The organism is Streptomyces sp. NPDC050534 (assembly GCF_044457745.1).
GTDB lineage: Bacteria > Actinomycetota > Actinomycetes > Streptomycetales > Streptomycetaceae > Streptomyces.
Genome location: NZ_JBITHF010000011.1, coordinates 88,516 through 146,186, shown reverse-complemented (window position 1 = coordinate 146,186; position 57,671 = coordinate 88,516). Strand labels below are relative to the sequence as shown.

Annotated in this window: 48 protein-coding genes and 1 pseudogene (1 of these 49 running past the window's edge); 27 read left to right on the top strand and 22 right to left on the bottom strand. The window is 71.9% G+C overall.

Annotated features, from left to right (window positions below; all coding sequences use genetic code 11):
• Together ACIBN2_RS32645 and ACIBN2_RS32640 are read right to left on the bottom strand one after the other, a co-directional pair.
• Positions 1-284, bottom strand: partial view of a serine hydrolase domain-containing protein gene (locus ACIBN2_RS32645; RefSeq protein ID WP_399139821.1) — the 5' end (the start) only. Its footprint begins 907 nt before the window's first position; 284 of the gene's 1,191 nt are visible here — the first part of the coding sequence; the start codon lies at positions 282-284; the stop codon falls past the left edge of the window.
• A gap of 147 nt (positions 285-431) precedes the next feature.
• Positions 432-1,328 carry a universal stress protein gene (locus ACIBN2_RS32640; protein ID WP_399139819.1) on the bottom strand — a complete coding sequence of 299 codons (897 nt, stop codon included), beginning with the start codon at positions 1,326-1,328 and terminating at the stop codon, positions 432-434.
• Between the two features lie 218 nt (positions 1,329-1,546).
• Between ACIBN2_RS32640 and ACIBN2_RS32635 the strand changes: the two genes are divergently transcribed.
• The 9 genes from ACIBN2_RS32635 to hypA all read left to right on the top strand — a co-directional run bounded on the left by ACIBN2_RS32635 (position 1,547) and on the right by hypA (position 8,915).
• Positions 1,547-2,194, top strand: a complete 648-nt coding sequence (locus tag ACIBN2_RS32635) for a hypothetical protein (RefSeq protein ID WP_399139817.1) — start codon at positions 1,547-1,549, stop codon at positions 2,192-2,194.
• 269 nt (positions 2,195-2,463) lie between these two features.
• A complete protein-coding gene (locus ACIBN2_RS32630) occupies positions 2,464-4,029 on the top strand; it encodes a hypothetical protein (protein ID WP_399139815.1) in 1,566 nt (521 codons plus the stop codon).
• Between the two features lies 1 nt (position 4,030).
• Complete coding sequence (locus ACIBN2_RS32625) at positions 4,031-5,101, top strand: hydrogenase expression protein HypE (RefSeq protein WP_399139813.1); 1,071 nt, start codon at positions 4,031-4,033, stop codon at positions 5,099-5,101.
• Between the two features lie 67 nt (positions 5,102-5,168).
• The gene (locus tag ACIBN2_RS32620; RefSeq protein ID WP_399139812.1) at positions 5,169-6,962 is read left to right on the top strand and encodes a nickel-dependent hydrogenase large subunit; all 1,794 of its coding nucleotides are present in this window, start codon (positions 5,169-5,171) and stop codon (positions 6,960-6,962) included.
• Positions 6,955-7,530: a NifU family protein gene (locus ACIBN2_RS32615; protein WP_399139811.1), complete on the top strand. Its 576-nt coding sequence runs from the start codon at positions 6,955-6,957 to the stop codon at positions 7,528-7,530. The genes ACIBN2_RS32620 and ACIBN2_RS32615 overlap by 8 nt, the downstream gene beginning before the upstream one ends.
• Entirely contained in the window at positions 7,527-8,108 is a 582-nt protein-coding gene (locus ACIBN2_RS32610) for a DUF5947 family protein (RefSeq protein WP_399139810.1), read from the top strand. Before ACIBN2_RS32615 ends, ACIBN2_RS32610 begins: the two co-directional genes overlap by 4 nt.
• Positions 8,109-8,149: 41 nt before the next feature.
• Positions 8,150-8,356, top strand: a complete 207-nt coding sequence (locus ACIBN2_RS32605; RefSeq protein ID WP_399139808.1) for a hypothetical protein — start codon at positions 8,150-8,152, stop codon at positions 8,354-8,356.
• A gap of 27 nt (positions 8,357-8,383) precedes the next feature.
• Positions 8,384-8,569, top strand: coding sequence for a hypothetical protein (locus ACIBN2_RS32600; RefSeq protein WP_399139806.1), 186 nt, complete (start codon positions 8,384-8,386; stop codon positions 8,567-8,569).
• 7 nt (positions 8,570-8,576) lie between these two features.
• Entirely contained in the window at positions 8,577-8,915 is a 339-nt protein-coding gene (gene hypA / locus ACIBN2_RS32595) for a hydrogenase maturation nickel metallochaperone HypA (protein WP_399139804.1), read from the top strand.
• A gap of 66 nt (positions 8,916-8,981) precedes the next feature.
• Here the strand turns inward: hypA and hypE are convergent, their stop codons facing one another.
• The 9 genes from hypE to ACIBN2_RS32550 all read right to left on the bottom strand — a co-directional run bounded on the left by hypE (position 8,982) and on the right by ACIBN2_RS32550 (position 19,073).
• Entirely contained in the window at positions 8,982-9,971 is a 990-nt protein-coding gene (gene hypE / locus ACIBN2_RS32590) for a hydrogenase expression/formation protein HypE (protein ID WP_399140236.1), read from the bottom strand.
• A 73-nt stretch (positions 9,972-10,044) separates the two neighbouring features.
• On the bottom strand, positions 10,045-11,190 hold the full coding sequence (hypD, locus tag ACIBN2_RS32585; RefSeq protein WP_399139802.1) for a hydrogenase formation protein HypD: 1,146 nt from the start codon (positions 11,188-11,190) through the stop codon (positions 10,045-10,047).
• Positions 11,187-11,504 (bottom strand): HypC/HybG/HupF family hydrogenase formation chaperone, encoded by a 318-nt coding sequence (locus ACIBN2_RS32580; protein WP_399139800.1) that lies wholly within the window; start codon positions 11,502-11,504, stop codon positions 11,187-11,189. The genes hypD and ACIBN2_RS32580 overlap by 4 nt, the downstream gene beginning before the upstream one ends.
• A 3-nt stretch (positions 11,505-11,507) precedes the next feature.
• On the bottom strand, positions 11,508-13,847 hold the full coding sequence (gene hypF, locus ACIBN2_RS32575) for a carbamoyltransferase HypF (protein WP_399139799.1): 2,340 nt from the start codon (positions 13,845-13,847) through the stop codon (positions 11,508-11,510).
• Positions 13,844-14,590, bottom strand: coding sequence for a hydrogenase nickel incorporation protein HypB (hypB, locus tag ACIBN2_RS32570; protein ID WP_399139798.1), 747 nt, complete (start codon positions 14,588-14,590; stop codon positions 13,844-13,846). Before hypB ends, hypF begins: the two co-directional genes overlap by 4 nt.
• A gap of 48 nt (positions 14,591-14,638) precedes the next feature.
• Positions 14,639-15,226 carry a hydrogenase maturation protease gene (locus ACIBN2_RS32565; RefSeq protein WP_399139796.1) on the bottom strand — a complete coding sequence of 196 codons (588 nt, stop codon included), beginning with the start codon at positions 15,224-15,226 and terminating at the stop codon, positions 14,639-14,641.
• Positions 15,223-16,974 (bottom strand): enoyl-CoA hydratase-related protein, encoded by a 1,752-nt coding sequence (locus ACIBN2_RS32560; RefSeq protein ID WP_399139795.1) that lies wholly within the window; start codon positions 16,972-16,974, stop codon positions 15,223-15,225. The genes ACIBN2_RS32565 and ACIBN2_RS32560 overlap by 4 nt, the downstream gene beginning before the upstream one ends.
• Positions 16,975-17,106: 132 nt before the next feature.
• Positions 17,107-18,699 carry a cation acetate symporter gene (locus tag ACIBN2_RS32555; protein ID WP_399139793.1) on the bottom strand — a complete coding sequence of 531 codons (1,593 nt, stop codon included), beginning with the start codon at positions 18,697-18,699 and terminating at the stop codon, positions 17,107-17,109.
• Entirely contained in the window at positions 18,693-19,073 is a 381-nt protein-coding gene (locus ACIBN2_RS32550; protein ID WP_399139791.1) for a DUF485 domain-containing protein, read from the bottom strand. Before ACIBN2_RS32550 ends, ACIBN2_RS32555 begins: the two co-directional genes overlap by 7 nt.
• Before the next feature lie 341 nt (positions 19,074-19,414).
• Between ACIBN2_RS32550 and ACIBN2_RS32545 the strand changes: the two genes are divergently transcribed.
• Genes ACIBN2_RS32545 through ACIBN2_RS32520 form a run of 6 tightly spaced genes read left to right on the top strand, consistent with a single transcriptional unit; the run spans position 19,415 to position 26,178 of the window.
• On the top strand, positions 19,415-20,293 hold the full coding sequence (locus ACIBN2_RS32545) for an FAD binding domain-containing protein (RefSeq protein WP_399139789.1): 879 nt from the start codon (positions 19,415-19,417) through the stop codon (positions 20,291-20,293).
• Positions 20,294-20,295: 2 nt separating this feature from the next.
• Complete coding sequence (locus ACIBN2_RS32540) at positions 20,296-20,793, top strand: (2Fe-2S)-binding protein (protein ID WP_399140235.1); 498 nt, start codon at positions 20,296-20,298, stop codon at positions 20,791-20,793.
• On the top strand, positions 20,790-23,186 hold the full coding sequence (locus ACIBN2_RS32535) for an aerobic carbon-monoxide dehydrogenase large subunit (protein WP_399139788.1): 2,397 nt from the start codon (positions 20,790-20,792) through the stop codon (positions 23,184-23,186). Before ACIBN2_RS32540 ends, ACIBN2_RS32535 begins: the two co-directional genes overlap by 4 nt.
• Before the next feature lie 11 nt (positions 23,187-23,197).
• A complete protein-coding gene (locus ACIBN2_RS32530; protein WP_399139786.1) occupies positions 23,198-24,073 on the top strand; it encodes an XdhC family protein in 876 nt (291 codons plus the stop codon).
• Positions 24,074-24,076: 3 nt separating this feature from the next.
• The gene (locus ACIBN2_RS32525; protein ID WP_399139784.1) at positions 24,077-24,970 is read left to right on the top strand and encodes an AAA family ATPase; all 894 of its coding nucleotides are present in this window, start codon (positions 24,077-24,079) and stop codon (positions 24,968-24,970) included.
• On the top strand, positions 24,967-26,178 hold the full coding sequence (locus tag ACIBN2_RS32520; RefSeq protein WP_399139783.1) for a VWA domain-containing protein: 1,212 nt from the start codon (positions 24,967-24,969) through the stop codon (positions 26,176-26,178). The genes ACIBN2_RS32525 and ACIBN2_RS32520 overlap by 4 nt, the downstream gene beginning before the upstream one ends.
• A gap of 84 nt (positions 26,179-26,262) precedes the next feature.
• On the opposite strand, the gene ACIBN2_RS32515 is transcribed toward ACIBN2_RS32520, so the two are convergent.
• From ACIBN2_RS32515 to ACIBN2_RS32505, 3 genes are all read right to left on the bottom strand, one after another.
• Positions 26,263-26,736 (bottom strand): carboxymuconolactone decarboxylase family protein, encoded by a 474-nt coding sequence (locus ACIBN2_RS32515; protein ID WP_399139782.1) that lies wholly within the window; start codon positions 26,734-26,736, stop codon positions 26,263-26,265.
• 92 nt (positions 26,737-26,828) lie between these two features.
• The gene (locus ACIBN2_RS32510) at positions 26,829-27,833 is read right to left on the bottom strand and encodes a LysR family transcriptional regulator (protein ID WP_399139780.1); all 1,005 of its coding nucleotides are present in this window, start codon (positions 27,831-27,833) and stop codon (positions 26,829-26,831) included.
• Between the two features lie 81 nt (positions 27,834-27,914).
• On the bottom strand, positions 27,915-28,373 hold the full coding sequence (locus ACIBN2_RS32505; protein ID WP_399139779.1) for a flavodoxin family protein: 459 nt from the start codon (positions 28,371-28,373) through the stop codon (positions 27,915-27,917).
• A 129-nt stretch (positions 28,374-28,502) separates the two neighbouring features.
• Between ACIBN2_RS32505 and mgrA the strand changes: the two genes are divergently transcribed.
• Positions 28,503-29,552, top strand: coding sequence for an L-glyceraldehyde 3-phosphate reductase (gene mgrA / locus ACIBN2_RS32500; protein ID WP_399139777.1), 1,050 nt, complete (start codon positions 28,503-28,505; stop codon positions 29,550-29,552).
• A 21-nt stretch (positions 29,553-29,573) separates the two neighbouring features.
• On the opposite strand, the gene ACIBN2_RS32495 is transcribed toward mgrA, so the two are convergent.
• Positions 29,574-30,455, bottom strand: coding sequence for a YegS/Rv2252/BmrU family lipid kinase (locus ACIBN2_RS32495; RefSeq protein WP_399139776.1), 882 nt, complete (start codon positions 30,453-30,455; stop codon positions 29,574-29,576).
• An 80-nt stretch (positions 30,456-30,535) separates the two neighbouring features.
• Positions 30,536-32,134: an FAD-binding oxidoreductase gene (locus ACIBN2_RS32490; RefSeq protein WP_399139774.1), complete on the bottom strand. Its 1,599-nt coding sequence runs from the start codon at positions 32,132-32,134 to the stop codon at positions 30,536-30,538.
• Positions 32,135-32,216: 82 nt separating this feature from the next.
• Between ACIBN2_RS32490 and ACIBN2_RS32485 the strand changes: the two genes are divergently transcribed.
• The 3 genes from ACIBN2_RS32485 to ACIBN2_RS32475 all read left to right on the top strand — a co-directional run bounded on the left by ACIBN2_RS32485 (position 32,217) and on the right by ACIBN2_RS32475 (position 34,734).
• Positions 32,217-32,816: a TetR/AcrR family transcriptional regulator gene (locus ACIBN2_RS32485; RefSeq protein ID WP_399139772.1), complete on the top strand. Its 600-nt coding sequence runs from the start codon at positions 32,217-32,219 to the stop codon at positions 32,814-32,816.
• A complete protein-coding gene (locus tag ACIBN2_RS32480) occupies positions 32,813-34,390 on the top strand; it encodes a glycerol-3-phosphate dehydrogenase/oxidase (protein WP_399139770.1) in 1,578 nt (525 codons plus the stop codon). Before ACIBN2_RS32485 ends, ACIBN2_RS32480 begins: the two co-directional genes overlap by 4 nt.
• A 68-nt stretch (positions 34,391-34,458) precedes the next feature.
• Positions 34,459-34,734, top strand: a complete 276-nt coding sequence (locus ACIBN2_RS32475; protein WP_399139768.1) for a hypothetical protein — start codon at positions 34,459-34,461, stop codon at positions 34,732-34,734.
• Positions 34,735-34,761: 27 nt separating this feature from the next.
• Here ACIBN2_RS32475 and ACIBN2_RS32470 read toward each other — a convergent pair whose 3' ends face one another.
• Entirely contained in the window at positions 34,762-35,793 is a 1,032-nt protein-coding gene (locus ACIBN2_RS32470; RefSeq protein WP_399139767.1) for a methyltransferase, read from the bottom strand.
• A gap of 143 nt (positions 35,794-35,936) precedes the next feature.
• A complete protein-coding gene (locus ACIBN2_RS32465; RefSeq protein ID WP_399139765.1) occupies positions 35,937-38,030 on the bottom strand; it encodes a DUF1996 domain-containing protein in 2,094 nt (697 codons plus the stop codon).
• A 762-nt stretch (positions 38,031-38,792) separates the two neighbouring features.
• Here ACIBN2_RS32465 and ACIBN2_RS32460 point away from each other — a divergent pair.
• The 4 genes and pseudogenes from ACIBN2_RS32460 to ACIBN2_RS32445 all read left to right on the top strand — a co-directional run.
• Positions 38,793-39,668: pseudogene (locus tag ACIBN2_RS32460) on the top strand (chitinase); the annotation flags it as partial.
• A 42-nt stretch (positions 39,669-39,710) separates the two neighbouring features.
• Positions 39,711-40,985 (top strand): ThuA domain-containing protein, encoded by a 1,275-nt coding sequence (locus tag ACIBN2_RS32455; RefSeq protein WP_399139763.1) that lies wholly within the window; start codon positions 39,711-39,713, stop codon positions 40,983-40,985.
• Positions 40,986-41,122: 137 nt separating this feature from the next.
• The gene (locus ACIBN2_RS32450) at positions 41,123-43,537 is read left to right on the top strand and encodes a GH92 family glycosyl hydrolase (protein WP_399139762.1); all 2,415 of its coding nucleotides are present in this window, start codon (positions 41,123-41,125) and stop codon (positions 43,535-43,537) included.
• Between the two features lie 73 nt (positions 43,538-43,610).
• Positions 43,611-45,341, top strand: a complete 1,731-nt coding sequence (locus ACIBN2_RS32445) for a dolichyl-phosphate-mannose--protein mannosyltransferase (RefSeq protein ID WP_399139760.1) — start codon at positions 43,611-43,613, stop codon at positions 45,339-45,341.
• Between the two features lie 24 nt (positions 45,342-45,365).
• Here ACIBN2_RS32445 and ACIBN2_RS32440 read toward each other — a convergent pair whose 3' ends face one another.
• Both ACIBN2_RS32440 and ACIBN2_RS32435 read right to left on the bottom strand, forming a co-directional pair.
• Positions 45,366-45,998, bottom strand: coding sequence for a GNAT family N-acetyltransferase (locus tag ACIBN2_RS32440; RefSeq protein ID WP_399139758.1), 633 nt, complete (start codon positions 45,996-45,998; stop codon positions 45,366-45,368).
• A gap of 86 nt (positions 45,999-46,084) precedes the next feature.
• Positions 46,085-47,497, bottom strand: a complete 1,413-nt coding sequence (locus tag ACIBN2_RS32435) for a cytochrome P450 (RefSeq protein ID WP_399139756.1) — start codon at positions 47,495-47,497, stop codon at positions 46,085-46,087.
• A 199-nt stretch (positions 47,498-47,696) separates the two neighbouring features.
• On the opposite strand from ACIBN2_RS32435, the gene ACIBN2_RS32430 reads away from it, so the two are divergent.
• From ACIBN2_RS32430 to ACIBN2_RS32420, 3 genes are all read left to right on the top strand, one after another.
• A complete protein-coding gene (locus ACIBN2_RS32430; protein WP_399139754.1) occupies positions 47,697-50,261 on the top strand; it encodes a SpoIIE family protein phosphatase in 2,565 nt (854 codons plus the stop codon).
• Between the two features lie 278 nt (positions 50,262-50,539).
• Positions 50,540-53,344, top strand: coding sequence for a SpoIIE family protein phosphatase (locus tag ACIBN2_RS32425; RefSeq protein WP_399139752.1), 2,805 nt, complete (start codon positions 50,540-50,542; stop codon positions 53,342-53,344).
• A gap of 165 nt (positions 53,345-53,509) precedes the next feature.
• Positions 53,510-54,355 carry a chitosanase gene (locus tag ACIBN2_RS32420; protein ID WP_399139750.1) on the top strand — a complete coding sequence of 282 codons (846 nt, stop codon included), beginning with the start codon at positions 53,510-53,512 and terminating at the stop codon, positions 54,353-54,355.
• Between the two features lie 52 nt (positions 54,356-54,407).
• Here ACIBN2_RS32420 and ACIBN2_RS32415 read toward each other — a convergent pair whose 3' ends face one another.
• Both ACIBN2_RS32415 and ACIBN2_RS32410 read right to left on the bottom strand, forming a co-directional pair.
• Complete coding sequence (locus tag ACIBN2_RS32415; RefSeq protein ID WP_399139749.1) at positions 54,408-55,337, bottom strand: CU044_5270 family protein; 930 nt, start codon at positions 55,335-55,337, stop codon at positions 54,408-54,410.
• Entirely contained in the window at positions 55,330-56,019 is a 690-nt protein-coding gene (locus ACIBN2_RS32410; protein WP_399139747.1) for an RNA polymerase sigma factor, read from the bottom strand. Before ACIBN2_RS32410 ends, ACIBN2_RS32415 begins: the two co-directional genes overlap by 8 nt.
• Positions 56,020-56,180: 161 nt before the next feature.
• On the opposite strand from ACIBN2_RS32410, the gene ACIBN2_RS32405 reads away from it, so the two are divergent.
• Positions 56,181-57,545: an FAD-dependent oxidoreductase gene (locus ACIBN2_RS32405; protein WP_399139745.1), complete on the top strand. Its 1,365-nt coding sequence runs from the start codon at positions 56,181-56,183 to the stop codon at positions 57,543-57,545.
• Positions 57,546-57,671 lie beyond the last annotated feature (126 nt).

Sequence of the window (57,671 nt, the reverse complement as noted above, 5' to 3'; positions counted from 1 at the left end):
TCGTGGACGCTCGGGCGTCGGCCCGTGGCGAGGTCCGCGACACCGGCCCGCAGGACCCGGGTGTCGCCGCCCCGCCGCAGCACGGCGATGACGCCCGGCGGCCCGCCGGGAGCCCGCACGAGCTGCTCGAGCTGCTCCTGGAGGTCGCCGTCGCGCGGCACGGGAGCGGCGGCGGTGCTCGTGGCCGTCTGGCCGAGCGCGGTCAGGCATACGGCGACGACGCAGCCCGCCCGCAAGCGGGAACGGAGCGCGGATCGACGGGTCGGGACGGAGCGAAGGGGCATCAAACCTCCCTGGGCGGGCCGATGTTGCAGCCCAGCCTTTCCCCGCGCCCGGCGCCGGGCCCTCCCGGCTGCTGCATCCGGCCCAACGGCTCGACCGCCAGGGGAGGCGGCCGGAACACGTAAGGCTTCCCTCCGTACGCGAACGTCTCAGCCGACCGGTACCACCGCGACGGGGCAGTTCGCGTGGTGCAGGACGGCGTGCACCACCGTCCCGAGGGGCAGCCCCAGCCTGCCCTCGACCGGATGGCGCGGAAGCACCAGCAGACGGGCCCGGGCGGACGCCTCGACCAGGGCGGCGGCGGGCGAGTCGACGGTCAGCTCGGTCTCCAGCCCGACCGTCGGATGCTCCGCGACCGGGCGCGCTACGTGGTTCAGCAGCTGGGCGTGCGCCTCCCGCTCCTCCTCGACGTGACTGATCCGGGGCACCATCAGGCCGGTGCCCCCGAGCGGCGTCCAGGCGTGCACCAGACGCACACCCACCTGGTGCAGCTCCGCCTCGACGAGGGCGAACCGTACGGCCTCCGCGTCCCGTTCGTCGCGTACGCCCACCACGATGTCCCGCCCGGCGGGCTTCTCCGTGTCGCCGCGCACCACCACGACCGGCCGGTCCGCGTGCGCCGCCACCTTCAGACTCACCGACCCGAGCAGCAGACCGGCGAACCCGCCCCGCCCCCGGGTACCCACCACGACCAGGTCGGCGCCCGCGGACGCGGCCAGCAGTGCCGAGGAAGGATCGTCGCGGGCCAGGTGCGTGTCGATCGGCACTCCCGTGGTGGCGGCCCCGAGCCTCGCACGGGCGTCGTCCAGCACGGCGAGGGCCGCGGCGAGGGCCTGGTCGGTGAGTCCCACCGCCGTCCCGCCGTGCGCTCTGTCCGTGCCACGACCGACGGCGTGGGTGATCTGGAGTGCGCCGCCGCGCAACTCCGCCTCGGTGGCCGCCCAGTCGGCCGCGAGCCGGGCCTCCGGCGTGCCGTCGACCCCGACGAGCACCACGCCGAGCCGGCCGGTGCCGGTCACCATGTCTCCGACGGCGACAGTTCCCACCGTGCCCGGCACCCTTGCTGCCGCATGTGTCTGCGTCCTTCCGTCGACAGGAGCGGTCGGGTCCGGGTACCCGATGCCCCCCCCGCACCCACACGGCAGCCACGGCAGCCGGACGCGTGCCCTACTCCCGCCGCAGTAGCCGCCAGTGCGCTCGGAGTAGCCACAACCCGCTTCCCCCGTAGGACGACCGCCCCGTTCCGCCGGCCGAGCATGAGGACATGATTCTCATCGAACTCTTCGCACCCGCCGGCGTCCTGGACCAGGCACAACGGGAAGAGGCCGGCAAGCGCCTCATCGATGCGCTGATGGCCACCGGGGACACCCATGCCGAGGCGGTGATGGACTCCGCTCGCGCCCTCACTCAGGTCCTCGTCCACGAGCCCGCCGCCTGGATCACCGGCGACCGCCCCAGGACCGACCCCGCCGACCCGCCGCGCTACCTGATCCGCGTCACCGCTCCGGCCGCCTGGCGCAAGGACATGAGCGGTCATGCAATCGACCGCCTCACCCAGGCCCTCGCCAACACCGAGGCGGCGGCCGGACGTGATCCCGGCCGGCTCCGCGACCAGCCGCACGCCCTGGTCCAGGTCGTCGGCATCGCCGAGGGCAGCCTCGGCATGTACGGCCGGCCCATGGGCAGCCTCGACCTCATCCGGCACATGACCGCCCCGCACCGTGACGCCGTCGCCCACCTGGCCACGGACGGCCTGCCGCCGGGCACGGTCATCGACCCGGTGTGCGGCATGACCGTCGACCTCGGCGCGACCGACCTCACCCTCGAGGTCGACGGCACCGTCCACGGCTTCTGCAACGGCCAGTGCCAGCGCATCTTCGCCGACGAGCACGGCATACCGCTGAGCGCCTGACGGCACGGCATACCCCTGGAGGTTCCACGGAGGCCCCCGGACGGCCGCGCCCCGCACCCCTGAACCGGCAGATCCGCAGCCATCCACCGCCATTCACAGCCATCGGCACCGACACCGGCCGATGGTTGCTCCCGCAAACCATCCGTCCCGTTGCGTCCGCCTCTCGTCACCTGAACGGCCCACGGGCCGCTGCCGGAAGAGGCGGGGCACGGTTTGCGGTGTGACGGTGGTGGAAGGCATGGGCGCGCAACCGGATCCGAGGAGGCGGGATGGCAGAGGGCCTGACCGAGGCCGAGGCGGTGCGTCCTGCCACTGACGGCGGCACGCACCAGGCGCCCGACCCGGTCCGACGCGGCTTCGAGGAGCTGAGCTCCGTCGCCGACGCCGTCCTCTACGAGGGCTATCTGCTCTACCCGTACCGTCGTTCCTCGGCCAAGAACCGCGTCAGATGGCAGTTCGGCGTGCTCTTCCCCCGCGACTGGGCGGAGGCGTCCGGGCCGGTCGTCCCGGGACTGTCCGGCGCGGCCGACTCCTGGTACCAGCAGACCGAGTGCCTGCTGCGCGCCGAGCGGACCGACGCTGTCGTACGGGTGAGGGTGCGGTACCTGCAGACGCAGCTCAAGCAGGTGGAGGAGTCCGGCCCGAACGGCGGCCATCGCGCCGTCCCGTCGCTGCGGACCGCCGACGGCACGACGCATCTGACCTTCGAGGAGGCCGTTCCGCACGAGGCCGAACTCTCCGTCACCCTCGGCGACCTGCTGACCTGCGCACGCACTGTCGCCGTCGGGGCGCCGGGTGCCACGGGCGTCGAGCTGCTGCCCGGCCTGGCCGGGCGGGTGGTCCGGCGGCGCGAGGAGGTCAGCGCCGACGCCACACTCATGGCCGAGCAACTCCGCGAGGGGCTCTTCCGGCTTCGGGTGCGTACGGTGAACAGCGGGCCGGCTCCCGATCCGCGGGCCCCCCGCGACAAGGCCCTGTGCCGCGCCCTCATCGCCACGCACACGCTGATCACCGGCGAAGGCGTGGAGTTCGCCTCGTCGATCGATCCGCCGGCGGAGCTGCGCGAGCACGCCCGTGCGTGCCGGAACGAGTTCACCTTTCCGGTACTCGGCGGCGAGCCCCCCTCGCAGGAGACGGGCACCGGACACTCCCAGCAGACGGGCACCGGACACCTGGTGCTCTCCTCGCCGATCATCCTGCCCGACCACCCCCAGGTGGCGCCCGAGAGCCCCGGCGATCTGCACGACGCCGCGGAGATCGACGAGATCCTCACCCTGCGCACCATGCTGCTGACGGACGAGGAGAAGCTGGAGGCGCGCGCCACCGATCCGCGGGCCGCCGCGATCCTCGACCGGGTCGACACCATGCCGCCGGAGGTCTTCGCGCGCCTGCACGGCGCCGTGCGCTCCCTGACGCCGGCTGCCCCCGCCCCCGAGCGGCCCGCCTGGTGGCGTGAGGACGCCGACGCGGGACTGTCCCCGGCCACCGACATCGTGCTCGTCGACGGCGTCCCCCTGCGGGGCGGCAGCCGCGTGCGGCTGCGTCCGCGGGGCCGCGGCGCCGACGCCCAGGACATGTTCCTGGCCGGGCGGACCGCTCAGGTGGCCGCCGTGCTCCGCGACGTGGACGGCAGCACCCACCTGACCGTCACCCTCGACGACGACCCCGCGGCCGAGCTGAACAGCTGGTACGGCCGCTTCCACTACTTCCGGCCCGACGAACTCGAACCGCTCGAGGCCGCCGACGCACCGGACCAGCCGACGGCACCGGCTCCCGCCGCAGCCCCGGCAGTGCCCCCGACCGACTCCGACACCCCCTGCAGCGGAGGCCGATGACATGACAGCGCACACCACCGAAGGCGACCGCACCGAGGACCGCAAGGGCATCGACGAGATCCACATCCTCTGGATCTCCGAGGGCATGAGCTGCGACGGCGACACCGTCTCCCTCACGGCCGCCGACCAGCCCTCCATCGAGGACCTCGTGCTCGGTCTGATCCCGGGCCTGCCGAAGGTGAACCTGGTCAACAAGGTGCTCTCCCCGAGCCTGGGCGGCGAGGACTTCCTCGCTCCCTACCGGGCCGCGGCCCGCGGCGACCTGGAGCCCTTCATCCTCGTCATCGAGGGCTCGATCCCCAACCAGAACATCATCGAGGGCGACGGCTACTGGACCTCCTTCGGCAACGACCCGGAGACCGGCGAGCCGCAGACCCTCAACTGGTGGATCGACCAACTCGCCCCGAAAGCCTGGGCGGTGGTCGCCGCCGGTACCTGCGCGACCTTCGGCGGCATCCACGCGATGGCCGGCAACCCCACCGGCTGCATGGGCCTCGCCGACTACCTCGGCTGGGACTACACGTCCCAGGCCGGGCTGCCCGTGGTCAACGTGCCCGGCTGCCCGATCCAGCCCGAGAACTTCATGGAGACCCTGATCTGGGTCCTGCAGCACGCGGCCGGTGACGCTCCCCCGCCCCCGCTGGACCACATGCTGCGCCCGCAGTGGCTGTTCGGAAAGACGGTGCACGAGGGCTGCGACCGCGGCTCGTACTACGAGCAGGCCGCCTTCGCGAGCGACTACAACTCCCCCAAGTGCCTTGTGAAGACGGGCTGTTGGGGACCGGTCGTCAACTGCAACGTGCCCAAGCGGGGCTGGATGGCCGGCATCGGCGGCTGCCCGAACGTGGGTGGCATCTGCATCGGCTGCACCATGCCCGGCTTCCCGGACGCCTTCATGCCGTTCATGGACGAGCCGCCCGGCGGAACGCTGTCGTCGCTCGTCATCAAGCCGTACGGCGCCGTCATCCGCCGCCTGCGCGGCTTCACCAACGAACTCGTCAACCACGAGCCCAGATGGCGCCACAACAAGCAGAAGCTGACCAGCGGTTACGACCCGCACTGGCGGCCGTGACGCCGCCCGAGGCCCGCACCCCGTCCACGGACCCGAGGAACACCGACAGCTAGGGGCAGTAACAGCCATGACCACCACCGAGGCACGGCCCACCGGACGCAAACCGCCGCAGATCGTGGACATGTCCTGGGACCCGATCACGCGCATCATCGGCAACCTGGGCATCTACACGAAGATCGACTTCGCCAACCAGGAAGTCGTGGAGTGCCACAGCACTTCGTCCCTGTTCCGCGGCTACTCGGTGTTCATGAAGGGCAAGGACCCGCGCGACGCGGGCTTCATCACCTCGCGCATCTGCGGCATCTGCGGCGACAACCACACCACCTGCTCCGGCTACGCCCAGCAGATGGCGTACGGCGTGAAGCCGCCCCGGCTGGCCGAGCACATCGTCAACCTCGGCGAGGCGGCCGAGTACATCTTCGACCACACGATCTTCCAGGACAACCTGGTCTTCGTGGACTTCTGCGAGGCGATGGTCAAGGCCACCAACCCCAGTGTGCTGGCCCGCGCGGAGCGCACCGACGCGCCCCACGGGGACATCCACGGCTACCGGACCATCGCCGACATCATGAAGGCGTTCAACCCCTTCGAGGGCGAGGTCTACAAGGAGGCCCTGAAGGTCAGCCGGATCACGCGGGAGATGTTCTGCCTGATGGAGGGGCGGCACGTGCACCCCTCCACGCTGTATCCGGGCGGCGTCGGCACGCTGCCGCAGCCGACCGTCTTCACCGACTACCTCAGCCGGCTCATGCGGGTCATCGACTTCGTCAAGAAGGCCGTCGCCATGAACGACGACGTCTTCGACTTCTTCTACGAGGCACTGCCCGGCTACGAGGAGGTCGGCCGCCGCCGCACCCTGCTCGGCTGCTGGGGCGCCTGGCAGAACCCCGACGTCGTCGACTACCGCTACGAGAACATGAACGCCTGGGGCAAGGCGATGTACGTGACCCCGGGCATCATCGTCGACGGCGAACTGGTCACCAACAACCTCGTCGACATCAACCTCGGCCTGCGCATCATGCTCGGCAGTTCCTACTACGAGGACTGGGTGAACGAGAAGCCGTTCGTCACCCACGACCCGCTCGGCAACCCCGTCGACATGCGCCACCCCTGGAACCAGACCACCGTCCCGGTGCCGCAGAAGCGGGACTTCGACGACAAGTACAGCTGGGTGATGAGCCCGCGCTGGCTGGACGGGCGCACCGGCGACCACCTCGCCCTGGACACGGGCGGCGGCGCACTGGCCCGGCTGTGGTCGACCGCGCTGAGCGGCCTGGTCGACACCCCGTACGTCAAGGCGACCGGCAACAGCGTGCGCATCTCGCTGCCCAAGGGCGAGAAGCTGCCGGAGACGACCCTGGAGTGGCGGGTCCCGAAGTGGAGCAACACCCTCGAACGGGACCGCGCCCGGCCGTACTTCGTCGCCTACGCCGCCGCCATGGCCCTGCAGTTCGTGGAAGAGGCCATGGGCCTGGTGCGGGCCGGTGACACGAAGGTGTTCGAGAACTTCGAGGTGCCCGACGAGGCAATCGGCTGCGGCTTCCACGAGGCGGTGCGCGGCGTCCTCTCCCACCACCTGGTGATCAAGGACAAGAAGATCGCCAACTACCACCCCTATCCGCCCACCCCGTGGAACGCCAGCCCCCGCGACAAGTTCGGCACGCCCGGCCCGTACGAGGACGCCGTCCAGGGGCAGCCCATCTTCGAGGAGAACGGGCCGGACGACTTCAAGGGCGTCGACATCATGCGCACCGTGCGCAGCTTCGACCCGTGTCTGCCGTGCGGTGTGCACATGTACGTCGGCAACGGCAAGACGCTCACGACCCTGCACTCGCCGACGTACGGAGCCGACCATGGCTGAGGCCGAGACCGAGACCGAGACCGAGACCGAGACCGAGCGGCTCGCGGACCCGGCGGTCGAGGCCAGGCTCGCCCGGCTCGACGAACTCCTGGCCGGACTCGAGTCCGCGCCCGGCGCCACCACCCGCTCCGCGATCGAGGCGGTACGGCTCCTGACCGAGGTCTACGGCGAGGCACTGGCCCGCGTCATGGACCACGCGGACGGGCAGCTGGCCGAACAACTCGCCGACGACGAGCTGGTGGGGCACCTGCTGGTCCTGCACGCCGTCCACCCCGAGCCCGCCGAGCGACGGGCCGCCCGCGCCGTCGAGCGCCTGCGGCCCGCGGTGCGGGAACGCGGCGGGGACGTCGAGTGGGCAGGCGTGGAGGAGGGAGTGGGCCGGGTCCGGCTGACGACGGGCGGCGGCTGCGGCTCCGGGTGCGGCGGCGGGCAGACCGACGTCACGGCCGTGGTCCGTGACGCGGTCCTCGCCGCCGCTCCCGAGCTGACGGCGGTGGAGCCGGTACAGGCGGCCGCTCCGGCGGCCTTCGTCCCGCTGACCTCCCTCACCCACCGGGGTGCACGGTGACCACCGACGGAGCCCTGGCCCGCCTCATCCGCACCCCCGTGGAGGCCGGTGAGCGGTGCGACCTGTGCGCCGCGCCGGTGGCCGGCGAGCACTCCCATCTCTATGACACCGGGGAGCAGCTGGTCTGCTGCGCCTGCGGCCCCTGCTCGGTGCTGTTCGCCGGGGACGGGGCGGGCGAGGGGCGCTACCGGCTCGTTCCCCGGAGGCGGATCCGGCTGCCCCGGGTGGACACTGAGGTCCTGGGCGTGCCCGTCGGACTGGTCTTCTTCGTGCCCCGGGCCGACGGCACGGTCACCGCCGAGGGCCCGAGCCCGGCCGGGGCCATGCGGTGGGAGGTGGACGCGGCGGCCTGGCAGCGGCTCGCCGCGGCACATCCGCAGCTCGCCTCCATGGAGCCCGACGTCGAGGCCCTGCTCGTCAACACGGTCCACGGCCTCGACCACCACTGGCTCGTGCCGGTCGACGACTGCTTCCGCATGGTCGCCGTCGTACGCCGCGCATGGCAGGGCCTGTCCGGGGGCGGCGAGGTCTGGTCGGCCGTCGAGAGGTTCTTCGAGGACCTCACCGAGCGGTCGTGAGGACGCACTCCGCGACGCGGAGGCGAGGAAGGAGAGCACCCATGGGCACCATCAGGGTCGGCCGCGCCGCGGCCAAACCCGATCTGACCGGGCATGTGCGCGGTCTGCATCAGGGCAACAAGGGGCCGTACGAGCGGCAGGTCGGCCATCACAAGGACGGCACCGCCGACGCGCGCCGCTCCACCGGGATCCATTGGAAGCGGCACGACGCTCTCCTGGACGTCATGCCGAACATCCCTCCGGGATGAGGAACAGACAGTAGGGAGTCGCCGGAAATGACGGTCCAACGAGCGGGAAGCACATCGGCCGCGAGCACGGGTCAGCGGCTGCTGATGGCCGAGGCCGCGGTGGTCGGCGCTCTGGTACTGGCGTTGTTCGTGCGGGAGTTGCCGAGCCTGCGGCGCGAGCTGCGGATCTGGCGGATGGCCGGCGGACTGCGCGCCGGCCACCGCTACCCGTGAGCGCGCCGTGCACGAGTTGTCGATCGCGACCGCGATCATCGAGCGGGCCGACGAGCTCGCCCGGGCCCGCGGGACGGACGCCGTCTCGGCGGTGACCGTCCGGGTCGGCGAGCTGGCAGGGGTCGTTCCCGACGCCCTGGGTTTCGCCTTCGAGGTGGCCCGGGACGGTACCGCCCTCGCGGCGGCACGGCTCGTGGTCGAGCACGTCCCCGCGCAGGCCTACTGCGGCCCGTGCGCCGAGGAGTTCGCGGTGGGCATGCCGCCCTTCTTCTGGTGCCCGCGCTGCGACCGGCCCTCCACCGAGCTGCGCAGCGGCCGGGAGCTGGAGATCACCGGGATCGACTGACATCGACCGACCTGGACGAGGCCCCGCCGGAGCCCTGTGCTCCGCCGGGGCCTCGTCGTCCGCGGTTCAGCAGATGCGCGGCAGCTGCTCGCCGAGCGGCAGGTCGACCACCCGGGTGCCGCCGAGGCCGGTCGCGACCACGACCATGCCGGGGTGCTCGGCGACGCACTCACCGATCAGCGTGGCGCCGGCACCCTGCGGATGGGCGCGCATCGCCGCGAGGACCTCCTCCGCCGACTCGGGGGGTACGAAGGCGACGAGCCGTCCCTCGTTGGCTACGTACAGGGGGTCGAGGCCCAGGAAGCCACAGGCGTTGGCGACGGCGTCCGGCACCGGGACGGCCCGCTCCTGGAGGCGCACACCGGTGCCCGAGGCACGCGCGATCTCGTTGAGGGACGCGGCCAGACCACCGCGCGTGGGGTCGCGCAGCACGTGCAGGTCGGGGGTGACCGCGAGCATCGTCGCCACCAGGTCGGCGAGCGGGGCCGTGTCGCTGGCGATCTCCACGCCGAACTCGAGCCCCTCCCGCACGCTCATGATCGCCACGCCGTGCAGTCCGATCGGGCCGCTGACGATGACGGCGTCGCCGGGCCGCGCGCGCTGGGGCCGGATGTCCACTCCGTCGGGCACGAGTCCGACCCCGGCGGTGGTGACGTAGACCCCGTCGCCGTGCCCGGACTCCACCACCTTGGTGTCGCCGGTGGCCACCACGACGCCGGCCGCCTCGGCGGCCGTGCCCATGGCGCGTGCGATGCGCTCGACCACGGTCAGCGCCACGCCTTCTTCGAGGACGAAGGCCGCGGACAGGTAGGCGGGCTTGGCGCCGCTCATCGCGAGGTCGTTGACGGTGCCGTTGACCGCGAGGTCGCCCAGGCTGCCGCCGGGGAAGAACAGCGGCCTGACCACGTAGGAGTCTGTGGAGAACGCGAGCCTGGCGCCGCCCAGTCGAAGGACGGCGGAGTCGGCGAGTCCGGCGAGGGTGGGATTGCCGTAGGCGGGCGCGAACACCTGCTCCATCAGCTCGGCGGACAGGGCTCCGCCTCCGCCGTGCCCCATGACCACGACGGGCTGGTCGCGCAGCGGGGCGGGACACGACCAGTTGGCCGGGTCGACGGTGGTCTCGGAGAGTTCAGGCAACGGGGTTCATCTCCTCGCGCTCCGTGGCCCGTTCGGCCTGGGGTGCCTCGCCGCTCATCCGGCGGTACAGGTAGTAGGCCGCGCAGGCGCCCTCGCTGGAGACCATGGTTGCGCCGAGCGGGGTGCGCGGGGTGCAGGTGGTGCCGAACGCGGCGCACTCGGTCGGCTTGATCAGCCCCTGGAGCACCTCGCCGGCCCGGCACTCCGCGGGCTCCTCGGTGCGGATGCCGCTGACGTCGAAGCGGTGCTCGGCGTCGTACGCGCGGAACGCGTCGGTCAGCCGCCAGCCGCTCGACGGGATGGGACCGATACCGCGCCAGTTGCGGTCGGTGACCTCGAAGACCTCCTCGATCATGCGCACGGCGGCGGGGTTGCCGTCCTCGCGCACGGCACGCGCGTAGGCGTTCTCCACGCGGTGCTCGCCGCGCTCCAGTTGGAGCACGGCGCGGCGGATGCCCTCGAGGATGTCCAGCGGCTCGAAGCCGGTGACGACGAGCGGCACCCCGAACCGGTCGGCGAGCCGCGGGTATTCGGCCGTGCCCATGACGCTGCACACGTGCCCGGCGGCCAGGAAGCCCTGCACCCGGCAGGCCGGGGCCGTCATGATGGCCTCGATCGCGGGAGGCACCCGTACATGGGAGACGAGCAGGCTGAAGTTGTCCAGGCCCAGGCGGCGGGCCTGGTGCACGGCCATCGCGTTGGCGGGGGCCGTGGTCTCGAAGCCGATGGCGAAGAAGACCACCTCCCGGTCCGGGTTGCGGCGGGCCAGCTCCAGGGCGTCGAGCGGCGAGTACACCACGCGTACGTCGCCGCCCTCGCCCTTGACCCGGAACAGGTCTCGGTCGGTGCCGGGCACGCGGAGCATGTCGCCGAAGGAGCAGAAGATCACGCCGGGGCGCGAGGCGATCTCCAGCGCCTTGTCGATGACCTCCAGCGGGGTGACGCAGACGGGACAGCCGGGGCCGTGGATCAACTCGACCTGTTCGGGCAGCAGTTGGTCGATGCCGTGCCGGATGATGGAGTGGGTCTGCCCGCCGCACACCTCCATCAGCGCCCACGGCCGGGTGGCGGTGGCGCGGATGTCGTCCAGCAGCCGCCGGGCCAGCTCGGGGTCGTTGAACTCGTCGATGTACTTCACCGGGCCTCGCTCTCTCGGGTTTCCTCGGTCACGGCGGCGACCCCCGCGTCCCTGGCCGCCTGCTCCCAGGCGTCGCCGAACTCCTCCTCCAGCAGGCCCAGTTCCTCGAAGAGCTTCAGCGATGCCTGCGCCGACTCCTCGTCCAGACGCTGCAGCGCGAAGCCGACGTGCACGATGACGTACTCACCGACCCGCACCTCGGGGACGTACTCCAGGCACGCCTGTTTCTGCACTCCGCCGAAGTCGATGAGACCGGTGCGGGGTTCGGCGCTGTCGTCGATGGACACGACCTTGCCGGGCACTGCCAAACACATGGGTCACTCCTTCTGTCGTCCGTGCGCCGCGATCACCAGCTGACCGAGCGCCAACCCGCCGTCGCCCGGAGGGACTTCGCCGTGGCGGAGCACGGTGAAGCCGTCGCCGGACAGGAGATCCGTGCACTCCTGTTCCAGAAGCGCGTTGGCGAAGACGCCGCCGCTGAGGGCGACGACGGCGAGATCGGAGGCCCGGCGTGCGTGCCGGCAGATCTCCAGGACGGCCCGTGCGACGCCGCGGTGGAAACGCGCGGCGATCACGCCTGGCGGGGTGCCGCGCCTCAGGTCGGCGACGACGGCGCTCAGCACGGGTGCCGGGTCCGCCTGTACGGGGTCCGTCGTGATGCCGAATGCGTACGCCTGGGTGCCGGCGCCCCAGGCCGACGCGGCCACCGCCTCCAGCTCCAGAGCGGCCTGGGCCTCGTAGCCCGCGCGGTGGCACACGCCCACGAGCGAGGACACGGCGTCGAAGAGCCGTCCCATGCTGGAGGTGGGAACGCAGGCCACGTTGCGGGTCAACTGCCGTTGCAGAACGGCCAGTTCGTCGGAGGCGCAGGCGATGACGCTGGGCAGGTCCGGGTCCCACGGCAGGCCGGCGGCCCACAGCCGGGCCAGCGCGAGACGGCACGGGTTGACCACGCCCGCGTCTCCGCCGGGGAGCGGGGCGGGGGTCAGGTGGGCGAAGCGCCGGTAGCCGTCGTAGTCGGCGAGCAGGAACTCGCCACCCCAGACGGTGCCGTCGTCGCCGTAGCCGGTGCCGTCGAAGGCGACGCCGATCACGGGGGTCGTGACGCCGTGCTCCGCCATCGCCGAGGCGATGTGCGCGTGGTGGTGCTGGACGAACACCGGTGTGGGCTTGGGCAGTTGGAGTGCCCGCTGCCGGGCCCAGCGGGCCGAGTGGTACGCCGGGTGCCGGTCCGCGGCGAAGAGCACGGGCTTGACGCCGGTCAGGCGCCGCATGTGCAGTTCCGCCCCGCGTGCCGCCTCCAGGGTGGTCAGGTCGCCCATGTCGCCGATGTGCGGGCCGAGCCAGGCGTGGTCGCCCTCGCCGACGCACAGCGCGTTCTTCAGGTCACCGCCCACCGCGAGCGCCGGGCGCAGCTCCAGCGGCAGGCGCAGGGGGCGGGGCACGTATCCGCGGGAGCGGCGCAGCACCTGTTCGGTGCCGTCCTCGCGCACCCGCAGCAGCGAGTCGTCGCACGGTGAGGCGACGACCCGGTCGTGGGCGAGCCAGGCGTCGGCCAGTCCGGCGAGGCGGGTCAGTGCCTGGTCGTCGTCCGTGACGATCGGCTCCCCCGAACGGTTGCCGCTCGTCATGACCAGAGCCCGGGGACCCGGCGGGTCGCCGGGCAGCCCGAACAGCAGGGTGTGCACGGGGGTGTACGGCAGCAGCACGCCGACGTGCGGGCTGCCCGGGCACAGACCGGGCGCCAGGTGAAGGGTCGCGCCCGACGTACGCCGGCGCAGCAGGACGATGGGGCGGCGGGGACCGGTGAGGGCCTCGCGCTCGGCGGCGGAGACCTCGGCGAACCGCTCCACGTCGGCGAGGTCCGCGCACATCACCGCGAAGGGCTTGCCGCCCCGTTCCTTGCGGCCGCGCAGCGTGTCGACGGCGCGGGCGTCGGTGGCGTCACAGGCCAGGTGGTAGCCGCCGAGGCCCTTGACGGCGACGATCCGGCCGTCGGCCAGCAGCGCCCGCGCCGCCGTCAGGGCGTCGGCGTCCCGCGCTAGGTGGATGCCGCTGCCGAACCCGGGCACCAGACGCAGCCGGGGACCGCAGTCGGGACAGGCAACGGGCTGGGCGTGGAAGCGGCGGTCCGCGGGGTCGCCGTACTCCCGGGCGCAGGCGGGGCACATCGGGAAGCCGGTCATGGTGGTGAGGGCCCGGTCGTACGGCATCCCGGTGGCGATGGTGAAGCGGGGCCCGCAGTGGGTGCAGGTGACGAAGGGATGACGGTGCCTGCGGTCCGCCGGATCGGTCAGGTCACGCAGGCAGTCGGCACAGGTCGCCGTGTCGGGCGGGAGGTGGGTACGGCCCGGGGACTGCTCGGTGGATCGGATGGTGAAGGCGTCGTCGGCGCCGGTGACGGGCAGGTCCTCGACGTCCATGCCGGCCACGACGGCCAGCGGGGGAGGTTCCACGGTGAGGTGGTCGCAGAAGCGGGTGACGCCGTCCGGTGCGCCCTCCACCTCGATGAGCACGCCGTACGCGGTGTTGCTCACGAACCCGGTGAGCGTCAGGCCGGCGGCCAGGCGGTGCACGTACGGGCGGAAGCCCACGCCCTGCACCGTGCCGCGCACCGTGACGCGGCGGCGGACGGCCTGGGTGGCGGGTGCCGTCACGAGAGGCGGCCGGCCGAGAGGCCCGCGTCCTTGTGCGGGTGCTCGTGGACGTGGGGGTGCGGCGCGAGAGGTGGCCGGTGGGCGGGCGCCCCGTCCCGTACGGCGAGCACCCGCTCCAGGACGGCGTCGACGCCGTCCCCGCTGCGGGCGCACGACCGGACGATCTCCACTCCGGGATTGACCTGCCGCACATGGGCGTCGAAGGCCGCCGCGTCGAAGCCGGCCGGCTCGGCGAGGTCGGTCTTGGTGAGCACGACCAGATGGGCGGAGGCGAATGCGGTGGGGTACTTCAGCGGCTTGTCCTCGCCCTCCGTCACGGCCATCAGGACGATCCGCAGGCTCTCGCCGAGGTCGTAGGAGGCCGGGCAGACGAGGTTGCCGACGTTCTCCACGAAGAGCAGCGCGGTGTCCCCGGGCAGCCAGCTCTCCACGTGGCCGCGCACCTGCCTGGCCTCCAGGTGGCAGAGCCCGTCGGTCAGCAGCTGTTTCACCGGTGCTCCCGAGCGGGCCAGCCGGCGGGCGTCGTTCTCGGTGGCCAGGTCGGCGGTGAGCGCGGCCACCGGGATGCCCCGCTCCACCGCACGGGCCAGGACCCGTCCGAGCAGCTCCGTCTTGCCACTGCCCGGACTGGACAGCAGGTTGACGATGGTCACTCCACGCCTGGCCAGGTCGCTGCGCAGGCTCGCCGCCAGGCCGTCGTTCTTCGCGAGGACGGCCTGGGTGACGTCCACGGAATCGCACATGCGCTGCTCCTCGGGCCGGTGTCGGAGGAACCGGAGTGATCCGGTCCGTCACCGATCCTCGGCGCCGCCTGCCACGGGGACGGCGAGCCCGGCCGCGGACAGGTCCGCAGATTCCTCCGGGCGGCTCAACGCAGGGGTGGCCGCGGGGTCGGCGAGCAGCACCGGGACCAGCCGGTGCAGAGCCTCGGCGGCCCGCCCGACCGCGTCGCGCACCGGAGCGCTCAGGCCGGGCACGATGTCCTCGTCCGGATCCGGCCGGTCCTTCGGCTCGCAGGCGAGCACGAGGACGCGCGGCAGCGGCCCTTCGCCCAGGTGCGCGGCCAGGGCCAGCACCTTGGCCGGGTCCATGCCGTGCGCCTCGGGCGGGGCGGCGGCGCGGGTGCCGTCGGGGACCTCCGCCTCGATCAGGGACAGCGTGCCGGGCGGGTGGCCCCGTTCGGCCGCGTCGACCAGGACGGCGATGTCGTAACCGTCGAGCAGCTCGTAGGCGAGGTCCAGGCCGCGGATGCCGAAGTCCCGCACCCGCACCTCGGGCGGCAGCAGACGGCGCTCCAGGACGCGGATCACCTCGGGGCCGAAGGAGTCGTCCGCGAGGAAGATGTTGCCCACGCCCGCCACGAGCACACGCGCGTTCACAGGGCGTCCCCGGCGGGCGGGGAGAGGGGACGGGCGCAGCTCCCGGGAAGCTTGCGGACGAACGCCGACCGCAGGGCGTGGTAGTCGGCCCGGGGATCGAAGAAGATGGCGCGCATACGGGCGAGTTCCTCGCGCCGGTACTCCGCGAGCGGCCGTTCGTTCTCGTCCGTCCGCCGTGCCGCGGCCTTCGCCGTGATGCGCTGCAGGAGGTCCGGGGCGTCGCCCAGTCCGGCCGCGAGGCGCGCGGTCTCGGCGCTGAACTCCTGCGCGGCGACGGGGACAAGACGGTCCACGAGTCCGATGCGGGCGGCGTGCGCGGCACTCATCGGCAGCGCCTCCTCGGTCAGCTTCTGGGCCGTTCGCGCTCCGACGCGGCGCGGCAGCGTGTAGGTCCAGAACTCGGAGCCGTACAGGCCCATCCGCCGGTAGTGCGGATTGAGGACGGCGCCCGTACGGCACCACACCTCGTCGGCCGCGAGGGCGAGCATCAGACCGCCGGCCGCCGCGTTGCCGCCGACCGCCGCGACCACCAGCCGGTCGGTGGTGCGCAGGACCGCCTCGACCAGGTCGTCCATGGCGTTGAGGTTCACCCAGGACTCGCCGGCGGGGTCGGCGGCGGCCTCGATGACGTTCAGATGGATGCCGTTGGAGAAGAAGTCCCGCCCTCCGTCGAGGACCAGGACCGAGGTGGAGCGGGTGAGGGCGTAGCGGTAGGTGGCGAGCAGCCGGCGGCAGTGGTCCGTGCTCATCGCGCCGCCGGGGAAGGAGAAGGACAGGAAGCCGACGTCGCCGAGCTGCCGGTAGCGGATGTCCGTCCAGGTGCGCCGCTCGGCGGGCAGTTCCAGCGGGACGGGCATCTCCGGCAGCCGGAGCGCGGGGTCGCCGGTGCCCGCGCGTGCCGTCGCGGCGCCGGACGGGGACGGGAGGCCGTCGAGCACGGAGGCCGCCGGGCGGCGGAAGGGCGCCGGGTCGCCGGACGCCTTGCGGGGGCGCAGCTCCGGAATCCATACCGCGCCGTCCACGGTGGCCCGGCAGATCGCTCCCGCGCGGGTGGCGAGCAGTTCGCCGGGGCGGCCGCGGAGCCTGTCCTCCGGGTGCCCGCCGTGCAGGAACACCTCGTGGCCGAGGAGTTCGTCCAGGACGCCGGGCTGCGAGTCGGCGCCGCGGAGTTTGCGGAGCACCGTCCGGGTGCTGTCCTTCTCCCAGTCGATCCAGCGCCGCTCCTGGCGGAAGAAGTCGCGCCACACCACGTCGGCCCCGGGATCGCTCTGCGACCGCGGTTTGTACGAGCCCTCGGCGTACCGCTGCACGGCCTGCAGGACGGCGGCCGACGCGGCGTCGGACAGCTCGTTGCGGTACAGGTCGCTCTTGCCCACGGGCGGGACGGTGAAGGACTCCGACGCCCAGATGTCCCCCGCGTCCATCGCGGCCTCGGCCTGGAGGACCGTCACTCCCCAGTGCTGCGCCTCCTCGTCGATCGCCCAGTCCAGGGAGGCGGGGCCGCGGTCGCCGGGTGGTCCGGGGTGCACGATGAGGCAGGTGTGCTCCTGCCACACGTCCTCGGGCAGCGCCGTCTTCAGCATCGGCGCGACGATCAGTTCCGGCTGCACCTCGGTCACGGCGGCGCGAATGGCGTCGGCGCCGTGCGAGGCGAGAACGACGTCCACCCGGTGTTCCAGGTCCGACAGTTCCGCGTACACGCGCTGGGACAGGCTGTTGAACGCACTGACGACGAGCAAGATGTCCATGACCCGGCATACTCGCCGTTCCAGGTGTCCGCGAAAAGGATCACCGCGGCGTTTCGGCCGCCTCCGTCAGCTCCCTTGCTCCATCTGGAGCGCACCTTCGGTCCGGCCCGCGGGAAGACTCCGGACGGGTCGTCACTCGGCTCCGACCAACGCCCGCACCTCGAACTCTTCGTAGGTGTCGGGGACTTCGGGCCGGCTCAAGACCGTGCCGAGCCAGCCGAGGAGGAAGCCGGCCGGAATCGAGACGATGCCGGGGTTCTGGAGAGGGAACCAGGCGAAGTCGGCGGACGGGTAGAGCGAGTCGTGGGTGGAGGAGACGACGGGTGAGAACACCACGAGGAGGACCGAGCACAGCAGGCCGCCGTAGAGGCTGAGGAGGGCACCCGTCGCGGTGAAGCGGCGCCAGAACAGGGTGTAGACGAGGGTGGGCAGGAGGGCCGAGGCGGCGATGGCGAAGGCGAGGAAGGCCAGGGTGGCGCTGTTGGCGCCCCAGGCCACGAGGGCGAGCAGCATGCCGAGGACACCGATGACGGCCGCGGCGAGCCGGGCGACGAGGAGTTCCTCGGTCTGCTCGACCCGCCCCTTGCGGACGACCTCGCCGTAGAGGTCGTGGGCGAGTGAGGAGGCCGCGGCGAGGGTGAGGCCGGCGGCGACCGCGAGGAGCGTGACGAACGCCAGGCAGGACAGGAGGGCTGTCAGGACGCCCCCGCCGAGCGCGTGCGCGAGCAGCAGGACGGCAGCGTCCCCCTTGCGGTCCGTGCGGGCGATCGTCTCGCGGCCCACGATGGCGGTGGCGCCCAGGCCGAGCACGCCCGCCGCCAGGCAGACCAGGGACACCAGGCCCGTCGCCCAGACCACCGAGGTGCGCAGGACGCTGCTCGAGCGCGGTGCGAGCAGCCGCATCATGACGTGCGGGAGCGCGGCGAGGCCCAGCACGATCGCCAGTTCCAGGCTGAAGAAGTCCAGCTTGCTGGTGGTGCCGGCGCCGTAGCGCAGGCCGGGTTCTAGGAAGCGTGCGCCCATGCCGCTGTGGCCGGCGGCCGCGGCGAGCAGGGCGTCGATGCTCCAGTGGTAGTGGTGCAGCACCATCACGGCGGTCACCGAGACGCCCGCGATGAGCATGACGGCCTTGACGATCTGGATGAAGGTGGCACCGGGCATGCCGCCGAGGGCGGCGTACACGATGACGACCGTGCCGATGGCGACGACACACAAGGCGCGGGTGGCCGCGCCGGGTTCGCCGGTGAACTGGGTCAACAGGGCCACGCTGCCCACCAGTTGGGCCACGAGGTAGAGAGTGGTGACGGCCAGGGTGCACAGGCACACGGCGAGCCGCACGGACCGCTGCCGGGCCGGCATGCGCAGTGCGACGGTGTCGCCGAAGGTGAACCGGCCCGCGTTGCGCAGGGGTTCGGCGATGAGCAGCAGGACCATCATCCAGGCCATCGCGGTGCCGCCGAGGTAGAGGAGCCCGTCGTAGCCGGTGAGGGCGACCAGGCCGGTGCTGCCCAGGAGGGTGGCGGCGGAGAGGTAGTCGCCGCACATCGCCAGTCCGTTGCGCAGGGGTGTCATGGTGCGGTTGCCGAGGTAGAACTCGCCGATCTCGTCGCGGTGCGGCGCGGTCAGCAGCACGCTGAAGAGGGTGACGACGACCACGGCGAGGAAGAGCAGGAACGTCAGCCGCAGGCTGAAGCGGTCCGCGAAGACGGCCGCGGTCGTCACCATGTGCGGGACCTACCGGCGCGGTGCGGGGCGGGACGCCGGGCGGGAACGTCCGGCCGGCCGGGCTCCCGATGCAGGGGGCGGGTGCGCAGGCCGCGGGAGACCGGGTCGGCGCAGGTGCGCATCTGAGCGAGCCTGCGCCGTGCGATCAGGGCCATCATCACGAACTGGCCGAGACCGAGGGCCAGGCCGAGGGTGAGGTGACCGCTCAGCGACGTGTTCATGAGGCCGGGGGTGAAACTCGACAAAAGGACGTACAGCAGGAACCCGCCGACGGCGGCGGACGTCATCCGGACTCCGGATCGGCGGTGGGCATGGCGCAGCACCTGGAATTCGGAGCTGCCCGAAATCTCGTTCTTCGCCTGCTCGGCATTCACGCGGGCACACCTTCTACCATGCGGAATCTGTGGGGGATTGGTGAATCTGGAATCGCCGGTATCCGGATTCCTTCGGGTTCTGATCAGGTGGGGGTGAATCCGGGAGCCGGAGTATTGCAGCGCGCCCTTTGAACTATCAAGCGCACGGATGAGTGAAATTCCGAACGGTTTATCTTCGGGAGGCTGTCCCTTATCCCCGGGAGGTTGTCTTGAATGCAACGCTGCCGGGTGCCGGTCCGGCGCCCCGCACCGCGCGCCGCGGCAACTTAAGTGAACGGTTAACCAACTGTTGACACCCCTGGGAACCGAGCGCGCAATGAGTCCTGACATGGGGGTGTGACATGCAGGTTCCCGCTCCGTTCGAGTACCAGCGGGTGCACAGCGTCGGCGAGGCGATCGCGCTCCTGGACCGGCTCGGCGACACGGCACGGCTGGTGGCCGGAGGCCACAGCCTGCTCCCGATGATGAAGCTCAGGCTGGCCAACTTCGAGTACCTGGTCGACATCAACGAGCTGCACGACGAGCTCGGCTACATCCGTGTCGAACCGGGCCTGATACGTATCGGGGCGATGACCCGGCACCGGGAGCTGCTGGAGTCCGGCGAACTGGCCGTGGCCTTCCCGATCTTCCGTGACGCGGAGCGCGTCATCGCCGACCCCGTGGTCCGCAACCGCGGCACGCTCGGCGGCTCGCTGTGCCAGGCCGACCCGTCCGAGGATCTTTCCGCCGTGTGCACGACACTGGGCGCGTCCTGTGTCATCCAGGGGCTCGGCGGCGAGCGGGTCGTGTCGATGGAGGACTTCCACCAGGGCCCGTACGAGACGGCGGTCGGCGACGCCGAGATGCTCACCGAGGTGCGCTTCCCGGTGCGCCCGGGCGGGTCGAGCGCCTACGAGAAGGTCGAGCGGCGGGCCGGTGACTGGGCCGTCGTCTCGGCCGGCGCGGCCGTCTGGCTCGACGGCGGGACGGTCGCCGACGCCCGGGTGGGACTCGCCGCCGTCGGCCCGAACACCGCCGGCATCGCGGGCATCGCCGACATGATGCGCGGACATCCGCCCGGCGAGGAACTGTACGCGCGGGCCGGGGACATCGCCGCCGAGGCCTGTTCGCCGGTGACCGACCGGCGCGGCAGCGCCGAGTACAAGCGCCATCTGGCGCGCGAGCTGACCGTGCGGGTACTGCGCCGGGCAGTGGCCCGGGCGAGCGGACAGGAGGCGTGAACGTGCAGGTCACGATGATCGTCAACGGCGAAGAGGTCACCCGGGACATCGAGGGCAGGCTGCTCCTCGTCCACTTCCTGCGCGACCACCTGCGGCTGACCGGGACGCACTGGGGCTGCGACACCAGCAACTGCGGTACGTGCGTGGTGTGGCTGGACGGCGAGCCGGTCAAGTCCTGCACCGTGCTGGCCGCGATGGCGGGCGGCCACGAGGTGCGCACCGTGGAGGGGCTGGAGCAGAACGGCGAACTCGACCCCGTGCAGCGGGGGTTCGTCGAGTGCCACGGCCTGCAGTGCGGCTTCTGCACTCCGGGCATGATGATGACCGCGCGTGCCCTGCTGGACCGTAACCCCGACCCGTCCGAGCAGGAGATCCGCGAGGCGATCTCCGGGCAGATCTGCCGCTGCACCGGTTACGCCACCATCGTCCGCTCCATCCGGTGGGCGGCGGCCGAGGAGGCCGGTACCCGGACGACGGCCACGGAGGCGAGCGCACCATGACCACGACCGCACCCGACGGCCACCGCACCGCGTTCGTCGACAACGACCAGAAGCCCTGCGGGCACGGGCGGATGCTCCGCAAGGAGGACCCTCGCTTCGTGCGCGGCAAGGGCCGCTACGTCGACGACCTCCAGCTTCCCGGCATGCTGCACCTGGCCATCCTGCGCTCGCCCCTCGCCCACGCGCGCGTGGTGTCCGTCGACACCACCCTGGCCGAGGCGCATCCGAAGGTCCGCCTGGTGGTGACCGGCGCGATGCTCGCCGAGAAGGGCCTCGCGTGGATGCCGACCCTCTCCAACGACGTCCAGGCCGTCCTCGCCACCGACAAGGTGCGCTTCCAGGGCCAGGAGGTCGCCTTCGTCGTCGCCGAGGACCGCTACGCGGCCCGCGACGCCCTGGAGTTGATCGACGTCGAGTACGAGCCGCTCGACCCGGTGATCGACGTCCGCACCGCCCTCGCGCCCGACGCGCCCGTCATCCGCGACGACCTGGAGGGCAAGCAGGACAACCACTGCTTCGACTGGGAGACCGGCGACGCCGCCGAGACCGACGCCGTCTTCGCCCGGGCCGACGTCGTGGTCAAGCAGGACATCGTCTATCCGCGCGTGCATCCGGCGCCCATGGAGACGTGCGGCGCGGTCGCCGACTACGACGCCGTCGACGGCAAGCTCACCCTGTGGTCCACCACCCAGGCGCCGCACGCCCACCGCACCCTGTACGCCATCGTCGCGGGGCTGCCCGAGCACAAGATCCGCGTGGTCTCCCCCGACATCGGCGGCGGCTTCGGCAACAAGGTGCCGATCTACCCCGGATACGTCTGCGCGATCGTGGGCTCCCTGCTCACCGGCAAGCCCGTGAAGTGGGTGGAGGACCGCTCGGAGAACCTCATCACCACCGGGTTCGCCCGCGACTACATCATGCGCGGCGAGATCGCGGCGACGCGCGAAGGGCGGATCCTCGCCGTCCGGACCCATGTCCTCGCCGACCATGGCGCGTTCAACGGCACCGCCGCACCCGTGAAGTACCCGGCCGGCTTCTTCGGCGTCTTCACCGGCAGCTACGACATCGAGGCCGCGCACTGCAGGATGACGGCCGTCTACACCAACAAGGCGCCCGGCGGGGTGGCGTACGCCTGCTCGTTCCGCATCACCGAGGCGGTGTACCTGGTCGAGCGGATGGTGGACTGCCTGGCGTACGAACTCGGCATGGACCCGGTGCAGTTGCGGACGAAGAACTTCATCCGGCCCGAGCAGTTCCCGTACCGGACCAAGACCGGCTGGGTGTACGACTCCGGGAACTACGCGCCCACCATGGAGCTGGCGACCCGGCTCGCCGGATACGCCGAACTGCGCGCCGAGCAGGCCGAGAAGCGGGCCCGGGGCGAACTCATGGGCATCGGGGTGTCGTTCTTCACCGAGGCGGTCGGCGCCGGGCCCCGCAAGGACATGGACATCCTCGGGCTCGGCATGGCGGACGGCTGCGAACTGCGGGTGCATCCCACCGGCAAGGCGGTCGTACGGCTGTCGGTGCAGAGCCAGGGGCAGGGCCACGAGACGACGTTCGCGCAGATCGTCGCCGAGGAACTCGGCATCCCGCCGCAGGACATCGAGGTCGTGCACGGCGACACCGACCAGACACCCTTCGGGCTCGGCACGTACGGCAGCCGCTCCACACCCGTCTCGGGCGCGGCGGCGGCACTGGTCGCCCGCAGAGTGCGCGACAAGGCGCGGCTGATCGCCTCCTCGATGCTGGAGGTGTCCGTCGCCGACCTGGAGTGGGAGAAGGGCTCCTTCCAGGTGGCGGGCGACCCCAAGGCGTCGGTGACCATCCAGGACGTCGCCATGCGCGCGCACGGCGCGGGCGATCTGCCCGAGGGAGTTGAGGGCGGCCTGGACGCGCAGATCTGCTACAACCCGGAGAACCTCACCTATCCGCACGGCGCCTACATCTGCGTCGTCGACATCGACCCGGGCACCGCGAAGGTCACCGTCCGCCGCTTCGTCGCGGTCGACGACTGCGGCACCCGTATCAACCCGATGATCATCGAGGGGCAGGTGCACGGCGGGCTCACGGACGGCGTCGGCATGGCGCTGATGGAGATGATCGCCTTCGACGAGGACGGCAACTGCCTGAGCGGGTCGCTGATGGACTACCTCATCCCGACCTCCCTCGAAGTCCCCGACTGGGAGACGGGGTTCACGGTCACCCCGTCCCCGCACCATCCCATCGGCGCCAAGGGGGTCGGCGAGTCCGCGACGGTCGGCTCACCGCCCGCGATCGTCAACGCCGTCGTCGACGCGCTGAAGCCCTTCGGTGTCCGGCACGCGGACATGCCGCTCACTCCGTCACGGGTGTGGGAGGCCATGCAGGGCCGGCCCGTGCCGCCGATCTGAAGGTGGTCGCGATGACCGGCACAGTGAGCGCGCGGGCGCTCGAACTCACCCGGCGGCGGGTGCCGTTCGTGCACGCGCGCGTGGTGCGCGCCCAGGCGCCGGCCTCCGCGCATCCGGGCGACGAGGCCATCGTCCACGGCGACGGCACGATCGACGGCTTCGTCGGCGGCCACTGCGCGGAGGGGTCGGTGCGCACGGCTGCGCTGGGCGCCCTGCACGGCGGCGGGCCGCTGCTGCTGCGTGTGCTGCCGACGGGCGAGGACGTGTTCCCGGAGACACCGGGTGCGCAGGTCGTCGTCAACCCCTGTCTGTCGGGCGGTGCGCTGGAGATCTTCTTGGAGCCCGTCCTGCCGCCGCCGCTCATCGAGGTCGCCGGGGACACACCGATCGCCGAAGCCTTCCTCGCCCTGGCCGAGGTGCTGGGCTACGCCACCGCGCGGTCGCTGCCGGACGGCCGGCCCGCCGACCACACGGCGGCGGTGATCGTGGCGGGGCAGGGCCACGGTGACGCCGAGTCGGTGCGCGCCGCCCTCGACGCGGACGTCCCGCACATCGCGCTCGTCGCCAGCCGCCGGCGCGGCTCCGCCCTGCTCGACGAACTCGGCCTCGGCCAAGGGGAACGGGACCGGATCCACTCCCCCGCCGGCCTGGACATCGGCGCCCGCACCGCGCCCGAGATCGCGCTGTCGATCCTGGCCGAGGTGGTGGAGGCCGTACGGGCGAGGCCCGTGGTCCTCGCGGCGCGACCGGCCGAGGCCGTCGACCCGGTGTGCGGGATGACGGTGACCGTACGGGCCGACACGCCTCATCTGGCCACGGACGACGGCGAGTTGTGGTTCTGCGGCACCGGCTGCCGGGACCGGCACGCCGCGGGGCTGGCGGGCTAGGACGTGAGCGAGTTGTTCAGCGGTGCGCAGGAGGTACGGCAACGCCTGGACGCGGTCGGCCACTTGGTCGACGACGGCACCGCGACCGCCCTCTTCCTGGCCACCGTCCTCGACCGGCCGCTCCTGGTGGAAGGCGAGCCCGGCGTCGGCAAGACCAGCCTCGCCAAGGCCCTCGCCCAGGCGCTGGACACCCCGCTGATCCGGCTCCAGTGCTATGAGGGGCTCACGCAGGGCGAGGCCCTGTACGAGTGGAACCACCAGCGCCAGCTCCTCGCCATCCGGCTCACCGAGGCGCGCGGCGGACAGCTCTCCGACGCCGACGTGTTCACCGAGGAGTTCCTGCTCGACCGGCCCCTGCTGCGGGCGGTACGGCACGCGGGGCCGCTGCCGCCCGTCCTGCTGATCGACGAGATCGACCGGGCCGACGACGAGTTCGAGGCGCTGCTCTTCGAGTTCCTCGGTGAATGGTCCATCACCGTGCCCGAGTTGGGCACCTTCGCCGCCGTACGCCCACCCGTCGTCCTGCTCACCTCCAACCGCAGCCGCGAACTGCACGACGCACTGCGCCGCCGCTGCCTCTACCACTGGATCGACTTCCCCTCCCCCGAGCGCGCCGCGCAGATCCTGCGCCGCTCGGTACCGGCCGCGTCCGAGCCGCTGATCGCCTCCGCGACGCAGTTCATCGGCGGGGTGCGCCGCCTCGACCTGGACAAGGCGCCGGGGATGGCGGAGGCGATCGACTGGGTCTCCGCGCTGGCGGCACTGCGCGTCGCACGGCTGACGCGTGCCGACGTCGTCGGCACGCTCAGCACGGTCGCCAAGAGCCCCGACGACCGCATCGCCATCACCGAGGCGCTCGACCAGCTGGGTCCTGCCGAACAGGCGAGGCGATCGTGAGCTTCCTGCCGGCCGTCGACCGGGCCGCCTTCGCCGTCGCGTTCGCCGACCGGCTCAGGCAGCACGGGGTGGCGGTGGAGCTCACGGCCACGCAGGACTTCGTACGGGCGCTCGTCGCGGTGCCCCCCGTGTCCCGGACGGCGCTGTACTGGTCGGCCCGGGTCACGCTCGTCCGTCGCAGGCCGGACCTGACGCGGTTCGACGAGGTCTTCGGCGCCGTCTTCGGTGAGGCCCTGCTGTCCCTCGACCCGAACGCCCGGCGCGACGGCGCGCGGTCCGGGCCGCGCGGGGGCGACGCCCGTTCACCGGCGCCGGGCGAGCCGTACGACGTCTCCGGCGCATCCGGTGACCGGCGCGGTCTGCCGTGGGTGACCCTGCCGCCCGTCGTCGCGGACGCGGACCGGCGTGACGACGTGGAGCTTGCCGTGCCGCAGCGTCTGCCCAGCGATCTCGCCGGGGTCCTGAACACGCCGTTCGAGCAACTCGACGCCGTACAGGCGCAGTTGCTCGGCCGGTGGCTGGAGCGGGCGCTGCGGGAGTGGCCCGTGCGCCGGTCGCGCCGGTTCGCGGTGCGGCCGGGCGGCCCCCGGGTGGCGATCCGCGAGACGGCGGCCCAGGCGCGGCGCACCGGCTGGGACCCGGTCCATCTGGTGCGCACCGGACCCGTGCGCCGGCCCCGCCGGGTGGTGGTGCTGTGCGACGTGAGCCGGTCGATGGAGGCGCAGGCAAGGGCGTATCTGCATCTGATGCGGGCGCTGGCACTGACCACCCACGCCGAGGTCTTCGCCTTCGCGACCTCGCTGACCCGGCTGACCACGACGCTGGGCAACCGTTCGACCGAGGCGGCGCTGGAGGAGGCGACGGAACGGGTCGCGGACCGGTTCGGCGGTACGCGGATCGCGCACTGCCTGTCGACGCTGCTCGCCTCGCACCACGGGGGCACGGTGCGCGGCGCGGTGGTCCTGATCGGTTCGGACGGCTGGGACGGCGATCCGCCGGAGCGGCTGGCCGCGGCCATGGCCCGGCTGCGGCGCCGCGCGCACCTGGTCGTCTGGCTGAACCCGCGCGCCGCGACGCCGGGCTTCGTCCCGCGTACGACGACGATGGCCGCGGCGCTTCCGTACGTGGACCTGCTGCTGCCGGCGGACACCTTCGGAGATCTGCTGCGGGTGCCGGGCGAGGTGGCGCGGCACGTGCGCCGGCGCTGAACGGCCCGGGCGGGAGGCTGCCCGGGCCGTCTGCCGTGGCCGGCGCCGCACGACGGCACCGGCGGCCCGGTCAGGTGGCGGGCATCAGCCGAACATGCCGGGCTGATAGTCGCCGGCGGGCTGCTGGACGATGACGTTGAAGCGGTTGTAGAGGTTGATCAGGGCGATGGTGGCCACGAGGGCGGCGAGCTGCTCCTCGTCGAAGTGCTTGGCGGCGTTCTCCCAGACATCGTCCGGGACGCCACCGGCCGCGTCCGCGATGCGGGTGCCCTGCTCCGCCAGTTCCAGCGCGGCGCGCTCGGCGTCGCTGAAGACCTTGGCCTCGCGCCAGGCGGCGACCATGTGAAGTCGCTGCGGATCCTCGCCCGCGGCCAGGGCGTCCTTGGTGTGCATGTCGGTGCAGAAGCCGCAGCCGTTGATCTGACTGGCGCGCAGCTTCACCAGTTCGCCCGTCGCGGCCGGCAGTGTCGAGTCCGCCACGACCTTGCCCGCCGCGTTGATGTGCTTGAGCAGCTTCCCTGCGATCGCGTTGTCGAAGAGGCTCATGCGAGCTTCCATGGTGCGCTCCTGTGTGCCGTTGTCCGGTGGGTACACCTCGTTGACGGCACGACCCGGCAGGATGTGACACGCACCGGTGTGACCTGCGTCTCCTAGCTCCACAAGGTGACGTGGACGGCCGGCCTGAAGCGGCCCGCGGTCACGCCCGCGCCGCGCAGCATGGCCTGGGTGGCGCGGGGCGTGGTGACGAAGCGCCGCAGTTCCGCGGCGACCGGGGGCGCCTCGCGGTCGTGGAGGGAGAGCAGGTTCCAGGAGCCGCGGGCCGGCAGATGGGGGCCTTCGAGCCGCCGAAGATGCCCGTCGGACAGATCCCTCGCCACGGCGAAGGCCACCGCCAGGGCGATCCCCTTGCCGCGTTTGGCCTCGTCCACCGCGGCCGCGTGGCTCTGGAAGATGCGCTGGTTGTGCTCGGGGACGCTCAGGCGGCGCAGTACCGAGGGGACCAGCCCGGCGCGGCCCACGGCGGAGGGACCGAGCAGCCAGGTCTGCTCGCGCAGCTCCGTGACGCCGGCGCCGCCCGCGGCGAGCGGATGGTCGGGGCCGACGACCGCGATCACCTGGTAGTTGAGGAAGTGGGTGCAGGTCATGGTGTCGTCGAGGGTGGCCGGGCGGGGCCCGACGGCCACGTCGACCGCGCGGTTGAGAAGCAGCGCGCCGAACCGCTCCGGGTCGTGCACGCTCAGTTCCACGTCCAGGTCGGCGGCGCGCTGGGCGAACAGCTCGATGAGGCCGGGCGCCGCGTGCTCGGCGAACAGGCTGGAGGCGGCCAGGCGCAGCAGCCGCCGGCCGGAGCCGGCCCGCCGCACCTCGAGGATGGTGCGGTCCTGCAGGCCCAGCATCTCGGTCGCGCGGCTGGCGAGCCGCAGCCCTCCGGGCGTGAACGCCAGACCGTGCGCGGTCCGGGTGAACAGCTTGTCGCCGAGTTCCCGGCGCAGGTGGGCGATGTGCATCGAGACGGCGGCTTCCGTCACGGCGAGGTCGGCCGCGGCCGCCTTCACCGAACCGAGGCGCACGGTGGCTGAGTAGGCCCGTAGTTGTGCCGGGGTCAACGAGAACCTCCCCGCTCTCCACGGGTGTGCATCACCTGTGACCTGCACCTCAAATTAGCGCACCAGTTCCCCGGGAGCCACTGGCATGGGTGGCCGGTGGGGTACAAGCGACGCCTGGTGCAGGAGGGTTCAGGCTTGGTCCATCAGCCCGGCGGCGAGCGTCGCGCCCAGCTCCCAGCACGCCTCGAGGTCGGCCTTGGCCGGCTCCCCCGTCACCGTGACGGGCCGGGCGGCCGCCTTCCAGCCGAGACCGGTCGTGATCGTCCCGATCCCCCGCACCGCGCCCGTGACGTCGCTCCCGCCGTGCACGTAGTAGCCGAAGGGCCTGCCCCGGGTCGCGTCCAGGCACGGGTAGTAGATCTGGTCGAAGAAGTGCTTCAGCGCCCCGGACATGTAGCCGATGTTGGCCGGGGTGCCGAGGACGAAGGCGTCGGCGGCGAGCACGTCGGACGCCGTGGCCGCGAGGGCCGGCCGGCGCACGACCTCGACGCCCTCGATCTCGGGCGCGGTCGCGCCGGCGACGACGGCCTCCAGCATGGCCTGGCAGTTCGGCGAGGGTGTGTGATGCACAATCAGCAAGGTGGGCACGCCTGGCACCCTAGTTCAGGCGCCGGACGCGGCCGCCCCCGGCCGAACGCCGATTCAGAAGCGACACCGCTGAATCCGATGAAAAGGACTTGTTGGACTTCAGAATCATGCGCGAGCACAGTGAAGCGCATGACCCACCTCGCACGTCCCGAGCGCTACGACGGCACCATGCGCTACCGGCGGACCGGTCGCTCCGGTCTGGACCTCCCGCTCCTCTCCCTCGGCTACTGGCACAACTTCGGCGACGACAAGCCGTTCGAGACGCAGCGCGAGATCGCCCTGCGCGCCTTCGACCTCGGGATCACCCATCACGACCTGGCGAACAACTACGGCCCGCCGTACGGCTCCGCCGAGATCAACTTCGGCCGGCTGATGAAGCAGGACCTCGGGCCGTACCGCGACGAGCTGGTGATCTCCACGAAGGCCGGCTGGGACATGTGGCCCGGCCCGTACGGCCAGGGCGGCGGTTCGCGCAAGTACATGCTCGCCTCGCTGGACCAGTCGCTGGAGCGCATGGGCCTGGACTACGTCGACATCTTCTACTCCCACCGTCTCGACGCGACGACTCCGCTGGAGGAGACGATGGGCGCGCTCGACACGGCGGTGCGCCAGGGCAAGGCCCTCTACGTCGGCATCTCCTCCTACGACGCCGAGCGCACCCGTGAGGCGGTGGCGATCCTGCGCGATCTGGGCACTCCGCTCCTCATCCACCAGCCGTCGTACAGCATGCTCAACCGCTGGATCGAGACGGAGGGTCTGCTGGACGCTGCGCAGGAGGAGGGCTTCGGGGTCATCGGCTTCACGGCGCTCGCCCAGGGGTTGCTGACCGGGCGCTACCTGAACGGCGTGCCCGAGGGCTCGCGGGCCGCGGCGGGCACGTCGTTCGACACGTCCTGGCTGTCGGAGGACATGCTGGTCAGGCTGCGCGCGCTGAACGACATCGCGGCCCGGCGCGGACAGAGCCTCGCCCAGATGGCCCTGGCCTGGGCGCTGCGGGACGAACGGGTCACGTCACTGGTCATCGGCGCCTCGCGCACCGAGCAGCTCGAGCAGAACGTCGCCGCGCTGGAGAACCTCGACTTCAGCGCCGAGGAGCTGGCCGAGATCGACAAGTACGCCGCCGACGGCGGTGTCGACCTGTGGCGGGACGCCCGGCTGGGCAACCTCGGCTCGAACTGAAGCCCCGGCCGAGCGTTCGCCTCAGCACAGCACGCGCAGCGCTCCCGGCAGGACCCTGGCCGTGACGGGCAGGACGGCGTCGACCTCTCCGTCGGCGCCGTAGGGCACGTCACGGTCGGCGGAGATGTGGATCTCCCTGCCGCGCAGGACGCGCACCTGCGGCCGGTCGACGTGGCCGCCCGTCTTCAGCTCGTTCATCAGGGCGAAGAAGAGCCGCCGGGGCGCCTCGCTGATCAGCACGATGTCCAGCAGGCCGTCGTCCACCCGGGCGCCCGGGGCGACGAGCCGGCCGGAGCCGTAGTAGCCGGAGTTGGCGGCCACCACCGTGTAGCCGGTGTGCAGGTGTTCCTCGCCGTCGATCGTGACCCGGTAGCGGGCCGGCCGCCAGGTGGTGACGGCCCGCAGCCCGCCGGCGTAGTAGGAGGCGGCGCCGCGCAGCAGCTTGGCGTGGTTGGCGTGGCGGTTGGCGAGGGCGTCGACGCCGGCGTAGACGCTGCCGAGGACGACGGTGCGGTCGTGGGTGGCCGACTCGACCTCGATGGTGTCGACGGCGCGGGGTTCGTGGTGGAGCAGTACCTTGGCCAACTCCTCCGGCGCGGTGGGGAGTTCGAGGGCTCGTGCGAAGTCGTTGCCCCGCCCGGCGGGGACCAGGCCGAGTACGGCGCCGGTGCCACTGAGGGCGCCGCCGATGCCGCCCGCCATGCCGTCCCCGCCGACGGCGAGCACGATGCGGCCCTGTTCGCCGGCGTGCCGGGCGAGTTCCTGGGCGTGGGCCAGGCTGCGGCTGTACTCCGTCTGCAGCTCGGCCCCCGCCTCGCGCAGCAGCCGGGCCACGGCGAGCAGCGCGGCGGCCGAACTCGACCCGCCCGCGGTGGGGTTGACGACGGCGGTGAACTGTCGCATCGGTGTGCCTCCGGGGCGGACGTGCCGGTTTCTGCGGGACGGGGGTGCGGGGTCGATCGGCCGGCTGGACGGGATGCCGGTCAGTCGTCGAGGGGCAGCAGGATGCCGGGGTTGAGCAGTCCGTCCGGGTCCAGGATGCGCTTCACGGCGCGCAGCGCGTCGACGGCCAGCGGGCCGACCTCGCGGACGTACCAGTCCCGGTGGTCGGTGCCCACCGCGTGGTGGTGGGTGATGGTCCCGCCCGCCGCGAGGATCGCCTCGTTGGCTGCGTGCTTGGCCCGGGTCCAGTGCGCGACGGGGTCCTCGCCCTGCGCCGAGACCACGGTGAAGTAGAGCGAGGCGCCGTTCTCGTAGACGTGCGAGATGTGGCACATGACCAGGGGCGGGGTGCCGGCCTCGGTGAGGGTGGTGGTGAGCGCGTCGCGCACGGCCGCGTAGAGCTCGGGGACTCGGGACCAGAAGGTCGCCGTCTCCAGTGTCTCGGCGAAGGCGCCCGCGTCGAGCAGGGCGTCGCGCAGATAGGGGGCCGAGTAGCGGCCGTGGGCCCAGCGCTCGCCGGGCTCTTCGCCCAGGGGTGTGCCGCCGCACTCGCGCAGCACGGCCGACGCGCGCTCCCGGCGGTATGCCGTGTCCTCCTCCGTGCCCTCGTAACCCGCGACGGCCGTGCAGCCGGCGGCGGTCGGGGCGCCGGAGTCACCGATGGCGTCGGGCTGGGCCAGACCGATCAAGGTCTCGGTCTCGTCGGACAGGCGCAGCACCGTCGGGCGCGGCCCGTCCTGCGCGAGCCGGCGCAGCGCGGCGGAACCCTCCTCGAAGGAGGCGAACTTCCAGCCCTCGTAGATCCGCGTCCTGGGGATCGGGCGGATGCGGACCGTGACGGACGTGATGACGCCGAAGGCGCCCTCCGAGCCGAGCAGGAGCTGCCGCAGGTCCGGGCCGGCGGCCGAGCGCGGGGCGCGGCCCGTGTCGATGGTGCCCTCGGGGGTGGCGAGGGTGAGGCCGAGCACCATCTCGTCGAAGCGGCCGTAGCCGGCGGACGCCTGACCGCTGGAGCGGGTGGCGGCGAATCCGCCGATGGTGGCCCACTCGTACGACTGCGGGAAGTGGCCGAGGGTGAAGCCCTGTTCGGCGAGCAGCGCCTCGGCCTGCGGGGCGCGCAGGCCCGGCTGGAGGGTCGCGGTGCGCGAGACCGGGTCGAGGGCGAGCAGTCCGTCCATGCGCCGCAGGTCCAGGGCGACGAACGGTCCCCGCCGCCCGGGCGCGAGCCCGCCGACCACGGAGGTGCCGCCGCCGAACGGGACCAGGGCCAGCCGGTGCCGGGCGCAGACGCGCAGCACGGCGAGGACCTCGTCGTGGCCGGTCGGCAGCAGTACGGCGGCCGGGGTGTCGGCGGTGTCGCCCTCCCGGATGCGCAGCAGGTCGGGCGTGGACTTGCCGCGCGTGTGCCGGACCCGCGTCTCCGCGTCGGTGCGCACGTACTCCTCGCCGCCGAGGGCGGCCGCGAGCGCCTGGTGCGCGGCGGGCTCCAACTGCCCTTGCGGAACGGCGATGTCGGCGAGGCCGATCTGCTCGGCGCTGCGCGGCTTCACTCCGAGCAGATCGCGCAACAGCCCGATCACCGTGTCCGGCAGCGGTGCCGCCTTGGCCGGGTCGCCCCAGCCGCTCCACAGCATGTCCATGACTGTCGTCCTCACCGGTCGATACGAGCGCTTGCGTACTCCTCTCGACGCCCGGGGGCGCCGAGGCGTTACACTGTGACACATGACGCCTATTCGTCACAACAGTTCGGACGGCGACGCGGTGCTCGACGCGGTGCGGGACTGCGTCCTGGCCGTCGGGGTCCGTCGTACGACGCTCACCGACGTGGCCCGCCGTGCGGGCGTCTCGCGGATGACGCTGTACCGGCGCTGGCCCGATGTGCGCACACTGGTCGGCGACCTGATGACCCGCGAGTGGGTCGGCGTGGCCACCCGGGCGATTCCCGAGCGCAGGCCGGGTGCCCACGCGCGCAGGCTGCTCGTGGACGGGCTCGTGGCCGGCGTGGAGTCCTTCCGCGCCCATCCCCTCTTCCGCAAGATCGTCGACGTCGACCCCGAGCTGCTGCTGCCCTATGTGCTGGACCGGCGCGGCGCCAGCCAGAACGCCCTCCTGGAGCTGCTGGCCGACGGCCTCAAGGAAGGGCACTCCGACGGATCGATCCGGCTCGACCACCCCGAGCGTCAGGCCCGCTCCGTGCTCCTGATCGTCCAGTCCTTCACTCTCTCCCTTCGGACCATGACCGACGAGGACGACGCGGAGCTGTCCTCCGCGGCCTTCCTCACGGAGCTGCGCTCCATCCTCGAGAGGACCCTCACGCCATGAGCCTGCGCCCCGCCCCCGACTCGTCCCTGTCCGCCGCCCGGCGCTCGCGCGAACTGACCGGGACCGTCGGCGGCCCCGCGGTGGACGTCCTCGTCGTGGGGCTCGGCGCCACCGGCGCCGGAGCAGCCCTGGATGCGGCCTCCCGCGGCCTGAGCGTGGTCGCCGTCGACGCCCACGACCTGGCCTTCGGCACCTCCCGCTGGAGCAGCAAGCTGATCCACGGCGGGCTGCGGTATCTCGCCGCCGGCCAGTTCGACGTCGCGCACGAGAGCGCGGTCGAGCGGGGGGCGCTGATGGAGCGCACGGCGCCCCACCTGGTCCGTGCGCAGCCGTTCGTCCTGCCACTCACCCCGCTGGTCTCCCGGGGCCAGGCGGCACTCGCCTGGGCCGGATTCCACGCCGGCGACGCCTTGCGCGTGACGGCCCGCACCGCCCGGGCCACGCTGCCCCCGCCGCGCCGGCTGTCGGCGGTGGAGACTCGCCGGCTCGCCCCCGCCCTGCGCGCCGATGGCCTCCGCGGCGGCCTGCTGTCCTGGGACGGCCGGCTGGTCGACGACGCCCGTCTGGTGACCGCCGTCGCCCGCACCGCGGCCGCGCACGGCGCGCGCATCCTGACCCGGGTACGCGCGCTCGAACTCACCGGCTCCGGCGCCCTCGTCCGTGACGAACTCACCGGCGAGGAGGGCGAGATCAGGGCCCGCGCCGTGATCAACGCCTCCGGGGTCTGGGCGGGCGGCCTGGTGGACGGCATCCGCATCCGCCCCTCCCGCGGCACGCACCTGATCCTGCGCGAGGAAGACCTCGGCCCACTGCCGGCCGGGATGCACATCCCCATCCCCGGCGAGACCAACCGCTTCGTCCTCGTCCTGCCCCAGGGCGACGGCCGCGTCTACGTCGGCCTCACCGACGAACCCGTCGAGGGCGACATCCCCGACGTCCCCGAGGTGCCCGAGACGGACATCGGCTTCCTGCTCGACGTCCTCGGCTCGGTGCTGAACCTCCCGGTCCGGCGACAGGACGTCGTAGGGGCCTTCGCGGGGCTGCGACCGCTGCTGGACACCTCACCCGAGGGCCACCGGGGCACCACGGCCAGGACCTCCGACATCTCCCGGCGGCACGCCGTGCTCACCTCGTCCGAGGGCGTGATCACGGTGGTCGGCGGCAAGCTCACCACGTACCGGCGGATGGCCGAGGACGCGGTGGACGCCGCCGTCGCCGGCCGCGGTCTCGCTGCCGGCCCCTCCCCCACGGCCTCCCTCCCGCTGGTCGGCGCCGCGTCCCCCGAGGTCCTCGACGCGCTGCAGGCGCCGCGTCACCTGGTGCGGCGCTACGGCACCGAGGCACCGGCGGTCCTCGCGCTCGGCGAACGCGACGCCCGGCTCAGCGAGCGGGTGCTGCCCGGCCACCCCGTCACCGGGGCCGAACTGCTGTGGGCGGTGCGCCATGAGGGCGCCCTCGACGAGGCCGACGTACTCGACCGCCGTACCCGGATCGGGATGGTCCCGGCGGATCGGGCGGCGGCGCTGGAGGCCGTGCGGGAACTGGTCGGAGAGGGCCTGGTCAGTCGGGGTTGAGCCGACGGGACCGGGGCGGCATCGGCTCGGCGCGCACATCACGACATAGCCGCCTATGCTCCATTTGCGTGACCCATATATTCGACGAGCTGGTGGAGAAGCAGCGCGCGGCCGACCAGGCGCACAGCCGGGTCGAGGAGCTGCGCCACTCGTACGGCCCGCCGACCCAGCAGGGCGGCTGGACCGGACAGCAGACGAGTACGTACGAGACCGCGTGGCGCGCCTGGCGGGATCTGGCCCGCGAGGCGCAGTCCTCGGTCAGCGAGTACGCGAAGGAGTCGGGGAAGCCGCGGACCGAGATCGAGGCGGACGTCCGGCAGACGGTCAGCAGGTCCGGGCGCTAGCGGGTCCTGGTGAGCGAGGACGAGGGCTCAGACGGGCAGCGCCTCGATCACCGAGATCGGCGACGGATGCGGCATGCGCCGCACCTCGGCCACGGAGAAACCCGCGCGCCCGCACAGCGACCGGTACTCCGCCTCGGTGCGCTCGCGGCCGCTGACGTTGGCCAGCATGTGGAGGTCGCCGATGTACATCACCGACGGCACGGACCCGTCGACGGTCTCCGGCATCACCACTTCGATGATCAGCATCCGTCCCGCGCGCGGTATCGCGGCCCGGACGTTGGCGAGGATCGTGGTCGCCCGTTCGTCGTCCCAGTCCTTGACGACGCCCTTGAGCAGATAGACGTCCGACCCGGCGGGAACCGAGACGAAGAAGTCACCGGTGACGACCTCACATCGGCCGGCGACCCCCGCCGCGGCCAGCACCGGACCAGCCTCGGCCGCGCCCTGCGGGGTCTCGAACAGCACGCCGCGCAGGTGCGGATGGGCCGCCAGGATCGCCGCGAGCAGCGTCCCGTCGCCGCCGCCGACATCGGTGACCGAGGCGGCTGCGGCCAGGCCGAGTTCGTTCTTCAGGATCCGCGCGGTGGCGCCCGTGCCCTGGCCCATCGCGGCGTTGAAGGCCCGTGACAGCTCCGGGTGGCTCGCCAGGTGGCCGAAGAAACCGGTGCCGAACAGCTCGTCGAAGGCGGGGCGCCCGGTGCGGACACTGTCGTCGAGGTGACTCCAGGCACGCACCGTCGTCCGGTCCAGGAACATCGCGACGAACGCGGCGATCGAGTCGGGGCGGTCGGTGCGCAGCAGCGCGCCGCGCGGAGTCAGGGCGAACACGCCGGGCCGCACCTCGGTCGTCAGGCCGGACCCGGCCAGCGCGCGCAGCAGACGGCGGGTGGCGTCCGGGTCGGCCCCCAGCTCTGCGGCGACGTCGGCGGCGTCCCGCTCCTGGTCGCCCAGCCGGTCGGCGACGCCGAGGCGTACCGCCGCCCCCAGCGTCTGTGCCTCCATGTGTTCGAACACCGTGGACATGAGCGCATCGCGGTCCTCGGGCGTGGGCTCGTTCATCGCATCCCCTCCGCGAACGGCTGCGGGTACCCGTTCCATGGTCTCCCGCCGGGCCTTTTGGCCGCGAGCACGGCACCGCGGGCGGACGTGCCCGGACGACGAAGGGGCGCCCGGACCGAGGTGGGTCCGGGCGCCCCAGGGCGTCAGCGCACGTAACGCCGTCGCGTACGGGTCAGCAGGAACAGACCCGCGATCAGCAGCAGCGTGCCGGCCGCGGCGGGCCACAGGTTGGCGCCGGTCTCCGCGAGACCGCCTTGCTGGGACGCCTGCGGTTCGGTCTGGTTGCCGGCCACGGAGGTGTCGCCGCCCGTGCCCTGGGCCTGGACCGAGGTGTCACCCGCGTTGTTGCCGTCGCTGCCGGAGCCGCTCTGGCCCGCGGCCGCCGCGGCGCTCTTGGAGGCCTTGGCCGAGGCGTAGACCCGGGGGTTCGTCGTGCTCGCCGCCGTGGGCGAGTCGTCGTTGCCCGGCTGCTGTGTCTCGGGTGCGGAGGTCGCGGGTTGCGCCGTCTGGTCGCCGGATCCGCCGCCGTTGCCGCCCGTGCCGGAACCGCCGCCCGTGCCGCCCGTGCCGGAACCGTCGCCCGTGTTGCCCTTGTCGTCACCGGCGGGCGGCGTGGTGGGTTCCTCGGTCGGCTGGGCCGTCGGCTCCTGAGTGGGCTGCTCGGTGGGCTGGGCCGTCGGCTGCTCGGTGGGCTGCTGGGTCGCGCCGCCGCCCGAACCCGGGTCCTCGCCCGTACCCGCACCGCATTCGCGGCCGCCGTTGATGCAGTTCGCGATCTTGTCGGCCAGACCGCCGGTCGTGATGCTGATGAAGTCGTCGTGGTCGGTGGCCGCCTTGTGCAGCTGCTCCGGGAAGCCGTCGACCGCGTACGGATTCTTGACCTGGCCGTTCTCGATGGTCGGCGTCGGAACGTCGTACACCAGGCGCATCGTCAGCTGCGGGATCGCCTCGAAGCCGTTGCCGCAGGCACCGCTCGCCGGGTCCGCGAAGGCCACGTGCGTACGGTGGTTGGCGCTGTCGATGTTCCGGCCGTCCCAGCAGCTCTGGAAGGCGAAGGTGCGGACCACCTTGCTGCCCTGCGGACACAGCGGGTACTGCTCCGTGAGCTGGACCTTGTCCTCGAAGCCGGTGCAGCTCCAGTGCGCGTTGGCGTTGGCCAGACCGTTGGTGGTGGTCTTGGCGTCACCGGTGATGATGCGCAGGAACTGCGGCATCGCCGTGACCTTGCTGGTCGGGTTGCCGACGTACTTGATCTGCGCCTGGACCGGCGTCAGGATCTTGCCGACGTTGCCTTCCTTGCCGCCGCCGTCCTTGTTCTGGTCGAACTCCTGCGTGCCGTCCTGCAGTCGCACCACCGGCCAGTAGTACGCCGACAGGTCGTCCTTGTTCTGACAACTGGTCCCGCCCTGCAGGAAGTTGTCGTTGCTGGAGAAGGCGTTGATCTTCTGGTTGCCGACGTAGTCGTGCGTGTGGTGCGCGCCGTTGGTCACGCCGGGCGCCACGATGACGTTGTCGGTGTTGAAGTTCTTGTTGGCGTTGACTCCGCACTGCGTGCTGAACGATCCGGTCGAGGCGCTGCCGGACTGCTGCGGCTTGGCCTGGACGTTCGGGGCCACCTTCGTGATGTCCACGAAGTCGGCCGCGACCGGACCATTGCCGGCCTGACCGCCGTTGCCCTGCTGCTGGCCGCCGTTCTGCTGACCGCCGTTGCCTGCCTGGCTCTGTCCGGGCTGCGGGCTGCTCGACGAACCGCCCGCGTCCTGGCCGCCGTTCTGGTTGTTCCAGGTGCGCATCGAGCAGCCCGCCATGTCGCCGAGCCCGTCGGGGCGTTGACCGGCCTGTTCCATGGCGTCCGCGATGCGGTTGAGGGTCTCGCTGCGCTTCTCCTTCAGCGGCTTCATCACCTGGTCGTCGGTGTAACCGCTGTCCTGGCGCTGCTCCGGCGTCGCCGACTGGAGTTGCTGGTAGGCCTCCGCCACCTGCTGGTCCATCGAGGCGAGTTCCTTGTCGACGTCGCCCCGCGCCTGCTCCGGCACCTGCGTCAACTTGCTGCCGACGTCAGGGCAGTCGATCGTGCCGGACGTGGCACTGCGCGTCTGCGCCGTCTCCGTGCCGTCCTCCGTCGCAGAGGCATAGACGTTGGCCGCCACCAGGCCGCCTCCACCCAGCATCAGCGCGAATGCCGCGAATGTCGCGCGGCGTGGGCCTGTCGGGCGTCTGCGCGTGTTGCGTCCCACGAGAACTCTCCTACGGATCACGGTGGTCAGGCATGAAAATCCCTCTCCCCATACGGACGGCGGCCCGCGCGTGTTCAACCGCCCCACAGATTCATAGAGACCTCTCACGAATTCATAGGAACCTCTGAGTAAGCGCATCCCTCGCGCGTCGCCGTCGCACCGGCTGCCGGGACCTCGCGCCTCCAGCCGGAACCCGGTCCGCTTCAGCCAGAGTTCGAGCAGCCCCTTGTCCCCGCGCGTCTCCACGCCGGGCGCAGGCCGCCGGCAGAGGAAGCAGAAGGACGGGTCGTCGACGGGGTCGCCGCTCAGGCGCCAGATCCCGGGGGGGGGCGGACGCAGCCATTCCGGTGCCCACCTGCCGGGCTGGGGCGTCGCCCGGCTGCCGCGGCACGCTTCCGCTACTTCTTGAACTTCCCCGCCCCCTCCCGCCAAGCCGCCACGACACGTGTAGCGCAGCCGGCACCGGCGGCTTCAGGACATGCACGTCCCAACTCCCCCCATCCGATGCCTGCTTCATCTCTTGACGTGTCTGGTTCAGACCTTTAGGTTCCCGGACACGCAGCTTCACAGGCACGCCCGAGATTCACAAACATGAACGTTCTCGGGCTGCATCCCCCACCATCCGCTGCTGCCGAAAGGCTGTGACCCCCACTCATGAGCACTCGACTCCGCACCCCTGCCGCCGCGTTGGGCGGTGGCCTCGCCATAACCCTGATCGCCGTGTCGGCCGCGACCATGACCGCCTCCCCCGCCGGAGCCGCCGCGTCGGCGCCGATGGCCGTGGCGCCGTACCTCTACAACGGCTGGGGCAACCCGCCCGACCCCACCACGATCACCAACGCGACCGGCGTGAAGTGGTTCACCCTCGCCTTCGTCCTGAGCAACGGGAACTGCAACCCGCAGTGGGACGGCAGCCGCCCCCTGACCGGGGGCGTCGACCAGAAGACGGTCAACACCGTGCGCGGCAACGGCGGCGACGTCATCCCCTCCTTCGGCGGCTACAGCGGAAACAAGCTGGAGAGCTCCTGCTCCAGTGCGAGCGCACTCGCCGGCGCCTACCAGAAGGTCATCGACGCCTACAAGCTGAAGGCCATCGACATCGACATCGAGGCCGACGCCTACAGCAACCCCACCGTCCAGCAGCGCACCGTCGACGCGCTCAAGACCGTCAAGTCGAAGAACCCGGGCCTGAAGACCTACATCACGATCGGCACGGACAAGACGGGCCCGGACACCAGCCTGATCAAACGGGCCGCCACCTCCGGGCTGACCGTCGACGCGTGGGCGATCATGCCGTTCGACTTCGGCGGCGCGGGCCAGAACATGGGCAACCTCACCAAGCAGGCCGCCGAGGGCCTCAAGTCCGCCCTCAAGAGCGCCTACGGCTACAGCGACGACCAGGCCTACCGGGACATGGGCATCTCGTCGATGAACGGCATCACCGACAACAACGAGACCGTCACCGTCAACGACTTCAAGACCATCCTCGCCTACGCCCGGCAGCACCACCTGGCCCGCCTGACGTTCTGGTCCGCGAACCGCGACCGCCCGTGCAGCGGAGGCCCCGCCGACAGCTGCTCCGGCGTCGGCCAGTCCAACTGGGACTACACCCGTGTCTTCTCGCAGTACACCGGCTGAATTCCCTTACGGGCGTTCTGTGTTGACAGGAGGCATCCCGCGATGCACGCCATGAGATCCGGCACTCTCCGCATCCTCGCACTGCTGGCGATCCTGCTTACGGCGCTGTCGGCGCCCCGCGCCCATGCGGCGGCCCAGCCGTTCAAGGTGCTCGCCCTCTACAACGGCACCTACGACGCGGCGCACATCAGCTTCGTCCACGAGGCCAACCAGTGGTTCCCCCAGCAGGCCGCGCAGAACGGCTTCACCTACACGGCCAGCAACAACTGGGACCTGCTCGCCAACGGCGGTGTCAACGGCTACCAAGTCGTCCTGTTCCTCGACGACTTGCCGCAGACCGCCGCCCAGCGCACCGGATTCGAGAACTACATGCGCGGCGGCGGAGCCTGGATGGGCTTCCACGTATCCGCCTTCACCACGGACGCGCAGAGCTGGAGCTGGTACCACAACCAGTTCCTCGGCAGCGGCAACTTCGTGTCCAACACCTGGGGCCCGACCACCGCCGTCCTGCGGGTCGAGGACCACACCAACCCCGCGACCGAGAACCTGCCGGACACGTTCACCTCGTCCGTCAGCGAGTGGTACAGCTGGTCGAACGACCTGCGCAAGAACCCCGACATCAAGATCCTGGCCTCCGTCGACCCGAGCAGCTTCCCGCTCGGCACCGACCCGAACCAGACCTGGTACAGCGGGTACTACCCGATCCTGTGGACGAACACGAAGTACCGCATGCTGTATGCCAACTTCGGCCACAACGCGATGGACTACGCCACCAACACCACCCTGTCGTCGACCTTCGCCAGCGCGACCCAGAACCGCTTCCTGCTGGACGGACTGAAGTGGCTGGGCGGAGCGGACGCCACCCAGCCGCCGGACGACTCGATCTCCGAGAGTGCCTGGTACACGGTGCGCAACACCGGCAACGGCACCTGCGTCGACGCCAAGGCTGCGGCCACCGCCAACGGCACGGCGATCCAGCAGTACGGCTGCAACGGCACCACCGCGCAGCAGTACCAGTTCCGCACCACGGACAGCGGCTACGTCCGCGTCTCCGCCCGCGGCAATCCGCAGCAGGTCCTGGACGTCACCGACCGCTCCACGGCGGACAACGCGCCGGTGCAGCTGTGGTCGTACTCGGGCGGCCAGAACCAGCAGTGGCAGCCCGTACGGGAGTCGGCCGGCCGCTACCACTTCGTCGCCCGGCACAGCGGCAGGTGCCTGAGCGCGACCGCGTTGGCGACGGACGGCGACCGGCTCACCCAGCGCACCTGCGACGGCTCGGCCGCGCAGAGCTTCCAACTCACCGCACAGAGCTAGCGACAGGCACCGTTCACCCCTCCTTCATCACAACGACCCGACGGACGCTCCCCCTTTCATCTGACGGACTCATAACCTGGCGCGCGGCCCGGAACTCCCTCCGGGCCGACGTCCCGTCATCGAAAGGCGACCCACGCATGCGCCTTCAACGGCTGCGCGCAGCAAGACGATTCGGTGCGCGAAGTGCGGCTGTGCTCCTGACCACGGCCGTGGCCCTGAGCGTTCCGTTCCCGTCCGCGGGGGCCGACGCCACCGAGCGCCCGTCCTCGCTCGTCGATCCCCTGATCGGCTCCTCGGGCGGCGGCAACACCTATCCCGGTGCCACGCTCCCGTACGGGATGATCGCCTGGTCGCCGACCAGCACCACCGGCGACCAGACGAGCACCGGAGCCGCCAACGGCTACGAGTACAACGCCACCCGCATCCGCGGTCTGAGCCTGACCCATGTCAACGGCGCCGGCTGCAATCCCGGCGCGGCGGGGGACGTACCGATCATGCCGTTCGTGGGCGACGTGACGTCCTCGCCGACCGCGGACACCAAGGACGCCGTCTACGCGGCGAACTTCTCGCACGCGGACGAGAAGACGACACCCGGCCGCTACACCCTGGGCCTCGCCTCCGGCGCCAAGGCCGACCTCGCCGTCAGCAAGCGCGCGGGAATCGCCGACTTCACGTTCCCGGGCGACCGCCCGGCCAATCTGCTCTTCCGCGTCTCCAACTCCCTGAACGGCAGCGCGGACGCGCACGTCGACATCGACGCCGCGCACCGCAAGGTGACCGGCTGGGTGCTCACCGGCGCCTTCTGCGGCCGCCGCGCCAACGGCGGCGTCAACAACCGCAAGAGCTACTACAAGCTGTACTTCAGCGCCTCCTTCGACCGCGCCTTCTCCTCGACCGGCACCTGGAAGGACGGCACGGTCTCCCCGGGCTCGACGTCCGCCTCCGGCGGCGAGGGCTACGCGACGGGCGCGGACCGGGCCGGCCGCGGCTCCGGCGGCTGGGTCGGCTTCGACACGAGCGCTGACAACGATGTCCACATGCGGATCGGCATCTCCTACGTCAGCCGGAAGGGCGCCGAGGCCAACCTGCGCGAGGAGATCCCCGCGCACGCGAGCGTCGGGCAGGTGGCCGAGGCGGGCGCACGGGCCTGGGACCGCGAGCTGGACGTCGTCCGGGTGCGGGGAGGCAGCGCCGCCCGCCGCCGGACCTTCTACACGGCGCTCTATCACGCCCTCATGCAGCCGAACCTGATCAGCGACACCGACGGCCGCTACTGGGGCATGGACCAGGCCGTCCACCGCCTGGCCCGCGGGCAGCGCGCCCAGTACAGCAACTTCTCGGGCTGGGACCAGTACCGGGCCCAGATCCAGCTGCTCGCGCTGCTCAAGCCCACGGTCGCGGGCGACTTCGCCCAGTCCCTCTACAACTTCGCGCGGCAGAACGGCGGAGTGTGGGACCGCTGGGTGCACATCAGCGGCGCCACCCACGTCATGACCGGCGACCCCTCGGCGGCGACGCTCGCCACGTTCTACGCCATGGGCGTCCGCAACTTCGACTACCGGGGCGCCTTCGACTCCCTGGTCCGCCAGGCCACCGTGCCGAACCCCGACGGTCTCCTGGACGCCGGCTGCCCCGGCCAGTGCGTCGGCCAACGCCCCGACCTGGCCCAGTACTTGAACTCCCACTACGCCGCCCAGGACGTGTGCCACTGCTGGGGCGGGGCCGCCGAGACCCTGGAGGACGCCGTCGCCGACTCCGCGCTCGCCCGGTGGGCGAAGCTGCTCGGCCGGGACAGCGAGGCGAAGGTCTTCACCGAGCGGGGCGCCTACTGGCGCAACGTCTTCAACCCCGGCACCGGGTACATCCAGGCACGCAGGCTCGACGGTTCGTGGGTGACGCCGTTCAGCCCGGGCAGCGACCTCGGCTTCGCGCAGGGCACGAGCGCGACGTACACCTGGATGGTGCCGCAGGACGTGCAGGGCCTGGCCGACGCGATGGGCGGCCGCGAGGTGGCGGCCACCCGCCTCGACGGCTTCTTCCACAAGGCCGACGGCTCCTGGTCGGTGCGCGGCGGCGACGCGCTGCGCTACGACCCCACCAACGAGCCCGGAATCCACGCCCCTTGGCTCTACAACGCGCTGGGGCAGCCCTGGAAGACGCAGGCTACCGTGCGGCAGATCGTCGACACCGTGTACGGCACGGGCCCCTCGGGCCTGCCCGGCAACGACGACCTGGGCACCATGTCCGCCTGGTACGTCTTCTCCGCGCTCGGCGTCTATCCGCAGACACCGGGCACCGCGCGGCTGCTGCTGGGCGCCCCGGTCTTCCCGTCCGCGGTGATCGACCGGCCCGGCCGCAAGGACATCGTGATCACCGCGCCGGACGCCGACGACACGCACCTCTACGTCGACGCCGTACGCCTCGGCGGCCGGACCCTGGACCAGTCGTGGACCGGACCCGGCCTGACGCTCTCCGGCGGCCGGCTCGACTTCCGGCTCGCCCAGCAGCCGAACACCCGGTGGGCGACGGACCCCGGCACGCTGCCCGAGTAGGAGACGCCACCGGGCGCGACCCCCGCGACCGGGGTCGCGCCCGGCCCGTACGGGCGTTCCCTACGATGACCCGGTGACGAGTGACACCCCCACACGGTCCGGCCTCGGCGAGGGCGCCCGCACGGCGGTCCGGCCCGGACCCGCTCCCTGGGCGCAGCGGCTGCGCCGGTTCGGCTACGGCGCAGGTCCGCGGACCGACACCCGCGCCCGCCTGGTCCCGGCGTTCCCCGAACCGGACACGTGGCTGTGGGAGTGGCTGGGCATCGGTCCACGGCCGGCCCGGCGCCTCGCACGGTCCATGGGCTGGCTGGGACCACTGCTCGTCGCCGTGTTCGCCGGCGCGCTCCGCTTCTGGCACCTCGGCAGCCCACGGGCGGTCGTCTTCGACGAGACGTTCTACGCCAAGGACTCCTGGTCGATGCTGCGGCTCGGCTACGAGGGCACCTGGCCGGACCGCAAGATCGCCGACCCGCAGATCCTGGCGCATCCCCAGGTGATCCCCCTCTCCGACGCCGGCAGCTTCGTCGCGCATCCGCCGATGGGCAAGTGGGTGATCGCCGTAGGGGAAGGACTGTTCGGCCTGGACCCGTTCGGCTGGCGTTTCATGACGGCACTGCTCGGCACGCTGTCGGTGCTCATGCTGTGCCGAATAGGGCGCCGGCTGTTCCGCTCCACACTGCTGGGCTGTCTCGCCGGTGCGCTGCTGGCGGTGGACGGCCTGCACTTCGTGATGAGCCGCACCGCGCTGCTCGACCTCGTGGTCATGTTCTTCGTACTGGCGGCGTTCGGCTGTCTGCTCGTCGACCGGGACAGGGCGCGGGCCCGGCTCGCGGCCGCCCTGCCCGTCGAGGACGACGGCTTCGCGCGCCCCGACGCGCACACCGGCGAGCACGCCGGAACGGGCCTGCGCCCATGGCGCCTCGCGGCCGGCGTCCTGCTCGGACTGGCCGCAGCGAGCAAGTGGAACGGCCTGTACGTCCTCGTCTTCTTCACCGCTCTGACCGTCCTGTGGGACGTGGGCTCCCGCCGCGTGGCCGGGGCGCACCATCCCTTCCGGGCGGCGCTGCGCAAGGACTTCGGCTGGTCGGTGTTCTCCATGGTCCCCGTCGCCGTACTGACCTATCTGGCGACCTGGACCGGATGGTTCCTGTCCGACAAGGGCTACGGCCGTCACTGGGCCGACGGCCGCGGCGGCACCTGGTCCTGGATCCCGGCCCCGCTGCGCAGCCTGTGGCACTACGAGCATGCCGTCTACCGGTTCAACGTCGGCCTGCACACCCCGCACCGCTATCAGTCCAACCCCTGGGCCTGGCTGGTCCAGGGGCGGCCCGTGGCGTTCCACTACGAGTCGCCGAAGGCCGGACAGGAGGGCTGTCACGCCGCCGCCGGCTGCTCGCAGGAGATCCTGGGCCTGGGCACCCCGCTGCTGTGGTGGGCGGGCTGCGCCGCGCTGCTCTACCTGCTGTTCCGGTGGGCGCTGCGACGCGACTGGCGCGCGGGCGCCGTGCTCTGCGCGGTCGGCGCGGGATACCTCCCCTGGTTCAACTACCAGGACCGCACGATCTTCTCCTTCTACGCCGTCGTGTTCGTGCCGTTCCTGTGCCTGGCCGTGGCCATGATGGTGGGCGCCCTGCTGGGGCCGCCCGGGGCGGGCGAGCGACGCCGGCTGATCGGCGTGGTGAGCGCGGGCGCGCTGGTGCTGCTCATCGCCTGGAACTTCATCTACTTCTTCCCGATCTACACCGGGCAGACGATCCCGTACGCCGACTGGCATGCCCGGATGTGGCTGGACAGCTGGATCTGACGCGGGAGTCGGCCCGCCCGGCCGTCACGGCGTCTCCAACTGCCCTGTGGTCCGCCCGAGATAGGTGACCGGACCGGGGTCCGGCACGTCGATCTCGTGAAAGCCCAGGCGGTCGTAGAACGCGCGGGCCGGGGTGTTGGCCGTGACCATGCTGAGGTGCACGGCGGCGACGCCCTGCTGGTGCAGGGCGTCGAGGAAGGTCCGCATCAGCGCCCGTCCGTGACCGCGGCCCTGCCAGGCGGGGAGCAGGTCGATGTGCAGATGGGCCGGGTAGGCGGCGACCTCGGGCACGATCATCCGCTCGGGGTGATGCAGCAACGGGATCATGGCCTCGTCCGGGGTCCGCGGCTCTCCGGCCGGCTCCGGGTAGCGGTCCGCGACCAGTGGCAGCCACTTCTCGCGGAAGGCGTCGACGAAGCAGGGCGTGTCGGCCGTGCCGAGGATGTAGCCGACGGCACGGCCCTGCCCGTCGTCCAGCACGAAGGCCAGCTCCGGCTCCAGGTGGGCGTACGGGGCCGCGAACGTCACCGGGAAGATGGTGGGGTCGGCGTAAAAGGGGCGGCTGTCCTTACCGTTGTGGGCGGTACGGACGCAGATGTCGTCCAGGGCGTCGCGGTCGTCGGGGCGGTAGGGACGGATGGCGGGAGTCGTCGTCATCGCAGCATCCTGCCTCGCTTGGGAGCGCTCCCACAAGGAGTTGGGAACGACGGACCTCCCGTGCAGGGGGCTGTTCGACCGACCCGTCAGTCGGCCGGGTCCGAATGGAACTCCATGGCCAGGGCGTCGGGTTTGACCGTGACGACGGCCTGGGGACGAGGTGGGCGGGAGGTCACCTCGAACCGGGGCCAGACCTGCAGGACGGTCGCGAGGATGATCTGGAGCTCGACCCACGCGAAGTTCTCTCCGATGCACTTGCGGCGGCCGTCGCCGAAGGCGAGGAAGGACCCTCGGGTGGCCGCGACACGGTCCGCCTCCCAACGGTCCGGGTCGAAGGTGTCCGGGTCGGGGAAGTAGGCGGGGTCGTGCTGGTGCAGATAGGGACTCCACACGACATCGGCGCCCTCGGGTACGAGGTGTCCGCCGAGGACGACGTCGCGGGCGACGGTCCGCGTCACCATCCAGGACACTCCGTACTTTCTGATGGCCTCCTGCAGGACCCGTCGGGCGTAAGGGAGTTGATCGAGGTCCTCGTAGCGCAGCGGCCGGTCCCCGCACACCGAGGCCAGTTCCTCACGAAGACGTCGTTCGACGGCGGGATGGCCGGCGATCTCGTACAGCGTCCAGGCGAGTGTGGTGCCCGTGGTCTCGATCGCGCCGGCCAGGAGGGTGATGGCCTCGTCCTGGAGTTGCCGGCGCCCGAGTTGTTCCTCAGCGCCGATCAGGGTCTCGAACAGACCGCTCTGCCGCCGGCCCGCCTCGGCCGCGTACGGGCACGCCTCGGCGCCGGACCCACCGTCCGCCGCAGCCGATCCGGGTGCGGTGACGTCGATGTGATGGTCGATGGCCTGGTCGATGAGGGCGCGCAGGCGGGCGACACGGTCGGCGTGCGCGCGGTTCGCGGGCAGCGGCAGCCGCGTGATCCAGGGCGGGAGAATGACCTGCCGAATCGTTCCTTTCATGATCTCGGGCATAAGGGCGGTGAACTCGCCCTCCAGGTGTGCGGGCAGGTCCGCGCCGAACACGGCGACGAGGAACGTGGCGAGGGTGATCTCGTTCATGTCGGCGAACACGTCGCGCGGCTCGGCCGCGGGCCAGGCGCCGACCGTCGTCCGCACCTGATCGACCATGGCGTCGCCGCGCTCGGCGATGTGCGCCTTGCTGAACATGGGCTGCATCAGACGGCGGTTGCGCAGATGAGTGTCGTCGTCCGCGACGGTCGCGACTCCGTCACCGAGGAAGACCCGCAGCGCGTCGTAGTACTTGCCGCCCTTGGTGAAGCCGGCGGCGTCGCTCACCAGGACCCGGCGGGTCAGTGCGGGGTCCGTGACCACGTAGGCGGGTGTGGGGCCGATGCGTATGCGCACCACACTGCCGTATGCGCTCAGCGAGGTGATGAACGGCAGCGGGTCGCGGGCGAGGCGGAGTGCGTGACCGATCAGTGGCAGTCCGCCGGGGGCCGTGGGGGTGGGGATGGGTGCCGGTGTGGGGGCGCTCATCACGCGATCACTCCTCGTGGGGGTGGAGTCAAACGCCGATATGCATGCCCATGACCAATACGCCCGATGCACCGGCGCCGTGATCACTGCGTCACATCGAGGTCCGTGTGCCGTATTGCGCCGCGCAGGTGCGCTGCAGCCCCGTGGTGGCGCATTCTTGCTGTGTCGCTTCTGGCGGCGTACGGACGAGGTAGGGCCGATGACGCGGAGTGCGGAGGATGCACAGCGGAGCCCCGGGCAGCTGGCCTCGCTGCTGATCGACGTCTCGACCGAGGCGGTCGGTGCGGCAGAGGGCCACGCGGGCGGGGTCTATCTGCGCTCCGGCACGCCCGGGCTGCTGCGGCTGGCGGTGCTCACGGGGCTGCCGGGGCCGCTGTTCCGGCCATGGTGGCGGATGCATGTGGACCGGCCGTTCCCGGTGGCGGACGCGTACCGGCTCGGTGTGCAGGTGGTGCTGCCGAACGCGACGGAGACGATGCGGCGGTATCCCCAGTTCGCGGCGGGGCTGCCGTTCCAGTTCGGGTCGCTGTACGTGCCCATCGTGGGCGGCACGACGACCTTCGGTGTCCTGACCGTCCTGTGTCCCTCCGCGACGGACGCGACCGAGCTGCTGCACCACCGCGACCGGATGGTCCGGCTGGCCGAGGACCTCGGCGCGTCCCTGCTGCGCCTGGAGGACGGCGGCAAGCCGTCGGTCGCCTGGGACGGCGAGCCCATGTGCGTACGGCCGCCCGGCACCCGCCCGCCCGCGGGGCGCGCCGGGGGATTCGCCTGGGATCCGGTGACGGACGTGGTGACGGCGGACGTGCGGCTGCCCGCGCTGCTGGGGGTGCCGGCCGACGAGTTCGCCACGTCGGTGCAGGCGCTCGCGTACGCCGTGGCCCCGGCCGAGACGGAGCGGGTCCTGACCGCGCTGAGGGAGACCGCCGCCGGCCGGCCACCGCCGCTGCCGCTGTACGTGCGGTCCGAGGACGGCGCGCTGCGGCTGGTGGAGCTGTGGAGTCCGTACGCCTCCCCCTCCCCGCCCGGCACCCCGTCGGGCGCGCACCCCGTCCGCGGCTTCGTCGTCGATCCCGGACCCGGCGCGGCCGCGGACGCCGCGGCCGACCTGCTGCCCGAGGGAGTGCTCTGCCTGGACCGGCTGGGGCTGATCCTCTACGCCAACCCGCGCGCCGGACAGCTGCTGCGCCGTTCACGGACGCAGCTGCTCAGCCGTCCGCTGTGGGAGGGCGTGCCCTGGCTGAACCAGCCGGCCGTCGAGGACCATCTGCGCAGCGCGCTGCTCTCCCCGGGGCCGGTGCGCTTCCATCTGGAACGGCCCGGCAAAGGCGTCGGGGAGCGCGGCCCGGCGTCGTACGAGAGCGGTGCGCCGTCGTACGAAGGCACCTGGCTCGATGTGTGTGTCTATCCGGGCCCGGACGTGCTGACGTGCACGTTCCGTCCGGCGAACCGGGTGACGGACGGCGCCGCTGACCTCGCGCCGGAGCCCCTGCCGGTCGGGTCCCCGTCCCCGGCGACCCCTTCGATGGCTCCGCTGTACCGGCCCATCGTGCTCGCCATCGCGCTGTCCGAGGCGGTCACGGCGCGTCAGGTGGCGGCCGTGGTGATGCGCGAGGTGCTGCCCGCGTTCGGCGGCCGCAGGCTCGCCATCTATCTGCTCCAGGAACGCCACCTGTACCTGTCCTGGGAGAACGGCTTCCCCACAGGGTTTCTCGCGCCCTTCGAGGGTGTGGGCCTGGACGCCCGGCTCCCCGGCGTGGAGACGCTGACCACGGGCCGGCCGATCTTCTTCGACTCGATGGAGCAGCTGGCGGCCGCCTACCCCGGGATCGCGCTGGACGCGGACGAGGGCGCCCGCGCCTTCCTGCCGCTGATCGCCTCGGGGCGGCCGGTCGGCTCCTGCATCCTGGGCTTCGACCGGTCCCGCAGTTTCAGCACCGAGGAACGTACGGTGCTCACCGCTCTCGCCGGGCTGATCGCGCACGCCATGGAGAAGGCGCAGCGCTACGAGAGCGAGGCGGCGCTCGCGCGCGGGCTGCAGCAGGCCCTGCTCCCCCGCCGGCTGTCGGCCAACCCGCTGGTGGAGACCACCGGGCGGTATCTGCCCGGCACCCAGGGCATGGAGGTGGGTGGCGACTGGTACGACGTCGTGGAGGCCGGGGACGGTCTGGCGCTGGTCATCGGCGACGTGCAGGGACACGGCGTGCAGGCCGCGGCCACCATGGGCCAACTGCGCAGCGCGGTGCGGGCGTTCGCGCTCGGCGACCGTCCGCCCGACGAGGTGATGAGCGGCACCAACCATCTGCTCATCGACCTCGACCCCGGTCAGTTCGCGAGCTGCTGCTACATCCGGCTGGACCCGGCGTCGGGTCTGGCGCGCGTCGCCCGCGCGGGGCACCCACCACCCCTGCTGCGTCACCCGGACGGCCACACCGAGGTGCTGGATCTGCCGGGCGGGGTCGTGCTCGGGGTGGATCAGCAGGCCCACTACCCCGTCTCCGAGCTGCAGATCGAACCGGGCGCCGTCCTCGCGCTCTACACGGACGGACTCGTGGAACGCCCCGGCGTCGACATCGACGACGGCATCACGGCCCTGCGCGTGGCCCTGTCGAAGGTCGGTGCCCCCGCCAACCGCCCGAGCCGCCGCACCCTCGCCGGAATCGCCGACCGCCTCACGGCCCTGGCCCGCCACACCAGGGACCGCCCGGACGACATCGCCCTGCTCCTGGCGACGCGGCGGGCGGCGGAGGGAACCGGACGGTGACGCTGCCGCCCGCGGCACCCGCACATGGAGGGCCGGCGGGGGTGGTCCGTGCCGGATCGTGCCGGTCAGCGGCCCCGACCGGCAGCCGCCGGACCACGACGGCCGGCCACCCCAACGGCGCCCCCGACGCCGTCGCCGTCCCCGGCTCCGCGGACGAGACCCAGTGGTCAGCTGTCCCGCCACCTCGCCGCAGGCACCTCCGTCGGCACCCCCACAGGCCCTGTCACCCTCTGTGACGCCTCTCGCCTCATGCGGCTCGGCAGTGTAGACATGGGCACATGGTCCGTCTTCCGGACCGTTCCGGGACGCGGTCGCACCGGCGTCCCGGCGGTCCTCGCGCCCGCCGCGGGAGCATTCGTGCCCACGGAGCGCACGGACAGCAAGCGACGCGGACGCCGGCAGGAGCGTTCACCCACCGGAAGGGCCACTCAGGTGAAACGGAGCCGGGGCGCGTCGCGGCCCTGCGGTCGGCCCTGACGGGTCGGACCATCGCCAGGCAGGTGTTCGTCCTGCAGGTGGTCATCGTGCTGTTGCTGGTGGTCGCCGCGGTGGGGGCGCTGTATCTGCAGGCCCGGCACGACAGCACGCAGGAGGCCCGCAACCGCTCGGTCGCGGTGGCCCAGGCGTTCGCCAACGCACCCGGCACCCGCGCGGCCCTGAGCTCCCCCCACCCCACGGCGATCCTGCAGCCACGCGCGGAGGCCGCCCGCAAGGCGACGGGCGTGGACTTCATCGTCGTCATGAACACCGACGGCATCCGTTACACCCACCCCAAGCCGAACCGCATCGGCAAGAAGTTCGTGGGCACCATCGCTCCCGCGCTGGCCGGTGGGACCGTGGTCGAGGAGATCAACGGGACGATCGGGCGGCTGGTGCAGGCCGTCGTGCCGGTCGAGGATCCCGGCGGCAAGGTCGTGGGCCTGGTGTCGGCGGGCATCACGACCAAGAACGTGGGCGGTGCCGCCAACCACCAGCTGCCGCTCGTCCTGATGGCCGCCGCCGTGGGACTCGCCCTCGCCACGGCGGGCACGGCGCTGGTGAGCAGACGGCTGCTGCGGCAGACGCACGGCCTGGGCCCGCACGAGATGACCCGCATGTACGAGCACCACGACGCGGTGCTGCACGCGGTGCGCGAGGGCGTGCTCATCGTCAGCGGCGAGGGCAGACTGCTGCTCGCCAACGACGAGGCGCAACGCCTGCTCGACCTGCCCGCGGACGCGGAGGGCCGGCACGTCCTCGACCTGGGCCTCGACCCCGACACCGCGGAGCTGCTGGCCTCCGGCCGCGTGGCCACGGACGAGGTGCACCTGGTCAAGGACCGGCTGCTGGCCGTCAACCAGCGGCCCACCGACGTCCGGGGCGGCCCGCCGGGCAGCGTCGCCACGCTCCGCGACTCGACCGAGCTGCGCGCTCTGTCCGGCCGGGCCGAGACCGCGCGGGAACGCCTCAACATGCTCTACGACGCCGGCGTGGGCATCGGCACGAGCCTGGACGTCACCCGCACCGCGGAGGAGCTGGCTGAGCTCGCCGTGCCCCGGTTCGCCGACTTCGCGACGGTCGACCTGTTCGACGCCGTGCTGGACGGCGGCCAGCCGGAGGGGGCGACGGCCGTGCGCCGTACCGCGTCGCGCGGGGTCCGCGAGGACGCCCCGCTGTACAAGGTGGGCCGGCAGATCAGATACGTCGACACCTCGCCGCAGGCCCGCAGCCTGCGCTCGGGTCAGGCGGTGCTGGAGCCCCATCTCGCGTCGGCGCCCGGCTGGCACGCGCAGGACCTGGAGCGCACCGCGCAGGTCGTGGACTACGGCATCCACTCGCTGATCACGGTGCCGCTGCGCGCCGGCACCCTGGTCCTGGGCGTGGTGAGCTTCTGGCGGTCGGAGAAGCAGGCCCCCTTCGACGCGGAGGAACTGGCCCTCGCCGAGGAGCTGGTGACGCGCGCCGCGGTCTCCATCGACAACGCCCGCCGCTACACGCGCGAGCACAGCATGGCCGTCACCCTGCAGCGCAGCCTCCTGCCGCGCACGCTGCCCGAGCAGTCCGCGCTCGACATCGCCTACCGCTATCTGCCCGCGCAGGCCGGGGTCGGCGGCGACTGGTTCGACGTCCTGCCGCTACCGGGTGCCCGCGTGGCGCTCGTCGTCGGCGACGTCGTCGGGCACGGGCTGCACGCCGCGGCCACCATGGGACGGCTGCGCACGGCGGTCCACAACTTCTCCGCGCTCGACCTGCCGCCCGACGAACTCCTCGCGCTGCTGGACGAGTTGGTCGGCCGCATCGACCAGGACGAGACCTCGGAGGGCGACAGCGCACCGGTCACCGGCGCCACCTGCCTGTACGCCGTCTACGACCCGGTGTCGCGGGTGTGCGCGATCGCACGGGCCGGCCATCCGCCGCCCGCCCTGATCCAGCCCGACGGGCACGTCGACTTCCCCGACGTGCCGGCCGGGCCCCCGCTCGGCCTCGGCGGCCTGCCGTTCGAGACCGCCGAGCTCACGCTGGAGGCGGGCAGTCGTCTCGTGCTGTACACGGACGGGCTCGTCGAGGACCGCGGCCGGGACATCGACGAGGGGCTCGAACTCCTGCGGGGCGCGCTGGAACGCGCCGGTTCCTCGCCGGAGGAGACCTGCCGGTCGGTGCTCGAGTCCCAGCTGCCGGCCAAGCCCAGTGACGACGTCGCCCTGCTCGTCGCCCGCACCCGGGCCCTGCCCGCCGACCACATCGCCGAATGGCAGGTGCCCAACGACCCGGCGGCGGTCGGCGAGGTACGGGCGTCGGTCAGCAGCCGGCTCACCGAGTGGGGTCTCGAGGAGCTGACCTTCAGTTCGGAGCTCATCCTGAGCGAGCTGGTCACCAACGCCATCCGCTACGGCGCCGACCCCATCCACGTCCGCGTGCTGCTGGACCGCACCCTGATCTGCGAGGTCTTCGACAGCAGCAGCACCTCGCCGCATCTGCGGTACGCGGCGATGACGGACGAGGGCGGCCGCGGCCTGTTCCTGGTCGCCCAGCTCGCCGAGCGGTGGGGCACCCGCTACACCCCCGACGGCAAGGTCATCTGGGCCGAGCAGCCGCTGCCCTGACGCGCCTCTGCCCCGTCTCATCCCTTTTGGTCCGTACCTTCTTCGTGCGTCCCTACGAACTTCCTCCGCTACGGGTGTTCTCCCTCGGCCACAGCTGATAGGAAACCTTCCTATCAGTGTCACGTACGGCCAACTCCCCACCCCCCACCACGATTTGGAGACTCCGTGACGCACCACTCCGGCGACCCCGTACGCTCCACCCGACTCGCGCGCCGTACCGTCCTCGCGGCGGCCGCCGCCTCCCTGGCCGCCGTCCCCCTCCTCAGGCCGTCGCACGCCTCCGCCTCCGCGGCCGCGGCCTGCACACCGCTCGACGACGCGGCGAAGAAGGAGATCGCCATGAAGCTGGTGTCGAGCGCGGAGAACTCCTCGCTCGACTGGAAGGCGCAGTACAAGTACATCGAGGACATCGGCGACGGCCGCGGCTACACCGCCGGGATCATCGGCTTCTGCTCCGGCACCGGCGACATGCTCGACCTGGTCCAGCTCTACACGGACCGCAAGCCCGGCAACGTCCTGGCCAAGTACCTCCCGGCGCTGCGCTCGGTGAACGGCACCGACTCGCACGACGGCCTGGACCCCGGCTTCCCCCGGGACTGGGCGAAGGCGGCCCAGGACGGCGCGTTCCAGCAGGCGCAGAACGACGAGCGGGACCGGGTGTACTTCAACCCGGCCGTGAGCCAGGGCAAGTCCGACAGGCTCGGCACGCTGGGCCAGTTCGCCTACTACGACGCCATCGTGATGCACGGCGACGGCGACGACCCGACCAGCTTCCGCAACATCCGCAAGCGCGCCCTCAACAAGGCCAAGCCGCCGGCGCAGGGCGGCGACGAGACGACGTATCTCAACGCCTTCCTCGACGCGCGGGTGTGGGCGATGAAGCAGGAGGAGGCCCACAGCGACACCAGCCGGGTGGACACGGAGCAGCGGGTCTTCCTGCGCAACGGCAACCTGTGCCTGAACACACCGCTGAACTGGAAGGTGTACGGCGACAGTTACCACATCGGCTGACGCCGGCCCCCGGGCTGCCGTACCGCCCCCTGCGCGGTACGGCGGCCCGGGTCTACGGGCGCTGCCCGATCCGGTCCACGACGCCCAGCTCCCGCAGGGCGCTCACCTCGTGGTACCAGCCGTGGTGCACGGCCTTGCGGCCGTGGTACGTCACGGTGCTGCCGGTCAGGCGCATGCCCAGGTAGGCAGTCGTGTGCGCGTCGAAGACGAAGGCGAAGTCGAAATCCGGGTACGAGACCGCGATTCCGCGGCGGCCGAGGGCGTCCACCGCCTGGCGGTCGATCCGGATGCCGGGAATCCGCGCGACGGCCTCGAAGGTCGCCGCCTCCAGACCGGGCGGCATCACCCGCGGCACCACGAAGAACTGACACGCGTTCACGAACGCTTCCCGGTAACCCTCTTCCGTGTCCGTACCCATCCGGAGCCACTTGAGCAACTTGCCCGGGTCCGTCGGCCACTTCGCCAGCTGGCTGTACCGGGTCGGCGGCACCATCACCTCGTGCTCGCCCAGCGGGGGATCGTTGTGGACCGTGCCGTGCTCCTCGCGCCGGGAGGGCCTGGAGCCGTCCACGGAGAGCCAGCTCTCGTCCGTCCAGGTCCTGGTTCTGCCGTCCTTCGCGTACGTCCGCGTGATGTAGGTCCTGGTGTAGACGTACTGGTCGTCGCGCGGAATCGGCGTCCCGGCGCCGTCCGCCCGAGACCTGACCGCGGCCTTGCGCAGCAGCTGCGCCGCGCTCAGGGCGGTCAACTGCGGTGTGTCCGTGTCCGGTTCATGCCGTGTGGCGAGAACGACACCTCCCGCGACCGCCGCCGCGGCCGTGCCGGCGACGGCGGTCCTGAGCATCAGCCGCCGGGACAGCGGTCGCGAACGGCCCTCCTGCACGATGGCACGCTGCAGCCGGACACGGGCGGCCGCGCGCGCCTCGTCACTCAACTCGGTTACGTCGTCGGTCAGTTCACGCACCGCGGTGAGGTCATCCACGATCGGTCTCCTCGGTCTCCTCGTGAAGTGCGGTGGGATCCGAACCGCCCAGCGCCTGGCGCAGCTTGGCCCGCGCGCGGTGCAGCCGCGAGCGCACCGTGCCGACCGGCACGCCCAGGGCCTGCGCCGCTTCCGCGTAGTCGAGATCGCCCCAGGCGATCAGCAGCAGCACGTCCCGGTGACGGGCGGGCAACCCGGCCAGCGCCCCGGCGAGCCGGGCACGGGAGTGCTCGGCGCTGACCCGCGCCGCCACCCGGTCCGCGAGGGGCTCGCCCTCGGCCGGGGACGCACCCGCGGCGCGCGCGAGCGCCTTGAGCCGGCGGGCCTCCGCGCGCCGGTGCTGGCCGACGAGGTTGGTGACGATCCCGTACAGCCAGGGCCGCGCGTGCGGCCGCGAGAGGTCGTAGCCGCGTCGCCGCTGGAAGGCGATCACGAAGGTCTCGGCCATCAGGTCGTCGGCCGCCTCCGCGCCGAGCCTCTTGGCCGCGTAGCGGTGGATGTCGTCGGCGTAGCGGTTGAAGAGCACCGCGAACACGTCGGGCTCACTCCAGGACCGTTCGACGATCGAGGCGTCGGTCACACGGTCGTCGTGTGCGCCGGGGTCGGAACGTGCCCCGATGCTCGGCAGGGCGGTCACTGGTCGCCTTTCAGGTTCATGGATGTACCTCGAGGTCGCGGGCATGGTCGACTCCTGTTGGCCGATGACCGCGTTCGGGTTCCATCCTCCGGCCCATAAACTTGATTTATGAGCTCATAGACCGGACCCGTGTACCGACTTAGGTTTGCCTTAGTTTAGGCTTCCTGTTCGAGTCGATCTTTTCGCCGCTCGAAGGGAACCTGATCATGCCCCGCCCCCTGCGGGTAGCCATCGTCGGAGCCGGCCCCGCCGGGATCTACGCAGCCGACGCGCTGCTCAAGTCCGACGTGGCCGCCGAACCCGGTGTGTCCATCGACATCTTCGAGCGCATGCCCGCGCCGTTCGGACTGATCCGCTACGGCGTCGCCCCCGACCACCCCCGCATCAAGGGCATCATCACGGCCCTGCACCAGGTGCTCGACAAGCCGCAGATCCGTCTCTTCGGCAACGTCGACTACCCGAACGACATCAGCCTGGACGACCTGCGGACCTTCTACGACGCGGTGATCTTCTCGACGGGCGCGACCGCCGACCGCGAGCTGCGCATACCCGGCATCGACCTCGACGGCTCGTACGGCGCGGCCGACTTCGTGTCCTGGTACGACGGTCACCCGGACGTGCCGCGCACCTGGCCGCTGGAGGCGGAGAAGGTCGCCGTGCTCGGCGTCGGCAACGTCGCCCTCGACGTCGCCCGCATCCTCGCCAAGACGGGCGACGAGCTGCTGCCGACGGAGATCCCGCCGAACGTGCACGAGGGCCTGAAAGCCAACAAGGCGCTGGAGATCCACGTATTCGGCCGCCGCGGCCCGGCGCAGGCGAAGTTCTCCCCGATGGAGCTGCGGGAGCTGGACCACTCCCCCACCATCGAGGTCATCGTCGACCCCGAGGACATCGACTACGACGCGGGCTCGATCGAGACCCGGCGCGGCAACAAGCAGGCCGACATGGTCGCCAAGACGCTGGAGAACTGGGCGATCCGCGACGTCGGCGACCGCCCGCACAAGCTGTTCCTGCACTTCTTCGAGTCGCCCACCGAGGTGCTCGGCGAGGACGGCAAGGTCGTAGGCCTGCGCACCGAGCGCACCGCCCTCGACGGCACCGGCAACGTCAAGGGCACCGGGGAGTTCAAGGACTGGGACGTCACCGCGGTCTACCGCGCGGTCGGCTACCTCTCCGACAAGCTCCCCAAGCTCCCCTGGGACATCGAGTCGGGCACCGTCCCGGACAAGGGCGGCCGGGTCGTCCAGGAGTCCGGCGAGCACCTCCGGTCGACGTACGTCACCGGCTGGATCCGGCGCGGCCCGGTCGGCCTCATCGGCCACACCAAGGGCGACGCCAACGAGACGGTGGCCAACCTGCTGGACGACTACGCGGGCGGCCGTCTGCAGACCCCCGCCTCGCCGGAGCCTGAGGCCGTGGAGGCGTTCCTGGGCGAGCGCGACGTCCGCTTCACCACCTGGGACGGCTGGTACAAGCTGGACGCCGCGGAGAAGGCGCTGGGCGAGCCGCAGGGCCGCGAGCGCGTGAAGATCGTCGAGCGTGAGGACATGCTCCGCGAGAGCGGCGCGTGACCGGGGGGGGGGGGGGGGGGGGGGGGGGGCCCCCCCCCGGGGGGGGCGCCGGGGGGGGGCCCCCCCCCCCCCCGGGGGGGGCGGGGGGGGGGGGCGGCGCCCCCGGGGGGGGGGGGGGGCGCGCCG

Bases quoted from the DNA above. Each gene is read 5' to 3' on its own strand.
- ACIBN2_RS32545 (WP_399139789.1), top strand. From the start codon at position 19,415: ATGCAGGTTCCCGCTCCGTTCGAGTACCAGCGGGTGCACAGCGTCGGC.
- ACIBN2_RS32530 (WP_399139786.1), top strand. From the start codon at position 23,198: ATGACCGGCACAGTGAGCGCGCGGGCGCTCGAACTCACCCGGCGGCGG.
- mgrA (WP_399139777.1), top strand. From the start codon at position 28,503: ATGACCCACCTCGCACGTCCCGAGCGCTACGACGGCACCATGCGCTAC.
- ACIBN2_RS32615 (WP_399139811.1), top strand. From the start codon at position 6,955: ATGGCTGAGGCCGAGACCGAGACCGAGACCGAGACCGAGACCGAGCGG.
- ACIBN2_RS32435 (WP_399139756.1), bottom strand. From the start codon at position 47,497: ATGAGCGCCCCCACACCGGCACCCATCCCCACCCCCACGGCCCCCGGC.
- ACIBN2_RS32440 (WP_399139758.1), bottom strand. From the start codon at position 45,998: ATGACGACGACTCCCGCCATCCGTCCCTACCGCCCCGACGACCGCGAC.
- ACIBN2_RS32410 (WP_399139747.1), bottom strand. From the start codon at position 56,019: ATGCCCGCGACCTCGAGGTACATCCATGAACCTGAAAGGCGACCAGTG.
- ACIBN2_RS32515 (WP_399139782.1), bottom strand. From the start codon at position 26,736: ATGGAAGCTCGCATGAGCCTCTTCGACAACGCGATCGCAGGGAAGCTG.
- ACIBN2_RS32455 (WP_399139763.1), top strand. From the start codon at position 39,711: ATGCACGCCATGAGATCCGGCACTCTCCGCATCCTCGCACTGCTGGCG.
- ACIBN2_RS32495 (WP_399139776.1), bottom strand. From the start codon at position 30,455: ATGCGACAGTTCACCGCCGTCGTCAACCCCACCGCGGGCGGGTCGAGT.
- ACIBN2_RS32605 (WP_399139808.1), top strand. From the start codon at position 8,150: ATGGGCACCATCAGGGTCGGCCGCGCCGCGGCCAAACCCGATCTGACC.
- ACIBN2_RS32425 (WP_399139752.1), top strand. From the start codon at position 50,540: ATGGTCCGTCTTCCGGACCGTTCCGGGACGCGGTCGCACCGGCGTCCC.
- ACIBN2_RS32485 (WP_399139772.1), top strand. From the start codon at position 32,217: ATGACGCCTATTCGTCACAACAGTTCGGACGGCGACGCGGTGCTCGAC.
- ACIBN2_RS32535 (WP_399139788.1), top strand. From the start codon at position 20,790: ATGACCACGACCGCACCCGACGGCCACCGCACCGCGTTCGTCGACAAC.
- ACIBN2_RS32600 (WP_399139806.1), top strand. From the start codon at position 8,384: ATGACGGTCCAACGAGCGGGAAGCACATCGGCCGCGAGCACGGGTCAG.
- ACIBN2_RS32620 (WP_399139812.1), top strand. From the start codon at position 5,169: ATGACCACCACCGAGGCACGGCCCACCGGACGCAAACCGCCGCAGATC.
- ACIBN2_RS32430 (WP_399139754.1), top strand. From the start codon at position 47,697: ATGACGCGGAGTGCGGAGGATGCACAGCGGAGCCCCGGGCAGCTGGCC.
- ACIBN2_RS32480 (WP_399139770.1), top strand. From the start codon at position 32,813: ATGAGCCTGCGCCCCGCCCCCGACTCGTCCCTGTCCGCCGCCCGGCGC.
- ACIBN2_RS32580 (WP_399139800.1), bottom strand. From the start codon at position 11,504: ATGTGTTTGGCAGTGCCCGGCAAGGTCGTGTCCATCGACGACAGCGCC.
- ACIBN2_RS32635 (WP_399139817.1), top strand. From the start codon at position 1,547: ATGATTCTCATCGAACTCTTCGCACCCGCCGGCGTCCTGGACCAGGCA.
- ACIBN2_RS32450 (WP_399139762.1), top strand. From the start codon at position 41,123: ATGCGCCTTCAACGGCTGCGCGCAGCAAGACGATTCGGTGCGCGAAGT.
- ACIBN2_RS32630 (WP_399139815.1), top strand. From the start codon at position 2,464: ATGGCAGAGGGCCTGACCGAGGCCGAGGCGGTGCGTCCTGCCACTGAC.
- ACIBN2_RS32470 (WP_399139767.1), bottom strand. From the start codon at position 35,793: ATGAACGAGCCCACGCCCGAGGACCGCGATGCGCTCATGTCCACGGTG.
- ACIBN2_RS32625 (WP_399139813.1), top strand. From the start codon at position 4,031: ATGACAGCGCACACCACCGAAGGCGACCGCACCGAGGACCGCAAGGGC.
- ACIBN2_RS32405 (WP_399139745.1), top strand. From the start codon at position 56,181: ATGCCCCGCCCCCTGCGGGTAGCCATCGTCGGAGCCGGCCCCGCCGGG.
- ACIBN2_RS32560 (WP_399139795.1), bottom strand. From the start codon at position 16,974: ATGGACATCTTGCTCGTCGTCAGTGCGTTCAACAGCCTGTCCCAGCGC.
- hypB (WP_399139798.1), bottom strand. From the start codon at position 14,590: ATGTGCGATTCCGTGGACGTCACCCAGGCCGTCCTCGCGAAGAACGAC.
- ACIBN2_RS32555 (WP_399139793.1), bottom strand. From the start codon at position 18,699: ATGGTGACGACCGCGGCCGTCTTCGCGGACCGCTTCAGCCTGCGGCTG.
- hypE (WP_399140236.1), bottom strand. From the start codon at position 9,971: ATGGGGCACGGCGGAGGCGGAGCCCTGTCCGCCGAGCTGATGGAGCAG.
- ACIBN2_RS32490 (WP_399139774.1), bottom strand. From the start codon at position 32,134: ATGGACATGCTGTGGAGCGGCTGGGGCGACCCGGCCAAGGCGGCACCG.